The 57,671-nt window shown below is 66.8% G+C and carries 55 protein-coding genes (1 of these 55 running past the window's edge); 23 read left to right on the plus strand and 32 right to left on the minus strand.

The features are described 5' to 3' along the window. The 8 genes from EF834_RS11425 to EF834_RS11460 all read right to left on the minus strand — a co-directional run. Window positions 1-1,059: Ig-like domain-containing protein (locus EF834_RS11425; RefSeq protein ID WP_164874122.1), on the minus strand; the 1,059-nt coding region annotated here is incomplete at its 3' end. A 300-nt stretch (window positions 1,060-1,359) separates the two neighbouring features. After that, window positions 1,360-3,312 (minus strand): Ig-like domain-containing protein, encoded by a 1,953-nt coding sequence (locus tag EF834_RS11430; RefSeq protein ID WP_127947370.1) that lies wholly within the window; start codon window positions 3,310-3,312, stop codon window positions 1,360-1,362. A 419-nt stretch (window positions 3,313-3,731) separates the two neighbouring features. Further along, a complete protein-coding gene (locus EF834_RS11435; protein WP_127947371.1) occupies window positions 3,732-6,230 on the minus strand; it encodes an Ig-like domain-containing protein in 2,499 nt (832 codons plus the stop codon). Window positions 6,231-6,534: 304 nt separating this feature from the next. Beyond that, window positions 6,535-8,532, minus strand: coding sequence for an Ig-like domain-containing protein (locus tag EF834_RS11440; protein ID WP_127947372.1), 1,998 nt, complete (start codon window positions 8,530-8,532; stop codon window positions 6,535-6,537). Window positions 8,533-8,822: 290 nt separating this feature from the next. After that, entirely contained in the window at window positions 8,823-10,754 is a 1,932-nt protein-coding gene (locus tag EF834_RS11445) for an Ig-like domain-containing protein (protein ID WP_127947373.1), read from the minus strand. Window positions 10,755-11,068: 314 nt separating this feature from the next. Beyond that, entirely contained in the window at window positions 11,069-11,926 is an 858-nt protein-coding gene (locus tag EF834_RS11450; RefSeq protein ID WP_164874123.1) for an Ig-like domain-containing protein, read from the minus strand. 319 nt (window positions 11,927-12,245) lie between these two features. Beyond that, on the minus strand, window positions 12,246-14,294 hold the full coding sequence (locus tag EF834_RS11455) for an Ig-like domain-containing protein (RefSeq protein ID WP_164874124.1): 2,049 nt from the start codon (window positions 14,292-14,294) through the stop codon (window positions 12,246-12,248). Window positions 14,295-14,404: 110 nt separating this feature from the next. Then, window positions 14,405-16,708 (minus strand): Ig-like domain-containing protein, encoded by a 2,304-nt coding sequence (locus EF834_RS11460; RefSeq protein ID WP_127947376.1) that lies wholly within the window; start codon window positions 16,706-16,708, stop codon window positions 14,405-14,407. A gap of 432 nt (window positions 16,709-17,140) precedes the next feature. Between EF834_RS11460 and EF834_RS11465 the strand changes: the two genes are divergently transcribed. After that, entirely contained in the window at window positions 17,141-17,629 is a 489-nt protein-coding gene (locus tag EF834_RS11465; RefSeq protein ID WP_127947377.1) for a PaaI family thioesterase, read from the plus strand. Window positions 17,630-17,656: 27 nt separating this feature from the next. Here EF834_RS11465 and serS read toward each other — a convergent pair whose 3' ends face one another. Next, window positions 17,657-18,913 carry a serine--tRNA ligase gene (gene serS / locus EF834_RS11470; RefSeq protein ID WP_127947378.1) on the minus strand — a complete coding sequence of 419 codons (1,257 nt, stop codon included), beginning with the start codon at window positions 18,911-18,913 and terminating at the stop codon, window positions 17,657-17,659. 314 nt (window positions 18,914-19,227) lie between these two features. Between serS and EF834_RS11475 the strand changes: the two genes are divergently transcribed. The 5 genes from EF834_RS11475 to EF834_RS11495 all read left to right on the plus strand — a co-directional run bounded on the left by EF834_RS11475 (window position 19,228) and on the right by EF834_RS11495 (window position 23,253). Next, window positions 19,228-20,304 (plus strand): septum formation family protein, encoded by a 1,077-nt coding sequence (locus EF834_RS11475; RefSeq protein ID WP_127947379.1) that lies wholly within the window; start codon window positions 19,228-19,230, stop codon window positions 20,302-20,304. Between the two features lies 1 nt (window position 20,305). Next, window positions 20,306-20,656 carry a metallopeptidase family protein gene (locus tag EF834_RS11480; RefSeq protein ID WP_206615257.1) on the plus strand — a complete coding sequence of 117 codons (351 nt, stop codon included), beginning with the start codon at window positions 20,306-20,308 and terminating at the stop codon, window positions 20,654-20,656. A gap of 188 nt (window positions 20,657-20,844) precedes the next feature. Beyond that, window positions 20,845-21,153, plus strand: a complete 309-nt coding sequence (locus EF834_RS11485) for a PE domain-containing protein (protein ID WP_127947380.1) — start codon at window positions 20,845-20,847, stop codon at window positions 21,151-21,153. 46 nt (window positions 21,154-21,199) lie between these two features. Continuing rightward, window positions 21,200-22,441 (plus strand): PPE domain-containing protein, encoded by a 1,242-nt coding sequence (locus tag EF834_RS11490; RefSeq protein WP_127947381.1) that lies wholly within the window; start codon window positions 21,200-21,202, stop codon window positions 22,439-22,441. Next, the gene (locus tag EF834_RS11495; RefSeq protein WP_127947382.1) at window positions 22,438-23,253 is read left to right on the plus strand and encodes an ESX secretion-associated protein EspG; all 816 of its coding nucleotides are present in this window, start codon (window positions 22,438-22,440) and stop codon (window positions 23,251-23,253) included. The genes EF834_RS11490 and EF834_RS11495 overlap by 4 nt, the downstream gene beginning before the upstream one ends. A 34-nt stretch (window positions 23,254-23,287) precedes the next feature. On the opposite strand, the gene EF834_RS11500 is transcribed toward EF834_RS11495, so the two are convergent. The 3 genes from EF834_RS11500 to EF834_RS11510 all read right to left on the minus strand — a co-directional run bounded on the left by EF834_RS11500 (window position 23,288) and on the right by EF834_RS11510 (window position 25,682). Further along, window positions 23,288-23,974 carry a histidine phosphatase family protein gene (locus tag EF834_RS11500; RefSeq protein WP_127947383.1) on the minus strand — a complete coding sequence of 229 codons (687 nt, stop codon included), beginning with the start codon at window positions 23,972-23,974 and terminating at the stop codon, window positions 23,288-23,290. Further along, window positions 23,971-24,885: a prephenate dehydratase gene (gene pheA, locus EF834_RS11505; protein ID WP_127947384.1), complete on the minus strand. Its 915-nt coding sequence runs from the start codon at window positions 24,883-24,885 to the stop codon at window positions 23,971-23,973. The genes EF834_RS11500 and pheA overlap by 4 nt, the downstream gene beginning before the upstream one ends. 62 nt (window positions 24,886-24,947) lie before the next feature. Beyond that, the gene (locus tag EF834_RS11510) at window positions 24,948-25,682 is read right to left on the minus strand and encodes a hypothetical protein (protein ID WP_235871129.1); all 735 of its coding nucleotides are present in this window, start codon (window positions 25,680-25,682) and stop codon (window positions 24,948-24,950) included. Between the two features lie 296 nt (window positions 25,683-25,978). Between EF834_RS11510 and EF834_RS11515 the strand changes: the two genes are divergently transcribed. From EF834_RS11515 to EF834_RS11535, 5 genes are all read left to right on the plus strand, one after another. After that, window positions 25,979-27,205 carry a serine hydrolase domain-containing protein gene (locus tag EF834_RS11515; protein ID WP_127947385.1) on the plus strand — a complete coding sequence of 409 codons (1,227 nt, stop codon included), beginning with the start codon at window positions 25,979-25,981 and terminating at the stop codon, window positions 27,203-27,205. A 43-nt stretch (window positions 27,206-27,248) separates the two neighbouring features. Then, a complete protein-coding gene (locus EF834_RS11520; protein WP_127947386.1) occupies window positions 27,249-28,064 on the plus strand; it encodes a CPBP family intramembrane glutamic endopeptidase in 816 nt (271 codons plus the stop codon). A gap of 166 nt (window positions 28,065-28,230) precedes the next feature. Then, window positions 28,231-29,424, plus strand: coding sequence for an LCP family protein (locus EF834_RS11525; RefSeq protein ID WP_127947387.1), 1,194 nt, complete (start codon window positions 28,231-28,233; stop codon window positions 29,422-29,424). 50 nt (window positions 29,425-29,474) lie between these two features. After that, window positions 29,475-30,014 (plus strand): ferritin, encoded by a 540-nt coding sequence (locus EF834_RS11530; RefSeq protein WP_127947388.1) that lies wholly within the window; start codon window positions 29,475-29,477, stop codon window positions 30,012-30,014. A 172-nt stretch (window positions 30,015-30,186) separates the two neighbouring features. Beyond that, entirely contained in the window at window positions 30,187-30,735 is a 549-nt protein-coding gene (locus tag EF834_RS11535) for a ferritin (protein WP_127947389.1), read from the plus strand. Window positions 30,736-30,817: 82 nt separating this feature from the next. Here the strand turns inward: EF834_RS11535 and EF834_RS11540 are convergent, their stop codons facing one another. From EF834_RS11540 to EF834_RS11555, 4 genes are read right to left on the minus strand one after another with little or no spacing between them, the layout of a single operon-like run. Beyond that, a complete protein-coding gene (locus EF834_RS11540; RefSeq protein ID WP_127947390.1) occupies window positions 30,818-31,732 on the minus strand; it encodes a DUF5926 family protein in 915 nt (304 codons plus the stop codon). 33 nt (window positions 31,733-31,765) lie between these two features. Continuing rightward, the gene (locus EF834_RS11545; RefSeq protein WP_127947391.1) at window positions 31,766-32,533 is read right to left on the minus strand and encodes a glycerophosphodiester phosphodiesterase; all 768 of its coding nucleotides are present in this window, start codon (window positions 32,531-32,533) and stop codon (window positions 31,766-31,768) included. Beyond that, on the minus strand, window positions 32,530-33,471 hold the full coding sequence (locus EF834_RS11550; RefSeq protein WP_127947392.1) for a DUF4328 domain-containing protein: 942 nt from the start codon (window positions 33,469-33,471) through the stop codon (window positions 32,530-32,532). Before EF834_RS11550 ends, EF834_RS11545 begins: the two co-directional genes overlap by 4 nt. Continuing rightward, window positions 33,472-33,819 (minus strand): rhodanese-like domain-containing protein, encoded by a 348-nt coding sequence (locus EF834_RS11555; RefSeq protein ID WP_235871131.1) that lies wholly within the window; start codon window positions 33,817-33,819, stop codon window positions 33,472-33,474. Between the two features lie 418 nt (window positions 33,820-34,237). On the opposite strand from EF834_RS11555, the gene EF834_RS11560 reads away from it, so the two are divergent. Next, on the plus strand, window positions 34,238-35,170 hold the full coding sequence (locus tag EF834_RS11560; RefSeq protein WP_127947394.1) for an LLM class F420-dependent oxidoreductase: 933 nt from the start codon (window positions 34,238-34,240) through the stop codon (window positions 35,168-35,170). 33 nt (window positions 35,171-35,203) lie between these two features. Here EF834_RS11560 and msrA read toward each other — a convergent pair whose 3' ends face one another. Next, entirely contained in the window at window positions 35,204-35,878 is a 675-nt protein-coding gene (gene msrA / locus EF834_RS11565) for a peptide-methionine (S)-S-oxide reductase MsrA (protein ID WP_127947395.1), read from the minus strand. Window positions 35,879-35,887: 9 nt separating this feature from the next. Further along, entirely contained in the window at window positions 35,888-37,018 is a 1,131-nt protein-coding gene (locus tag EF834_RS11570; protein ID WP_127947699.1) for an acyltransferase family protein, read from the minus strand. Between the two features lie 266 nt (window positions 37,019-37,284). Between EF834_RS11570 and EF834_RS11575 the strand changes: the two genes are divergently transcribed. The 3 genes from EF834_RS11575 to EF834_RS11585 all read left to right on the plus strand — a co-directional run bounded on the left by EF834_RS11575 (window position 37,285) and on the right by EF834_RS11585 (window position 39,722). Then, on the plus strand, window positions 37,285-37,914 hold the full coding sequence (locus tag EF834_RS11575; RefSeq protein ID WP_127947396.1) for a superoxide dismutase: 630 nt from the start codon (window positions 37,285-37,287) through the stop codon (window positions 37,912-37,914). 304 nt (window positions 37,915-38,218) lie between these two features. Next, window positions 38,219-38,746: a peptidase gene (locus EF834_RS11580; protein ID WP_127947397.1), complete on the plus strand. Its 528-nt coding sequence runs from the start codon at window positions 38,219-38,221 to the stop codon at window positions 38,744-38,746. Window positions 38,747-39,017: 271 nt separating this feature from the next. Then, complete coding sequence (locus tag EF834_RS11585; RefSeq protein ID WP_127947398.1) at window positions 39,018-39,722, plus strand: TMEM165/GDT1 family protein; 705 nt, start codon at window positions 39,018-39,020, stop codon at window positions 39,720-39,722. Window positions 39,723-39,754: 32 nt separating this feature from the next. Here the strand turns inward: EF834_RS11585 and nrdF are convergent, their stop codons facing one another. Further along, window positions 39,755-40,708, minus strand: a complete 954-nt coding sequence (nrdF, locus tag EF834_RS11590) for a class 1b ribonucleoside-diphosphate reductase subunit beta (protein WP_408014501.1) — start codon at window positions 40,706-40,708, stop codon at window positions 39,755-39,757. Between the two features lie 134 nt (window positions 40,709-40,842). Between nrdF and EF834_RS11595 the strand changes: the two genes are divergently transcribed. Further along, the gene (locus EF834_RS11595; protein WP_127947400.1) at window positions 40,843-42,261 is read left to right on the plus strand and encodes an amidase; all 1,419 of its coding nucleotides are present in this window, start codon (window positions 40,843-40,845) and stop codon (window positions 42,259-42,261) included. 16 nt (window positions 42,262-42,277) lie between these two features. Here EF834_RS11595 and EF834_RS11600 read toward each other — a convergent pair whose 3' ends face one another. Next, window positions 42,278-42,721, minus strand: coding sequence for a PadR family transcriptional regulator (locus EF834_RS11600; RefSeq protein ID WP_235871133.1), 444 nt, complete (start codon window positions 42,719-42,721; stop codon window positions 42,278-42,280). Window positions 42,722-43,048: 327 nt separating this feature from the next. Between EF834_RS11600 and EF834_RS11605 the strand changes: the two genes are divergently transcribed. Both EF834_RS11605 and EF834_RS11610 read left to right on the plus strand, forming a co-directional pair. Continuing rightward, window positions 43,049-43,576 carry a DUF3558 family protein gene (locus EF834_RS11605; RefSeq protein WP_127947700.1) on the plus strand — a complete coding sequence of 176 codons (528 nt, stop codon included), beginning with the start codon at window positions 43,049-43,051 and terminating at the stop codon, window positions 43,574-43,576. 15 nt (window positions 43,577-43,591) lie between these two features. Then, window positions 43,592-43,963, plus strand: coding sequence for a hypothetical protein (locus EF834_RS11610; RefSeq protein WP_127947402.1), 372 nt, complete (start codon window positions 43,592-43,594; stop codon window positions 43,961-43,963). Between the two features lie 28 nt (window positions 43,964-43,991). Here EF834_RS11610 and EF834_RS11615 read toward each other — a convergent pair whose 3' ends face one another. The 6 genes from EF834_RS11615 to EF834_RS11640 form a co-directional block, all read right to left on the minus strand. Beyond that, window positions 43,992-44,342, minus strand: coding sequence for a hypothetical protein (locus tag EF834_RS11615; protein ID WP_127947403.1), 351 nt, complete (start codon window positions 44,340-44,342; stop codon window positions 43,992-43,994). Window positions 44,343-44,526: 184 nt separating this feature from the next. Continuing rightward, entirely contained in the window at window positions 44,527-44,967 is a 441-nt protein-coding gene (locus tag EF834_RS11620) for a hypothetical protein (RefSeq protein ID WP_235871134.1), read from the minus strand. 227 nt (window positions 44,968-45,194) lie between these two features. Continuing rightward, window positions 45,195-45,644, minus strand: coding sequence for a hypothetical protein (locus EF834_RS11625; RefSeq protein ID WP_235871135.1), 450 nt, complete (start codon window positions 45,642-45,644; stop codon window positions 45,195-45,197). Window positions 45,645-45,855: 211 nt separating this feature from the next. Next, window positions 45,856-47,001: a WXG100 family type VII secretion target gene (locus tag EF834_RS11630; protein ID WP_127947404.1), complete on the minus strand. Its 1,146-nt coding sequence runs from the start codon at window positions 46,999-47,001 to the stop codon at window positions 45,856-45,858. Next, window positions 47,001-47,315 (minus strand): hypothetical protein, encoded by a 315-nt coding sequence (locus tag EF834_RS11635; protein ID WP_127947405.1) that lies wholly within the window; start codon window positions 47,313-47,315, stop codon window positions 47,001-47,003. Before EF834_RS11635 ends, EF834_RS11630 begins: the two co-directional genes overlap by 1 nt. Continuing rightward, on the minus strand, window positions 47,312-47,689 hold the full coding sequence (locus EF834_RS11640; RefSeq protein WP_127947406.1) for an SAV_915 family protein: 378 nt from the start codon (window positions 47,687-47,689) through the stop codon (window positions 47,312-47,314). Before EF834_RS11640 ends, EF834_RS11635 begins: the two co-directional genes overlap by 4 nt. 174 nt (window positions 47,690-47,863) lie before the next feature. Here EF834_RS11640 and EF834_RS11645 point away from each other — a divergent pair, with 174 nt between their 5' ends. Further along, the gene (locus EF834_RS11645) at window positions 47,864-48,391 is read left to right on the plus strand and encodes a DUF3558 domain-containing protein (RefSeq protein WP_127947703.1); all 528 of its coding nucleotides are present in this window, start codon (window positions 47,864-47,866) and stop codon (window positions 48,389-48,391) included. Between the two features lie 16 nt (window positions 48,392-48,407). Continuing rightward, window positions 48,408-48,779 (plus strand): hypothetical protein, encoded by a 372-nt coding sequence (locus EF834_RS11650; RefSeq protein WP_127947407.1) that lies wholly within the window; start codon window positions 48,408-48,410, stop codon window positions 48,777-48,779. Between the two features lie 174 nt (window positions 48,780-48,953). On the opposite strand, the gene EF834_RS11655 is transcribed toward EF834_RS11650, so the two are convergent. Genes EF834_RS11655 through EF834_RS11670 form a run of 4 tightly spaced genes read right to left on the minus strand, consistent with a single transcriptional unit; the run spans window position 48,954 to window position 52,698 of the window. Then, complete coding sequence (locus EF834_RS11655; RefSeq protein WP_127947408.1) at window positions 48,954-49,529, minus strand: hypothetical protein; 576 nt, start codon at window positions 49,527-49,529, stop codon at window positions 48,954-48,956. Beyond that, window positions 49,522-50,631 carry a 5-methylcytosine-specific restriction endonuclease system specificity protein McrC gene (mcrC, locus tag EF834_RS11660; RefSeq protein WP_235871136.1) on the minus strand — a complete coding sequence of 370 codons (1,110 nt, stop codon included), beginning with the start codon at window positions 50,629-50,631 and terminating at the stop codon, window positions 49,522-49,524. Before mcrC ends, EF834_RS11655 begins: the two co-directional genes overlap by 8 nt. After that, the gene (locus EF834_RS11665) at window positions 50,628-52,424 is read right to left on the minus strand and encodes an AAA family ATPase (protein ID WP_127947409.1); all 1,797 of its coding nucleotides are present in this window, start codon (window positions 52,422-52,424) and stop codon (window positions 50,628-50,630) included. The genes mcrC and EF834_RS11665 overlap by 4 nt, the downstream gene beginning before the upstream one ends. Further along, entirely contained in the window at window positions 52,417-52,698 is a 282-nt protein-coding gene (locus EF834_RS11670; protein WP_127947410.1) for a hypothetical protein, read from the minus strand. Before EF834_RS11670 ends, EF834_RS11665 begins: the two co-directional genes overlap by 8 nt. 168 nt (window positions 52,699-52,866) lie before the next feature. Here EF834_RS11670 and EF834_RS11675 point away from each other — a divergent pair, with 168 nt between their 5' ends. Then, complete coding sequence (locus EF834_RS11675) at window positions 52,867-53,409, plus strand: DUF3558 domain-containing protein (RefSeq protein WP_127947411.1); 543 nt, start codon at window positions 52,867-52,869, stop codon at window positions 53,407-53,409. A gap of 136 nt (window positions 53,410-53,545) precedes the next feature. Then, complete coding sequence (locus tag EF834_RS11680) at window positions 53,546-53,794, plus strand: hypothetical protein (protein ID WP_235871137.1); 249 nt, start codon at window positions 53,546-53,548, stop codon at window positions 53,792-53,794. Between the two features lie 53 nt (window positions 53,795-53,847). Here the strand turns inward: EF834_RS11680 and EF834_RS11685 are convergent, their stop codons facing one another. Next, entirely contained in the window at window positions 53,848-55,281 is a 1,434-nt protein-coding gene (locus EF834_RS11685) for a type I restriction-modification enzyme R subunit C-terminal domain-containing protein (protein WP_127947412.1), read from the minus strand. A 216-nt stretch (window positions 55,282-55,497) separates the two neighbouring features. On the opposite strand from EF834_RS11685, the gene EF834_RS11690 reads away from it, so the two are divergent. Next, on the plus strand, window positions 55,498-56,262 hold the full coding sequence (locus tag EF834_RS11690) for an SDR family NAD(P)-dependent oxidoreductase (protein WP_127947413.1): 765 nt from the start codon (window positions 55,498-55,500) through the stop codon (window positions 56,260-56,262). An 80-nt stretch (window positions 56,263-56,342) separates the two neighbouring features. Here EF834_RS11690 and EF834_RS11695 read toward each other — a convergent pair whose 3' ends face one another. Further along, on the minus strand, window positions 56,343-57,671 hold the 3' portion of the coding sequence (locus tag EF834_RS11695; RefSeq protein WP_408014502.1) for a TM0106 family RecB-like putative nuclease. It continues 261 nt past the right edge of the window; the window shows 1,329 of its 1,590 coding nt (coding positions 262-1,590); its start codon lies beyond the right edge, outside the window; it ends in the stop codon at window positions 56,343-56,345.

Consider the following 57,671-nt stretch of genomic DNA (forward strand, 5'->3'; position numbering starts at 1 on the left):
ATCCGACACCGCCACCGTCACCGGCGCACCCGACGCGTTGGTGAACCCGGGCGCACCCGTGAACTCCGCCGACACCGAAGCATCCCCGGCAGCCGCGAACGCGTGCGAGAGCACCGCCGCACCACCGGCCACCTCGACCGGACCACCGACCGGAGCACCGTCCACCGAGAACTGCACCGTGCCGGCCGCATCCGTCGGCGAGACCTGCGCGGTCAGATCCACCGGCTCACCGGTGGTCGCCGCACCCGGAGCCTGCACCTCGAGCGAGGTCACCACATCCGGCTCGTTGACCTGCACGTCCTGCGTGCTGGACTGCGACGACTTTGCCTTCGCGGTGGACGAGAACTTCGCCTGCAACGACCGCGTACCCGCCTCCGGCGGCGTCCACTCGAACGTCGCCACACCCGAGTTGTTCAGCTGGCCCGAACCGACCTTCGTGCCCCCGTCGTAGAAGTCCACCGGATCGTTCTTCGCGCCACCGGTCACCGTCGCGGACAACGTCACTGGCACACCCGCCACCACCGGGCCGGACACCGAGGCCAACGACGTCGTGGTGGTGTTCTTGGCTACCGTGAAATGCGGACCCTTGGTCTTGTAGCTACCGGAACCCAGACTGCCGTCGTAGGCCATCCCCGTCTTCAACTCGGTGTCACGAGCGCAATCCTCGGTCACCCGGTACTTGAACGTGAAGGTCTGTGAGGTCGGGCTGATATTCGGCCAGACGTTCCACGACCCCGTCACCCGGGTGTAGGTCCCCTTGTCCGACGCGCCGGACTTGTTGCTGCTGACGAATTCCAGGCACGACGGACGATAATCGTCCACCCTGGTGATGATCTCGAGAGTCCAGTCGCGCTCGAACCTCGTCGACACCTCGACTTCCTGACCGACCGACAACGTCGTGTCACTGATCGTCCGCTTGAAATCACTATTGCCGTCCGACCAGCTCACCGACGCACTCGCCGCGGCCGCCGACCCGACACCCACGGTCGCCGCGAAACCCGCGGCCATCGCGAAAACACTGATCCCGCCGACTATCCGGCGCAATCCCCTGCCAACCATGCATCTCCTTCTCGACGACGGCCACTGGCCGCCAACTCAACGGATCAGGCCTCGACCTGGGACACCACGCCCAACGAATCCACTCCGAAGCGCGTTGCAGGGCCCCACGCCAACCCCTGCAACCACACCGCAGCCCCGACTCCGCGGATGAATGCGAAACGGACTGTACCGGACAAACGTCCAAATAATGCTGAATCGGACACTTTCAAAGTGGCGGATTCCCGTGCAATGGCTGTGGCCCCCTGCCCGTATGGGCAGGGGGCCACAGCTGCTTTTCACTTGCCGATCGTCAGAACCGGATCACAGGCTGAACAAGCTGCCCAACGACCCGGCGTCCGCGTCGCCGGACTCGGTGACGTCGAGCACCTGCACCTGCGAGGTCGAGCCCTCCACACCCGGGCCACCGGAGTAGACGACGTGGATCTCGTGCGGTCCAACGGAATCGAAGGTGTACACCAACTCGGCCACACCATCGACGACCTCGACCGGATCACCGATCTCGACACCGCCGGCGAAGAACTGCACCGTGCCGGCCGCATCCGTCGGCACGACCTGCGCCGTCAACGTCAACGGCACACCCACCATCGCCGACTCCGACGACGTGATCACCACCGACGACGACCCATCCGGATCCGACACCGCCACCGTCACCGGCGCACCGGACGCGTTGGTGAACCCGGGCGCACCCGTGAACTCCGCCGCCACCGAAGCATCCCCCGCGGCAGCGAACGCGTGCGAGAGCACCGCCGCACCACCGGCCACCTCGACCGGACCACCGACCGGAGCACCGTCCACCGAGAACTGCACCGTGCCGGCCGCATCCGTCGGCGACACCTGCGCGGTCAGATCCACCGGCTCACCCGTGGTCGCCGCACCCGGAGCCTGCACCTCGAGCGAGGTCACCACATCCGGATCCGACACCGCCACCGTCACCGGCGCACCCGACGCGTTGGTGAACCCGGGCGCACCCGTGAACTCCGCCGACACCGAAGCATCCCCGGCAGCCGCGAACGCGTGCGAGAGCACCGCCGCACCACCGACGACCTCGACCGGACCACCGACCGGAGCACCGTTCACCGAGAACTGCACCGTGCCAGCCGCATCCGTCGGCGACACCTGCGCGGTCAGATCCACCGGCTCACCCGTGGTCGCCGCACCCGGAGCCTGCACCTCGAGCGAGGCCACCACATCCGGATCCGACACCGCCACCGTCACCGGCGCACCCGACGCGTTGGTGAACCCGGGCGCACCCGTGAACTCCGCCGCCACCGAAGCATCCCCGGCGGCAGCGAACGCGTGCGAGAGCACCGCCGCACCACCGGCCACCTCGACCGGCCCACCGACCGGAGCACCGTTCACCGAGAACTGCACCGTGCCGGCCGCATCCGTCGGCGACACCTGCGCCGACAGCTCCACCGGCTCACCGGTGATCGCCGCACCCGGAGCCTGAACCTCGAGCGAGGTCACCACATCCGACTCGTTGACCTGCACGTCCTGCGTGCCCGACTGCGACGACTTCGCCTTCGCCGTGCTGACGAACCTCGCCTGCAGCGACCGCGTGCCCGCCTCCGATGGCGTCCATTCGAACGTGGCCACACCCGAGTCGTTCAACAGGTTCCCACCGAGCCTCTTAGACCCGTCGTAGAAGTCGACCGGATCGCCCTGCGCGCCGCCGGTCACCGTCGCGGTCAACGTCACCGGCACACCCGCGACCACCGGACCGGGCACCGAGGCCAACGACGTCGTGGAGATGTTCTTGGCCACCGTGAAGTTCGGGCCCTTGGTCTTGTAGCTGCCGTCGCCCCAATTGCCCTTGTAACTCATCCCCGTCTTCAACTCGGTGTCACGAGCGCAAGCCTCGGTCACCTCGTACCTGAACGTGAAAGTCTGCGAGTACGGGCTGGAGAGCACATTCACATCCCAGGATCCCGACACCTGAGTGTAGGTCCCCTTGTCCACCGCGCGGGATTTGTTGCTGCCGAGGAACTTCAAGCACGACGGGCGATGATCGTTCACCTGCGTGATCGTCTCCCAGGACCAGTCGCGCTCGAACCTCGTCGTCAGCTCGACTTCCTGGCCCACCGACAACGTGGTGTCGCTGATCGTCCGCTTGAAAGAACTACTGCCGTCCGACCAACTCACCGAGTCACTCGCCGCAGCAGCGGACCCGACACCCACCGTCGCCGCAAAGCCCGCGGCCATCGCGACAACACTGATCCCGCCGACTACCCGGCGCAATCCCCTGCCAACCATGCATCTCCTCTTCGACGACGGCCACCGGCCGCCAACTCAACGAACCAGGCGTCGACGTGGGACACCACGCCCAACGAATCCAGTCCGGAGAGCGTTGCAGGGCCCACGCCAACCCCTGCAACCACGCCGCGGCCCCGACCCCGCGGATGAATGCGCAACGGACTGTACCGGACAAATGTCCGAATAATCACGATTGCGGCACTCTCAAAATTGGCAGATCCAGGTGCCTGGTCTGAGTCAACGCCCTGTGAGATCAACAGGTGCCACGATCAACAGGTGCCAGTCCAACGGGCCGGAGCTCGTTGGATCCCGGCGGTATCGAATCCCGTGCTGGCGAATTCCGTGCAACAGCTGTGGCCCCCTACCCGTATGGGCAGGGGGCCACAGCTGCTTTTCACTTGCCGGTCGTCAGGACCAGATCACAGGCCGAACAAGCTGCCCAGCGAACCGGTATCCGCGTCACCGGACTCGGTGACGTCGAGCACCTGCACCTGCGACGTCGAGCCCTCCACACCCGGACCACCGGAGTAGACGACGTGGATCTCGTGCGGTCCGCTGGAGTCGAAGGTGTACACCAACTCGGCCACACCATCGACCACCTCGACCGGGTCGCCGATCTCGGCGTCACCGTCGAAGAACTGCACCGTGCCGGTCGCATCCTCCGGCAGCACCCGCGCCTTCAACGTGAACGGCACACCCGCCGTCGCCGCCGGCGACGACGTGATCACCACCGACGACACTTCATCCGCCGGATCGGCCACCGTCACCGTCACTGCCGCCTGCGAACGCGCGAACCCAGGTGTGCCCGAGTACTCGGCCGACACCGCGTACGACCCGGCGGCGTCGAACGTGTGCAGCAGGGTCGCCCGGCCGCTGTCGTCCACCTCCACCGGAGTCCCGACATCGACACCGTCCACCTTCAGCTGCACCGTGCCACCCGACGGAACGGGCGAGACCTGCGCCAACAAAGCAACCGGCTCACCGGTGGTCGCCGCACCCGACTGCTGGATCTCGAGCGAGGTCGTCAAGTCCGTCACCGTCACCGTCTGCCCCGCAGTGGACGCATCGGTGAACCCGGGCGCGCCGGTAAACACGGCCGAGATGCTGTACTCCCCGGCAGCCGCGAACGCGTGCGGCAAGCTCGCCGCACCGCCAACCACCTCGATCGGGTCCCCGATCGGCGCGTCACCGTCGAAGAACTGCACCGTGCCGGCCGCCTCGACCGGCGAGACCTGCGCGGTCAGATCCACCGACTCGAGGGTGGTCACCGTACCCGGCGCCTGCACCTCGAGCGAGGTCACCACATCCGGATCCGACACCGCCACCGTCACCGGCGCACCGGACGCGTTCGCGAACCCGGGCGCACCCGTGAACTCCGCCGCCACCGAAGCATCCCCGGCAGCCGCGAACGCGTGCGAGAGCACCGCTGCCCCGCCGACCACCTCGACCGGCCCACCGACCGGGGCACCGTTCACCGAGAACTGCACCGTGCCGGCCGCATCCGTCGGCGCGACCTGCGCGGTCAGATCCACCGGCTCACCCGTGATCGCCGCACCCGGAGCCTGCACCTCGAGCGAGGTCACCACATCCGACACCGCCACCGTCACCGGCGCCGACGACGCGTTCGTGAACCCCAGCGCACCGGTGAACTCCGCCGACACCGAAGCGTCCCCGGCAGCAGCGAACACGTGCGAGAGCACCGCTGCCCCGCCGACGACCTCGACCGGACCACCGACCTGGGCACCGTTGACCGAGAACTGCACCGTGCCGGGCGCCTCGGTCGGCGACACCTGCGCCGACAGCTCCACCGGCTCACCCGTGATCGCCTCACCCGGCGCCTGAACCTCGAGCGAGGTCACCACATCCGACACCGTCACGGTCTGGGTCGCTGCGGACGCGTTCGTGAAGCCGGGCGCAGCGGTGAACTCCGCCGAAATGCCGTACTCCCCGGCCGCCGCGAACGTGTGCGACACACTGGCCGCCGCGTTCACCACCTCGACCGGATCCCCGATCGGAGCGCCGCCGTCGAAGAACTGCACCGTGCCCTGGGCCTCGACCGGCGAGAGCTGCGCCGACAAGTCCACCGGCACACCGGTGATCGCCGTGCCCGGCACCGTCACGACCATGCCCGTCGAGACCGGCGCGCTCACCTGCACGTCCTGCGTGCCCGACTGCGAGGACTTCGCCTTCGAGGTGGACGAGAACTTCGCCTGCAGCGACCGAGTGCCCGCCTCCTGCGGCGTCCACTCGAACGTCGCCACACCCGAGGTGTTCAGCTGGCCCGAACCGACCTTCGTGCCCCCGTCGTAGAAGTCCACCGGATCACCCGATGCGCCGCCGGTCACCGTCGCGGACAACGTCACCGGCACACCCGCCACCACCGGGCCGGGCACCGAGGCCAACGACGTCGTGGTGGTGTTCTTGGCCACCGTGAAGTTCGGGCCCTTGGTCTTGTAGCTGCCCGAACCCAGGCTGCCGTCGTAGGCCATCCCCGTCGTCAACTGGGTGTCACGAGCGCAATCCTCGGTCACCCGGTACTTGAACGTGAAGGTCTGCGAGGTCGGGTCGAAGTACGGGCGGACAGTCCACGACCCCGTTACCCGGGTGTAGGTCCCCTTGTCCGACGCGCCGGACTTGTTGCTGCTGACCAATTCCAGGCACGACGGACGATAGTCGTCCACCCTGGTGATGACCTCGAGAGCCCAGTCGCGCTCGAACCTCGTCGACACCTCGACTTCCTGACCGACCGACAACGTCGTGTCACTGATCGTCCGCTTGAACTTGCTGTTGCCGTCCGACCAGCTCACCGACTCACTCGCCGCGGCCGCCGACCCGACACCCACGGTCGCCGCGAAACCCGCGGCCATCGCGAAAACACTGATCCCGCCGACTATCCGGCGCAATCCCCTGCCAACCATGCATCTCCTCTTCGACGACGGCCACCGGCCGCCAACTCAACGGATCAGGCCTCGACCTGGGACACCACGCCCAACGAATCCCGTCCGGAGAGCACTGCGGGGCCCCACGCCAACCCCTGCAACCACACCGCAGCCCCGACCCCCGCGGATGAATGCGCAACGGACTGTACCGGACAAACGTCCAAATGATGTTGACTTGCGAAGGTCGATTTGTGAAGTCCGGAACAGACGAAAATGGCGGTGACCCCCTCCCGCATAGGAAGGGGGTCACCGCCTGTCTCACTTCTCGGCCGTCAGGACTGGATCACAGGTCGCCCAAGCTGCCCAGGACGCCCAGGACGCCCGCGATGCCCGCGATATCGGCGATGTCCAGGCTGCCCAGCGAACTGGTATCCGCGTCACCGGACTCGCTGACGTCGAGCACCTGCATCTGCGACGTCGAGCCCTCCACACCCGGACCACCGGAGTAGACGACGTGGATCTCGTGCGGTCCAACGGAATCGAAGGTGTACACCAACTCGGCCACACCATCGACCACCTCGACCGGATCACCGATCTCGGCGTCACCGTCGAAGAACTGCACCGTGCCGGCCGCATCCTCCGGCAGCACCCGCGCCTTCAACGTGAACGGCACACCCGCCGTCGCCGCCGGCGACGACGTGATCACCACCGACGACACATCATCCGCCGGATCGGCCACCGTCACCGTCACCGCCGCCTGCGAACGCGCGAACCCAGGTGTGCCCGAGTACTCGGCCGACACCGCGTACGACCCGGCGGCATCGAACGTGTACGGCAGGATCGCCCGGCCGCTGTCGTCCACCTCGACCGGAGCACCGACATCGACACCGTCCACCTTCAGCTGCACCGTGCCACCCGACGGAACCGGCGACACCTGCGCCAACAAGGCAACCGGCTCACCGGTGGTCGCCGTGCCCGACAGCTGGATCTCGAGCGAGGTCACCACATCCGGCTCCGACACCGCCACCGTCACCGGCGCCCCGGACGCGTTCGTGAACCCGGGCGCACCCGTGAACTCCGCCGTGATGCTGTACTCCCCGGCAGCCGCGAACGTGTGCGGAACGCCCGCCGCACCACCGAACACCTCGACCGGACCCCCGATCGGCGCGTCACCGTCGAAGAACTGGACCGTGCCCTGGGCGTCGATCGGCGAGACCTGCGCCGACAGCTCGACCGGCTCACCGGTGATCGCCGTGTCCGGCGCGGACACCTCGAGCGAGGTCACCAAATCCGACACCGCCACCGTCACCGGCGCCGCCGACGCGTTCGTGAAACCGGGCCCACCGGTGAACTCGGCTGCCACCGTGTATTCCCCGGCAGCCGCGAACGTGTGCGGCACGCTCGCCGCCCCGTTCGCGACCTCGATCGGGTCCCCAACCGGCGCGTCACCGTCGAAGAACTGCACCGTGCCCTGCGCTTCGACCGGCAACACCGCCGCGGTCAACTCCACCGGCTCACCGGTGGTCGCCGTGCCGGGCGCGGACACGTCGAGGGATGTCACCACGTCCGTCACCGTCACGTCCTGCGTGCCCGACTGCGATGACTTCGCCTTCGCGGTGGACGGGAACTTTGCCTGCAGCGACCGCGTGCCCCCGTCCGGTGGCGTCCACTCATACGTCGCGACACCCGACGAGTTCAGCTGACCCGAACCGACCTTCGTGCCCCCGTCGTAGAAGTCCACCGGATCGTTCTTCGCGCCACCGGTGACCGTCGCGGTCAACGTCACCGGGTCGCCCGCCACTACCGGGCCGGGCACCGCGGCCAGCGACGTCGTGGTGGTGTTCTTGGCCACCGTGAACGTCGGGCCCTTGGTCCGGAAGTCACCGGTGCGCAGCCCGCTGCGGTACTTCACCCCCGTCGACAGCTGGGTGTCACGAGCGCAATCCTCGGTCACCTCGTACCTGAACGTGAAGGTCTCCGAGGTGTTGCTGATGTTCGGCCAGACAGCCCACGACCCCGACACGTAGGTGTAGTCCGACTCGACCCTCGGGTTGGACTTGTTGCTGCTGACGAACTCCAAGCAGGACGGCTTGTAGTCCCAGACCTCCTTGAAGGTCACGACGGAGCCGGAGCGTTCGAACCTCGTCTTCACCTCGATGATCTGACCCACCGACACCGTCGTGTCATCTATCGTCCGCTTGATGTGGGTACTGGCGTTCGACCAGCTCACCGACTCACTCGCCGCAGCCGCCGACGCGACACCCACCGTCGCCGCGAAACCCGCGGCCATCGCGAAAACACTTACTCCGCCGACTATCCGGCGCAAGCCCCTGCCAACCATGCATCTCCTTCTCGACGACGACCATCGGCCGCCAACCTCAACGGATCAGACCTAGACCTGGGACACCACGCCCAACGAATTCAACTCGGAGCGCGTTGCAACCCCCGCAACCACACCGCAGCCCCGACCCCCGCAGATGAGTGCGAAACGGACTGTACCGGACAAGTGTCCAAATGATGTCGATTTGCGCAGGTCGATTTGCAAAGCTCTGCACACGGGAAATGGCTGTGGCCCTGGTCCGTACGGACCAGGGCCACAGCCATTTTCACTCGTCGGTCGTCAGGATCGGGTCACAGCCCAAACAAGCTGCCCAGCGAACCGCTGTCCGTGTCACCCGACTCGGTGACCTCGAGCACCTGCACCTGTGACGTCGCACCCTCCACACCCGGGCCACCGGAGTAGACGACGTGGATCTCATGCGGTCCAACCGAATCGAAGGTGTACACCAACTCCGCGACACCATCGACCACCTCGACCGGATCACCGATCTCCACACCGCCGGCGAAGAACTGGACGGTGCCGGCCGCATCCGCGGGCGAGACTTGCGCCGTCAACGTGAACGGCACACCCGCCGTCGCCGCGGGCGACGAGGTGATCTCGACCGACGACACATCCGATACCGCCACCGACACCGGCGCCGCCGACGCGTTCGTGAACCCGGGAGCCCCGACGAAAGCGGCCGAGATGCCGTACTGACCGGCAGCAGCGAACGTGTGCGACAAGGCAGCCACCCCGTTTACCACCTCGACCGGATCCCCGATCGCCACGTGACCCGCGAAGAACTGCACCGTGCCGCCCGCCTCGACAGGTGAGACCTGCGCGGTCAACTCCACCGGCTCACCCGCGGCAGCCGTGTCCGGCGCCTGGACCTCGAGAGAGGTCACCACGTCCGGATCCGACACCGTCACCGACACCGGCGCCGCCGACGCGTTCGTGAACCCGAGCGCGCCGGTGAACTCCGCCGCGACGTTGCGCTCCCCGGCAGCCGCGAAGGCATGCGACAGCACAGCCACCCCGCCCGCGACGGCGACCGGATCCCCGACCGGGGTGTCACCGTCGAAGAACTGCACCGTGCCCTGGGCATCCGTCGGCAGTACCTGTGCCGACAACTCCACCGGCTCACCTGTGTTTGCCGTGTCCGGCGCCTGGATCTCGAGGGAGGTCACCACATCTGCCACCGCGACCGTCGCCGGTGCTGCGGAAGCGTTGGTGAACCCGAGCGCGCCGGTGAAGTCGGCCGCGACCGTGTACTCCCCCACAGCCGCGAACGCGTGCGACAGCACAGCCACCCCGTTCACCATCTCGACCGGACCCCCGAGTGGAGACCCGTCGACGGTGAACTGCACGGTGCCGGCGGCGTCCGCCGGGGAGACCTGCGCGGTCAATTCCACCGACTCACCCGTGACAGCCGTGTCCGGCGCGGACACGTCGAGGGAGGTCACGACATCCGCCACCGCCACGTCCTGCACAGACGATTGGGACGACTTCGCCATGGCCGTGGACGAGAACTTCGCCTGCACCGAGAACGCGCCTACCTCAGGTGGCGTCCACGTATGCGTCGCCACACCCGACGAGTTCAGCTGGTCCGAACCGACTTTCGTACCCGCAATGTAGAAGTCCACCGGATCGCCCTGCTCACCACCGGTCACTGTCGCGGTCAACGTCACCGGCACACCCGGCACCACGGGGTCGGGCACCGCGGCCAACGACGTCGTGGTGGTGTTCTTGGCCACCGTGACGTCCGGTCCCTGGAACTGGAAGGTGCCGCCACCCAGACTGCTTTCGTAACTCATCCCCGTCGTCAGTTTGGTGTCACGGGCGCAGTCTTCGGTCACCCGGTACTCGAACGTGAAGGTCTGCGAGGTCGGGCTGATGTTCGGCCAGACGTTCCACGACCCCGACACCTTGGTGTAGTCCGACTTCACCGTCGGGTTGGACTTGCTGCTGCTGACGAACTCCCAGCACGTCGGGTGATAGTCCCTGACCTCCCGGATGATCTCGAGGGAGCCTGAGCGTTCGAACCTCGTCTTCACCTCGATGATCTGGCCCACCGAGGCCGTCGTGTCACTCACCGTCCGCTTGATCTTGGTGAGCGCGTGAGACCACGTTACCGACTCACTCGCCGCGGCCGCCGGCGCGACACCCACGGTCGCCGCGAAACCCGCGGCCATCGCGAAAACACTTATCCCGCCGACTATCCGGCGCAATCCCCTGCCAACCATGCATCTCCTCTTCGACGACGGCCACCGGCCGCCAACTCAACGGATCAGACCTCGACCTGGGACACCACGCCCAACGAATCCAATCCAGAGCGCGTTGCAGGGCCCCACGCCAACCCCTGCAACCACACCGCAGCCCCGACCCCCGCGGATGAATGCGCAACGGACTGTACCGGACAAACGTCCAAATGATGCCGGTTTGCCCAGGTCGGTTCGTGAAGTATCGCGTACCCGAACAGGCTGCGGCCCCCGCCCGTACGGACGGGGGCCGCGGCCTGTTTCACTGCTCGGCCGTCAGGACCGAATTACCCGGCTACTCAGCTGTTCGAGGAACCGGTACCCGAGCTGCCGAACAAACCGCCACCCGAGCTACCCAACGAACCCGACTCAGAGCTACCCGACGAACCCGAGCTACCCAACGAACCGGACTCAGAGCTACCCGACGAGCCGGAAGCCGTCTCGGTGACCCCCACTTGCACCAGGGTCGACTCCGACGACTGCGCGACATCCGTCGACGGGAACTTCGCCTGCACCGAACGCATACCCGTTGCCGCGGGTGTCCACTCATACGTCGCCACACCCGACGCATTCAGCTGGCCCGAACCGACCTTGGTGTCACCATCGTAGAAGTCCACCGGATCGCCTTGCGCGCCGCCGGTTACCGTGGCGGTCAACGTCACCGACTCACCCGCCAAGACCGACCCGGACACCGCGGCCAACCACGTCGTGGTGGCACCCTTCGCCACCGTGACAGTCGGACCCGAGTCTTCGTATGCTCCCCATCCGGAAGTATGTATGTAACTCATCCCCGTCGACAGCGGTGTACCGCGATCGCAATCTGCCGTCACCCTGTAGTCGAACGAGAAGGTCTTGGAGTTGCTCGTCGAGATGCGCCACAACCCCGTCACCTCGGTGGAGGTCGATGTGATTCCCAACAGGGGATAATCGGCGTCGGCTAGCTCCCAGCATGCCGGGTGATAATCCGCCACTCTCCAGATCAGTTGACTGCCCTCGGAGAGCTCGAACTTCGTGGTCACCGTGACGACATCGCCCACCTCCGGCGTCGCATCGCTCACCGTCCGGGTGAACGTGACGTCACCGTCCGACCAGGTCTCCGAGTCGCTGTCCGCCGCGGCCGATCCGGCACCCACGGTCGCTGCGAAACCCGTAGCCAACGCGAAAACACCTATCCCGCCAGCGATCCGGCGCGATACGTCCCTAACCATGCACTTCCCTCCCAATAACGACCACCGGCCGTCAACTCAACGGATTCGGTCTCGACCTGGGGCAACTCGCCCGCACGCCAACCCCGCAACCACACCGCAGCCCCGACCCCGCGGATGAATGCGAAACGGACTGTACCGGACAAGCGTCCAAATGATGTCGATTTACACAGGTCGATTTGCGAAGTATCGCGGACCCGAACAGGCTGTGGCCCCGGCCCGTACGGACCAGGGCCACAGCCTGTTTCACGTGTCAGCGGTCAGACCGGAATCACAGGCCGCCAAAGCTGCCCAGCGAACTGGTGCCCGCTCCATCGGAGTCGGTGACCTCGAGCACCTGTACCTGCGAGGTCGAGCCCTCCACACCGGGACCACCAGAGTAGACGACGTGGATCTGGTGCGGCCCAACGGAATCGAAGGTGTGCATCAACTCCACGACACCATCGACCACCTCGACCGGATCACCGATCTCCACACCACCGTCGAAGAACTGCACCGTTCCCGGTAACACCGGGGCACCGATCACCTGCGCCTTCAACGTCAACGGCACACCCGCCGTCGCGGCCGGCGGCGACGTGATCACGACCGACGACGGTACATCCGACGGATCCGGATCCGAGACCGTCACCGGACGCTGCGTCGACGTCGACCCCGCGAACCCGGCGTCCGGTGTGAACACTGCCGTGATCTGATGCGTCCCAACCGTCGTGAACGTGTGCGGCACGCTCGCTGAACCATTGATCAGGACCGTTGGAGCTCCGACCGCCTCTCCACCGTCGAAGAACTGCACCGAACCAGCCGGCACCGCCGACCCCGACAGCGCCTGCACCGTCGCCGACAACGCCGTCTCGACCCCTGTCGTGGCCGAACCCGGGACACCCAACAACGTCACCGTCGCAGCATCCACGGTCACCGTGGCCGGCGCCGCCACCGAGGCTTCGAACCCCGTCGCCCCGCTGAACTCAGCGGTGATCGTCCGCGCACCGGCTGATGTGAAGGCGTGCGACAGCGTCGCGACCCCGGATTCCACGGGCACCGGCGAACCGATGTTTTCGCCTTCATCCTTGAACTGCACCGTACCGCCCGTCGGCGTCGGCTCGACGGTCGCGGACAGCGTGACGGACTCATCCGTAACCGCCGTCTGGGGAACGGTCAGGTTGGTCGAGGTCGGAACCACCGGGATGCTCACGGTCACGGTCTGCTCGGGAGCGGTGGAACCCGAGAACCCGGTGTCGCCGGTGAAGACCGCCGTGATGCTGTGCACGCCGTCGGTCGTAAAGGTGTGCTGCATGCTCGCGGCACCATCCGCGACGTTGACCGGAACGCCGATATCAGTTCCGTTGTCCTGGAACTGCACCGATCCCGCGGCATTCTGGGGCTCGACGTTGGCCGTCAACGTGACTTCTTCATCCGTGAGCGCCTCCGCCGGGACGGTCACCGACAGGCTCGTCGCTATGTCCTCGACGTCGACCGTCTGAGGCGGCGATACCGAACCCTCGACGTTGCCGGCGCTCGGGACGAACTGTGCGGTGATCTCGTGCGCACCCGGAGTACCGAACGCATGGTCCAGGCTGGCCGTGCCGTCGGAGACCGGCACCGGGGCACCGATATCAGCGCCGCCGTCCTTGAACTGGATGGTGCCGTCCTTCGCGGGAGAAACGGTCGCGGTCAGTGTGGTCGGAACCCCCACCTGTGCGGTTGCCGGAACCGACACTGCCGTTGTCGTGGGTGTCGCCGCGACCGATACCGCGAGGTCCGGCATCGGATTGCCCGTGATGGTCCCTGAAGCCCACGGCTGGAAGTCCAAACCAGCGGAACGCGGTCCGGGAGCAGCGTCGTCGGGGACGGTGTACGTGAAGGTGAGCGTGGGGTGTTCCGAACCGTTGTTCGCTTGCACCTTCGCCAATCGCAATGTTGCGTCGGTCCACCGAACCTGAACCGACCCGTCGCCCGCCTGCGTGGCGGCCCCGTCGAACACACTCGGGTCGTTCAGGTGGCCACCGGTACCCCGGTAGACGGTGCCGGTCACGCTCTCCAAGACGTATCCGGCGGGCGGATAGTCCGTGAGGTAGTTGAGGTACTTGGTAATACCCGAGTCGTTGACGACCTCGATGGTGGTCGTCACGGTGTCGCCGGGATAGGCAACAGCCGGCGTGACCGTCTTGGTCGCCGTGAACCCGGATTCGCTCACCGTTGCTGTCGCCGTGTCGGCGTTCGCCACGGCGCCGCCCAACGCAATCTGACCCACTCCTGCCGCGGCCATTGTCATGGCTCCCGCAGCCACGGTCGACACGAGTAGTCGCATCCTTGATCGGGACATTCGAAATCCTTTCCCCTCGTGAGGGTCTCGATGACGACCGAAGCCGTCCTTGCTGGTGGGCCACCCGCCCCGACCACGGGTGGTCATCCGACCTACTGCTCGAGTTCTGCTCAGGAGCCGAAGCTCAGGCTGCCGAGGCCGCCGCTCGAGACCTGGATCGTGCGCGGATCCGACGTCGAGTCCTTGACGCCCTGGCCGCCGCTGAACACCGCGTGGATCTCGTGCACGTCCGACGTGGTGAAGCTGTGGCTCAGCACCGCCGTGCCGTCGACAACCTCGACGGCGTCACCGATGGGGTTCTCCCCGTCGAAGAACTGGACGGTGCCGCTCACCGGCACGTCTCCGGCACCGGTCACCTGCGCCATGAGCTCGACGGGAGTATCGACCGTCGCGTCGGCCGGAACCGTGACGACGGTGGCCGTCTCGATGTCCACCGGAGTCGGGACGCCGACCTCGACGCCCTTCGCTGCAGCGGTGGAACCGGCGATTCCGCCTGCGCCGCTGAAGGTTGCGGTGATCGTGTGGGCACCGGCTGTGGTGAAGGTATGCGTCAGCGTGGCCAAGCCCTCGTCCACCGGCGCCGTTCCGATCGAGATACCGTCGTCGAAGAACTCGACGGTACCGACGCTCGGGACGACCTCCGCGGTCGCAACGTCGTACACGGTCGCATAGAGCTGCTCGGGCTCACCGGTCTTGGCGTTACCCGGGACACTCAGAATCGTCGTGGTGGCGGCATCCTCCACCGTCACCGTCTGCGCACTCGCAGTCGAGTCCGTGAACCCTTCACCACCCATGAAGATGGCTGAGATGTTGTGCGAACCGGCGGTCGAGAAGGTGTGCTGCAGCGTCGCGACACCGTTCGACACCATCACCGGGGAGCCGATGTCGACGCCGCCATCGGTGAACTGAACCGTTCCCGTCGCGTGGTCCGGTGCGACGCTCGCCGTGAGCGTGACCTCGGCACCGGTCTCAGCGTTGGCCGGCACCGACACCGTTGTCGTGGTCTCCACCACGGGATCCACCGGGTCGGTCACCGTCACGGTCTGCGCACCCGCACTGGACCCAACGAAACCAGGCGCGCCGGTGAACTCGGCGGTGATCTCGTGTGCGCCCGCGGTCGTGAACGCATGCGACAGCGTGGCCGTGCCGGCAGAGACTGTCACCGGAGCGCCGATGTCGGCGCCACCGTCCTTGAACTGCACGGTGCCCTGCGCATTCGACGGAGTCACGTTGGCGGTCAGATCGACCAGGCTGCCGGTCTCGGCATCCTGTGGAACCGCCAGTGCCAACGTGGTCTGGACGTCGGACACTGTGACGGCCTGGGCCGCGGAGGCGGAACCGGTGAAGTTACCGGTGCCGGTGAAGATTGCCGTGACGGAATGCGAGCCGGCCGTTGTGAAGGTGTGTTCGAGGCTCGCCGTACCACCCGAGACCGGCACCGGAGCACCGATGTCGGCGCCGCCGTCCTGGAACTGAACCGACCCGGTCGCGTCATCGGGTTCGACGGTGGCCGTGAGTATCACCGGAATACCGGTTTCCGCCGTGTCCGGAGCGGACAACGTCGTGGTGGTCGACACCTGCGGTGCAACGACGTTGATCGTTGCCAGTGGACCGGCGCCGGCGTTGAGCGGGGCGTTCTCCGAGTCGCGAGGAACGCAGCGGGTGTTGGCCCATTGGGTCGACCCCCAGAACTTTGCCTTCGGGAGGAAGGTGTTGAAGTTCTCGAACTTGTTCCAGACGGCCGCGTTGCCACCCGTGCGAAGCTTGGGCTCGATCGGTGTTCCGGCGTCCCCGGCGGTGACGGTGACGTCGACTGCGGGCAACTGGAACCAGCTGTCACCGTTGCCGTTCGGCGTACCGTCGAGGTTCAGCTGCAGTTTCGGCGCGCGGATCCCGCCCTCGGAGCTGGTGCTGACGCTGCCGGGGGGCCCGTTCCCGATCACCTCGTTGTTGCCGGACAGACGCAGGATCTGGCCGGTGGCGGACGGGTTTCCGGTCTCGTCGACGCGGATGACGTTCGGAGGCACGTTGTCGAGGTTTGTGCCCGAGCCGACCACGGCGGCGTCGACGAAGGTCACGTTCTCCGGGATCATGAAGTCGAACTTGAGCCGGGAAACGTTTGTCGTCGTCGCACCGGAATTGGTGTCCGGGTACGAGGACGGAGCCGGCTGGATGCGGAAGGTGAAGGTCTCGCCGGGTTCGACCTCGGTCGGGGCGGTGACGCTCACCGACGTGTCCTGAATGCTCGTCACGTTGATGGTGGCGTTCGCCCGGCAAGCCGACTTGTAGTTCGTCACCGTCGTGACCGGGTCGTTTGCCGCGGACGCCGTCGGTGCGGCGATCAGGAGGGTCCCGGCCACGAGCGCTGCGCCTGTGATGGGGGCGGCACAGTGCCTGAGTAAAGGCCTTGTCATGCATCACTCCTCTTCAAGAGTTTGCGGATAGTAGGGGGAGAGAAATTTGGTCAGATCGGATCACCATAACGACTCCGTTACGTCGATGTATCACTTTTCCAATCAAACGGTCTAGATGTTGCTATGGATTTGCTATAGGTCGAGTAGGTTACCGGCGAGTATTGCCACCGATCCGCTCCCTCGAGCCCCTCGCCGCAGAAGACGCAGCATTCCAGGGTCCATTAGCTGAACTAAAATGAAATGACCGCGCGGACCGTGTCCGGTTGCCGGTTCCGGCCTCATCGCGAACGTCCGTTTGGCTGGTTAAGACGCAATTTCGCGCGCTTCTGAATTGAATCCCAGCCTTCTTACCGGCAAGTAGCTAATGCTTCTTACTGGCAAGTAGCAATTCGCCGACCCCGCCGATTCCTACATCCAGGTACCGTCCGGTACGTGTCCATCGAACGCCAGCGCACCTACACCTGGAACGACCCGGGGCCCATCGCCGAAGCCAACCGGAACCTCAGCGGACTCGAGTTCGTCCGCGGACTCGTCGACGGCACCGTCCCGCACCACCCCACCGCGAGCACCCTGGGCTTCCGCGTCACCGACGCCGGCGAGGGCTTCGTCGAGATCACCGCAGAACCGGCCGAATGGCACTACAACGCCGTCGGCACCGTGCACGGGGGCGTCATCGCCACCATGATCGACACCGCGATGGGCTTCGCCGTCTCGAGCACCCTGCCTGTCCGCGTCGGCTACACCACGCTCGATATGACCGTCCGCTACATCCGCGGCATCAGGGAAGGGGCGGGATCGATTCGCGTACACGGGTTCTCCGAGCACACCGGCCGCACCACCGCGACCGCACGCGCCGAGGTCCGCGACGGCCAGAACCGCCTGCTCGCTACCGCGTCGACCACCTGTCTGATCCTGCGCTGAGCACTATCCCGAACGCTGAGGGATGACCTACGGGGTCAACACCTCACGCCCCACGAACGGCACCAGGGCGGCGGGGACCTTGACCGAACCGTCTTTCTGCTGGTGGTTTTCGAGGATCGCAACGAGCCACCGCGTCGTGGCGAGCGTGCCGTTGAGAGTCGCGGCGATCTGCGTCTTGCCGTTCTCGTCGCGGTATCGGATGCTCAGTCGCCGCGCCTGGAAAGTGGTGCAGTTCGACGTCGATGTCAGTTCGCGGTATGCCTTCTGTGTGGGAATCCAAGCCTCGCAGTCGAACTTGCGGGCCGCCGACGTGCCGAGGTCGCCACCGGCGACATCGATCACCCGGTACGGGACCTCGATCGCGGCAAGCATGTCCCGCTCCCAGGAGAGGAGTCGGCGATGTTCCTCGTCCGCCTCTTCGGGCTTGCAGAACGTGAACATCTCCACCTTGTCGAACTGGTGGACTCGGATGATGCCGCGGGTGTCCTTGCCGTAGCTGCCGGCCTCACGGCGGAAGCACGACGACCAGCCCGCGTACCGCTTGGAGCCGTCGGACAGGTCCATGATCTCGCCCGAGTGGTAGCCGGCCAGCGGCACCTCCGAGGTACCGACGAGGTAGAGGTCATCGTCGGCCAGGTGATAGACCTCGTCCGAGTGCTGGCCGAGGAAACCGGTGCCCTGCATGATCTCGGGACGCACCAGCACCGGCGGGATCATCATCGTGAACCCGTTGGCCATCGCCTTCTGTGCCGCCAACTGCAGCATGCCCAGCTGGAGCATCGCACCGAAACCGGTGAGGTAGTAGAACCGTGACCCCGACACCTTCGCGCCGCGCTCCATGTCGATCAGCCCCAGCGACTCACCGAGCTCGAGGTGATCCTTGGGCTCGAAGTCGAACGCCGGGATCTCACCGACGGTGTCCAAGGTGATGAAGTCGTCCTCGCCGCCGGCGGGGGCGCCGTCCTGGACGATGTTCGAGATCGCCCGATGGGCCGCTTCGAGCGCGGCCTGCGCTTCGGCCTCCGCGGCCTCGGCTTCCTTGACCTTCCGGGCCAGTTCCTTCGACCCTTCGAGCAGCGCGGGCCGCTCGTCCGGGGACGCCTGCCCGACCTTCTTCCCGAACGCCTTCTGCTCGGCGCGCAACGTGTCACCCGCCAGGACGGCTGCACGACGCGACGTGTCGGCCTCGAGCAGTGCATCGACCAGACCGGGGTCTTCGCCGCGCGTACGCTGCGAGGTGCGGACGACGTTGGGGTGCTCGCGAAGGAACTTGAGGTCAATCACGACCCTAGACCCTACTTGGTTGAGCTGCGCTCACTCCCGACGCTTCCCCTGTACCCGCAGATAGTCCCCGGGTCCGAACATGCGTGCAGCATCGAGCGCCGACGCTGCTTCGACATCGACACTGCTTCGACATCGACACTGCGTCCACGTCGACACTGCGTCGACGTGGAGACTCCAGGGCCCCGGGGCTGTCGAACGATCGACCGGTCATTACCGCACGTCGGCGCTGGGCGAGAAGCGATGTTTCTCACTCATGCCGCGGAACCTACGCGCAAACCTCGGCATCCGAGTCGGTTGAAGGCATTATGGACGGGATGTCCCAGGATGAGACCGAGCCGACATCTTCGTCGGCCCAGCAGCCGAAGCGGCGCCGACACCTGTCCGCACGGGTCGCCAGACGCGCCCTCGCGCTCGTTGCGAGCGGTGGGGTGCTGGCGGCGGGCGCAACGATCTTGCTGTCGGGCGGCTTCGACCGCGGTGAGAACCTGGCCACACCCTCGGCCAAGGTGGGGCCGCAGCTCACCGGCGCCATTGCCGGCGAGGCCTTCGGATCGGCCGGCGAGGGTGACTGCCTTGCGTGGAGCAACCCCGACGCAAGCGACCTCGAGAAGGTCGACTGCGCGCAGACGCACCAGTTCGAGGTGGCCCGGGACATCGACCTGGGCGCGTACCCCGGCGTCGAGTTCGGGCCCGGCTCCCGGTTCCCGGGCGTGCTGCGCTTCTCCGAGTTGCGCGACGATTTCTGTGGGCCCGCGGTCAATACCTACCTGAACGGCCGCTTCGACCCGAAGGGCAAGTTCAGCGTCGGTCTGATCAACCCGGGCGAGGCCGGCTGGGCGGCCGGCGAGCGGACCATACGCTGCGGGCTGCAGTTCTCCGGTGTCACCGGGATCTCACTGCCCATCGAGGGTCTGGTAGCCGAGCAGGATCAGTCGAAGATATGGGACGTCGACACCTGCATCGGCCTCAGCCAGGGCGTGCCGTCCGATCCGGTCGACTGCGCGCAGCCTCATGCGTTCGAGGTGGTGGGTGTGATCGACATGGCCAGCGAGTTCCCGGGCGCCATGCCGTCGGTCGAGGACCAGGACAAGCTCCTCGAAAAGGCGTGCACTGACGCCAGCGCCGACTATCTCGGCTCGCCCGAAGCCCTGCGCGACAAGACCCTCACGCTGTTCTGGGACAATCTGGACCTCGACAGCTGGCTCGTCGGGAGTCGCAAGATCAACTGTTCGATCGGCAAGGAGATCGACGGCAATGGGTTCGCCACGATCGTGGGCAGCGCGAAGGGCGACATCCTGATCGACGGCCAGGCGCCGGTACCGCCGCCGCCGATCGGGTCGCGTGCGCTGCCGACGCCACTGCCCGGTGCCGCACCATTCCCAGGAGCGTGACGTGACGGTGACCATGACGGACGCCCGGTTCGAGGAACTGGTCTCGGAGGCGCTCGACCTCATACCGTCACAGCTCGCGGAGGCGATCGACAACGTCGTGGTGCTCGTCGAGCCACGCAACGACGAGGAGCCCACACTGCTCGGGCTCTACCAGGGCATCGCCTTGACCGAGCGGGACAGCCACTACGGCGGCTCGCTGCCCGACACCATCACGATCTATCGGGACGCGATCCTCGACGTGTGCCACACCGAAGACGAAGTGGTGCACGAGGTGATGGTCACGGTGATCCACGAGGTGGCCCACTACTTCGGTATAGAAGAGGACCGTCTGCACGAGCTCGGCTGGGGTTGACCGGCCCGGCGAGACCATTCCCGGTTTCTTGTGGAGCCCGGATTCTTGTGGAACCGACCGGCCTCCCCTTGCGTCCAAGCAATCGAGGAACCGTTTCGCCGAAGCTCGTTCCCAGGTCCGTGACCTCGCCCTGACCCCTGTCCCCTTAGACCCACAGACCCACAGACCCACCACGAGGAGCCTCCGCCATGCCGGATCACGTGTTCGTCGACCCTGACGTCCTTCTCGCGGCCGCCGCGGAGCTCGACGCGCTGGCGATTCGCCTACAGGCGACGATGACCGCCGCGAGCCCGGCCCTGAACGTCGCACCGTCGGGGTCCGAGGAGGTGTCCGTTCTGGCCGCGGGCTACTTCAACCGCCTCGCGAGCAGCTTCGGACCAGCCACTACCCGGGGCATCGAGGAACTGGCTGCCGCCGCGGCGATGCTCCGCGCCCAGGCCGCCGCGTATTCGAGCGAGGACCACGCCCTCGGTGCCACGCTCGCCGCGGGAATGTGACCTCGCCCCGCCAGTACCACTAAGCCGACCATAGGAGAAACGCATCATGGCCATCGGTGTCACCGGCGTCGTCTGGATTCCCCGCGGCGCAACGGTCAACTCGACCGCGCTCACCGCGGGCGCTGGGCCAGTGCCGCTCAGCGGGGCGAGTTCCGCATGGACCGCGGTCGCCGAGAGCTTCGTCGACGCTAGTGCGACCCTGACCCGCGTGATGCAGGAACTGCGCACGGGATGGAGTGGCGTGGCTGCCGACGCCGCGCTGGCCCGGCTCGCCCCGTTCAACGGGTGGGCCCAGCAGTCCGCGGCGCTGGCCGCCCAGTCCGCCGCGAAGGCTTCCGCCGAGGCCGCCGCCTATACAACTGCTGCCCTGGCGATGCCGAGCCTGCCCGAGATCACCGCGGTCAAGACCGCCAAGACCGCCGCCTACGCCACCGGTGGCGCACTCACCGGGGCCGCAGCCGCCGCGGAAGCGGCAGATCGGGCGATGGACATCCGGGCCGGGCTGGTGATGGAAGCCTACGAGGCGGCATCATCGAGCATGGTTGCAACACCCGAGACTTTCGCGCCGCCGCCACCGCTCACCAACGGCTCGACAGTGGGACTCGAGGCCGGCGACCCCGGCGAAGTGGCCCGGCGCGAGCTCGAGAACGACTTTCGCGCCAGCCCGGTCGACACCATCGCGGCCGCGGCCACCTCGTTCACGCAGAATCCGGCCGTGGCGAACGCGACGACGCAGGTCGGCACGGCCGCTGGCATGGTCTCCACCGCCACGTCGGCGGCCTCCGACCCGGGTGGCGCCGGGCTCGGGGGGAACCGAGCCGCGACACCGACACTCATGGCGAACACCGCTATCGCGTCGGCGGGCACCGTTCAGAGCGCCGCAGCCTCCGCCGGCAGGGACGGAGCCCCAGCCGCCCCGCGGGCGGCGGGCTTTCCCGACCGGGGCCGCGTCGCGCTACCCGACGGCTGGGCACAGGCCGGACGGCCCGACGGCCTGGCCCAGACCGGACGGCCCGACGGCTGGGCACAGGCCGGACGATCCGACGGTGCCGTCCGTCCCGGTGGCAGCGTCGGCGGGGCGGATGCGATGCGCGCCGACGCGTCGGCAACGGCCCGCAACGCTACTCCGGTGGCTGGAGCCCCGGTGGGCGCGAATCGAGGTGACGACGACGCTGCGGAGTCCGACCGCTCGACGCCCGGCTATCTGCGGGACTTCGAACACTTCTCTGACGGGCGCACCGTGATCCCATCGGTCATCGGCGCCCATCTGCCCGAGGACGGGCGGTGATCGACCTCGGGCTCGGCCCGATCGGCGCGACCCTGCCGCCGACCACGCTGCACGTCGACGAGATCGACCTGCTTGCACATCTGCTCGGCATCGACGTCCTGCCGGTCGTGCTCGACACCGGACCGCGATTCGATGAGCTCTCCGGGCGGGACGCGGCGTTCCGCGATGCCTACGGCACGCTGGACTCGGCCGGGCTGATCGAGGGAATCGACGAGGCGCCCAAAGTGCATCCCGACCTGGCCGGACGGTTACGCACACTCGCTCGCCCACGTGCAGAGATCGCCGTGCGCCGGTATGGCGGTGGGACTATCCACCGGGCGTGCCTCGCCCGCGACGAGGAGCGCGCCGACGCCGGGGTGCTGGCGCTGCGCAGCGGCGACACGTTCACGATCCAGCGAGTCGAAGGCACACTTGCAGAACCGCTCAGACATGCACTGGGCAGTGTCGAGCCAGTGCATTTCGACGCGGTGAACTGTCCCACCGCGGATCTCGCTGCCGCACTCGACCAGATCACCGCCCCGCAGGGGGCGGCACACCTGCTGACAGCGGTGGGGGTCCGCGCCGAGGAGGCCGCGGTTCTCGGTCCCGCGTTCGCCGACTGCCCGGCGTTCGCCGAGATCGTCGGACTCGTCCATGTGGAAGGCGGCTCGCCGGTGATGCACGGACCGGTGACCGTGTTCGACACCTCGGCCGGGCGCATCGTGGGCACGACCAGTGTCGCCACCGACGGCATCAAGTGGACATCACTCGGCCCCGGAACACCCGGTCGGCTACAGCAGGCGATCGAGGCTCTGCTCGCTCAAATCGGCTGAGTCGGCGATCAGGCCGCGCCGTCAGGCCGGGCCGTCAGCCCATCGGGTCGTCGGCCTCGGTTGCCGCCTCCTCGAACCACGGCCGCCGCGTGGGCGCCTCGAACGGCGGATCGTAGGTGCCCCACCGTATGCACTGCCAACCTTCGGGGGTCGGGACAAGCTCCACCGTGGAGGTGTTCTCCAGGTGCCGGTCCGCCGCGAACGCGCCGGGCACACCGGCCAGGTAGGCGGCCACCAACCGGATCGCGGCGCCGTGGCTGACCACCACGACGTCGCCACCGGCGCTGCCGTCGAGGTACTCGGTGCGAAGCGAATCCACCACCGGCACATATCGTTCGATGATGTCGTGACCGGACTCGCCGCCCGGGATCCGCGCCGACAAGTCGCCTTCGTGCCAGGTGTGGAACACCTTTGCGAACATCCGGTGCGAATCGATGTCCGATCGGTCCTCGAGTTCGCCGGCTTGCGCCTCGTGCAGCCCGTCACGCACCTGAAGCCCGATACCCGCCGCCGCCTCCACGAACCCGGCCGTCTCCCGCGCACGCAACGCCGCCGACGACACCAGCGCAGACGGCGGCAGCCCCGCGAACCGGTCGCCGAGCGTCTTCGCCTGGGTCCGCCCGAGTTCCGTGAGCCGGGCACCAGGCAGCCGGGTGTCGAGGCGTCGCTCGATGTTCGCCTCGGTCTGTCCGTGTCGAACCAGGATCAGCCTGCCGCTCATGCGTTCTCCTCCCCTCGACGCAAACGCTCGAGCCATACGACGGCATCGGCGTCGGACATCGGGGCACCGCCGTCGGGGACGGCCGACGGCCACGACCCGAGGAAGCGCACATCGCTGAAGCGGTGCAGTGCCTTGAGCGCCTCCGCGACCAGACCGTCGTCGATGTGCCCGACACAGTCCAGATGGAACAGGTAGGTGCCGAATTCCTTACGCGTGGGACGGGATTCGATACGGGAGAGGTCGATGCCGCGCGTCGCGAACTCCATCATGGCCCGGACCAGCGATCCGGGTACGTTGTCGAGGTGGAGCACGACACTGGTGCGGTCGTTGCCGGTGCGCGCCGGCGCCGGGCCGGGCTTGGTGACCAGCACGAAGCGGGTGCGGGCACCCTCGTAGTCGGCCACCCCGGACGCCAGCGCTGCGAGCCCGAGCCGTTCACCCGCCAGCGCCGTCGATACAGCAGCGTCGGCGACACCGGCCGCAACATCTTCTGCCGCACCGGCATTCGACGACGCCGGCTCGACGCGAGCGTTCGGCAGGTACCTGTCCAGCCAGCCCTGCACCTGCGCGGTCGCCACCGGGTAGGCGCGGACGGTACGGACGTCGTCGAGTGTGGTCCCGGGGCGGCCGACGATCGTGAACGCGACCTCGAGTTCGGTCTCGGCCATGATCTGCAACCGGTCACCGAGGGCGAGGGCGTCCATGGTCGGCCGGATCGACCCCTCGACCGAACTCTCGATCGGCACCACCGCGCCGACGACGTCGCCGCGGCGGACCAGATCCAGCGCGGCCGACTGGCTCGCCGCGGCCACCCGCTCGACCTCGCCGTCGAACACGCCCGCCGACTCGAGCTGGGCGAGGGCCATCTCAGTGAAGGTACCGGTGGGTCCGAAGTAGGCGATACGAAGCACGCCTACGAGATTACGCAATCGTGTCCGACGCACCCGCCGTTTCCGGGCCCGTCGCAGGCGGACTACAGCAGGCCGGCGTCGGAGAGCACCTGCTCGGCCTCCTCGAGGTCCTCCACCTCGATGCCGAGTAGCACGCCCCGCACCGCTTCGGCCGCCTCCGGGGCCAGTGCCGCGAGCGACTTCGGGTCGGGAGTGGCCAGCGCCGCACGGACGTCGTCGCCGCACAGCGCCGCGACCGTACCGGCCAGCAGGGACAGCACCTCGGCGCCGTCCCGGGCGCGCCCGAAGAAACCGACGGACGTGTGCGCGAGAACCCCGAGGAAGTCGGCGACCGCATCGACGGGCTGGCCGGCGACCAGGCCGGGACTGTAGCCGGCGTCGGCGAGGACCTGCGCCGCCTCGGCCAGGGTGCCGGCGGACTCTTCCGCTGTGCTGGGCTCTTCGGCTGTGACGAAGACGGTGACGGGCGAGTGCAGCCGCAGTCCGACGGCATCCTCGACCTGCGCGGTGGTGCAGTGCACGTGGTAACGCAGCACGCGGTGCTCCGCGGCTCGGTCGAGGTCGTCCGGATCGATGTCGAGTTCGACCACGACCCTGCCGGCGTCGACGTCGGTTCCGGCGGCGGCCGCGAGGAGCGACGCGGCGACGATCTGTGGTCCGGTCGCGGCGGTGCCCCGGACGGCGGCGGGGACGGCGGATTCGCGCCGCTGGAGGAGCAGTTCCGCGACGAGCGACCGCGCCGCCCGCTCACCGGTCACGGGAAGGGTCGGCATCGACAGTGGAACAGGAATCGACACCCCGCAACGTTATCCCGGACCGGGGGGTTCGATTCCCCCAGTGCTGACCACGATCGTCTTCCGGATCGATCACATCCCGGCTACGGACGACCAACTGCCTGCCGGCGCCCCGCCGCGGGTGTACAGAGAAATTGTGAAAGGTGGTGGCCTATGGGGTTGATGTCTCGCCGCCGTGCCGACCGCCTGGGCTTCGGGTTTCTCGCCCGCCCGGAATCTGTGCCGGGGCTGGGACGTTCTACTGATGAGACCGAGACCGCACTGGGCGATCTCGCACGGATACCGGAAGTTCGCTCGACATGACTGCCGCAATGCCGCGTCGTGCCTCGGGCGGGACCCCACGTCGCAAGGCGGAGTACCAACCGCCGACGACGATGCTCGTCAGCCCGCGTTTCGAGGCGCTCGCCACACAGTTCTTCCACATGTTCCGTCGCACCCGCGACGGCGGTGGCGCCTTGGCCGTCTACCTGCACGGGGAACCGGTCCTCGACGTCTGGGCCGGATGGGCGTCCCCGATCCGCAAGTGGGACTCCGACACCGTCACGTTGTCGTTCTCGACCGGCAAGGGCGTCGCAAGCACGGTTCTGCACCGCCTCGCGCAGCGCGGCCTGATCGACTACGACAAGCCAGTCGCCGAGTACTGGCCCGAGTTCGGCGAAGCCGGCAAGGAATCGATCACGGTGCGTGAGTTGCTCAGCCACCGCGCCGGGCTGCACCGCATCCGAGGCCTCGTTTCCGGTCGGCACGCGCTGCTCGACCACGACCGGGTCACCGCGGCACTCGCAGCGGCGGTTCCGGACCCGCGCCGTACGAAGATGCCCGGCTACCACGCCGTCACGTACGGAACGCTCATCGCAGAACTGACCGAACGGGCAACGGGCAAGTCGTTCACGGAACTGGTGCGGACCGAAGTCGCCGAGCCACTCGGGATCCCCGAGTTCTGGTTCCAGGTTCCCGAATCGGAGAAGAGCCGCATCGCGAAGGTATTCCCGCACATCAACCCCTTCGGGGTGCCGTGGGGGGTGACGTCGCTGACGCTGTCGCTGGTCCCGCACCTGAAGGACATCGCGGATGCCGGAATGCCCGAAGGCTTCGACATGCTCGTGCGCGACCCGACGATTCACGACTACGTTATGCCGGGCTGGAACGGCGTGTTCAGCGCCCGCGCGCTGGCCCGCATGTACGCGGCGTTCGCGAACGACGGCGTCGTCGACGGCATCCAGTTCCTCGAACCCGAAACGCTCGAGCAGTTGGGCGAGGTGCAGACCCGCGCCCGTGACTACGTGCTCGGTATCCGGATGAACTGGCGGCTCGGTTATCACGCGGCCCTCGTCGCGGCCCGTACCCAGCACTCAGGCGCGTTCGGGCACTACGGGATGGGCGGGTCCGGCGCGTTCGCCGACCCGGAAACCGGACTGTCGTTGGCATTCGTGACCAATCGCCTCGGCAACGCCCTGACCCCGTTCGCCGACCTGCGGCTGCCCAGTCTCGGCGCGAAGGCCGAGTCGATCGCTCATCACATGTAATCGCTCATCACATGTAACAGCGTTTGCGTCTAGCGTCAGCGGAGTGATCACCCGTTCGACCGTCGACTCGTGGCTCCGGCCCGCGTCGCCGCCGCCCTCGCCGCCGCTCGACGCCCGCGAGCGGCGCGCCCTGTGGTTCGAGATCACGATCGTCCTGATCGTGACCTTCGGGCTGTCCGGCGTCTACAGCGCGCTGTCGCTGCTCGAATCCGCACTCCAGCCGGGCGGACTGTCCGAGCAGGCGGTCGCGCTCAATCCGTCCCGGTCGACGAATTCGTACATCGACCTGGCCCGACAGCTGCTCGGCGTCGTCAAGCTCGTCGCGTGGGCGGCACTGGGCCTGTACCTGCTGTGGCGCAGCGGCCTGGGCCCTCGGCGGATCGGACTCGGACGGATGCGGCTGCGGGACGCGGCCCTGCCCGGTATCGGGCTCGCGGCCCTCATCGGCGTTCCCGGGCTGGCGTTCTACCTGGGGGCGGTCGCGCTGGACATGAACCTGACGGTCATGCCGAGCACCATCGACGACCACTGGTGGCGGCTGCCCGTCCTGGTGTTGTGGGCGATCGCGAACTCGGCCGCCGAGGAAGTGCTGGTGGTCGCCTACTTGATCTCGCGGCTGCGCCGGCTGGGCTGGAGCGAGAACTCGTCGTTGCTCGCGTCGGCGCTGCTGCGCGGCAGTTACCACCTCTATCAAGGCCTCGGCGGGGGTCTCGGCAACGTGCTGATGGGGTTGATCTTCGGCCGGTACTGGCAGCGGACCGGCAAGCTGTGGCCGCTGGTGATCGCGCACGCCTTGATCGACGCCGTCGCGTTCGTCGGCTACGCACTGCTTCGCGGGCACGTGTCGTGGTTGCCTTGATCTCGGACGTTAGTGTTCGTGCGTATTCTCGTTGATCGTGAACGGCGAGACCCCAGACGGACGTCAGCCGGGCCCGCCCCGGCGCGGCCGTCCCCAGCCACCGCGCAGCGTTCCCCCGCCGCCGCCGCGGCGGCCACGGCCTGCGCCGGGACCCGAGGGCTCGCAGGTGATCCGGCGCGACGGCCGCGGGGGCCAACCCGCCCCGCCTCCGCCGCCGCAGCGGGCGTGGTCCCAGGCGCCACCACCCCGCGCGTACGCCCCGACACAGACACCGCGTCCGTACGCCGACGGCCGCCGCGTCCCGCCGGCGCCGCCACGCAACCCCCAACCTCCCCAACCCCCCCAGCCCCCACGGCCGCCGCGTCCCGCCGGCGAGCCGCCGAAAGGGCGACGTCCACGCCGGCGCTGGCGTTGGCCGCGCCGGGTCGCGCTGGTGCTGGTCATGGCTCTGGTGGCGTCGGTCGGCGGCATGCTCTTCCTGGACACCAAGCTGAACCGCGTGGACGCACTCGCCGACTATCCCGGCCGCATCGCCGACACCCCCGGCACCAACTGGCTGCTGGTCGGCTCGGACAGCCGGGAGGGACTCACCCCCGAGCAGGCGGCGGAGCTGACGACCGGTGGTGAGGAAATCGGCGGCCAGCGCACCGACACGATCATGCTCGTGCACATCCCAAGGAGCGGTGCCACGACGATGGTGTCGATCCCACGTGACTCGTACGTCAACATCCCGGGTATCGGCCGGGGCAAGATCAACGCGGCCTTCTCGCAACCCGGCGGTGAGCAACTGCTGGTGCAGACCGTCGAGGAGGCCACCGGGCTGCACATCGACCACTACGCCGAAATCGGGTTCGGCGGTTTCGCCGGCGTCGTCGATGCGCTCGGCGGCGTGAACGTGTGCGTGCCGTACCCCATCGACGATCCCATGGCCGGCGTCAACCTCCCGGAGGGCTGCCAGGACTTGAACGGACCCGACGCGCTCGGCTTCGTCCGCAGTCGCGCGACCCCCCTCGCCGACCTGGACCGGATGGACAATCAGCGCGCCTTCATGAGCGCGCTGCTGGAGAAGGTGACCTCACCCGCAACACTGATCAATCCGCTGCGACTGTGGCCGACGATCGCGAAGACGGCAGACTCGATACAGGTCGACGACGGGGACCATCTGTGGAATCTCGCCGGGCTGGCGTGGGCCATGCGTGGTGACGTGGTGACCACCACCGTGCCGGTCGGCGGATTCGACGTCGTCGCCGGTTGGGGTGACGTCCTGCTGTGGGACCGAGGAAAGGCGAGCGAATTCTTCGATGCGCTCGCAAATGACCGTCAGATCCCGCAGAGCCTTCTGACCAGCGCACCGTCATAGGCGTGACATCGCCGGCGCCATAGCGGCGTCGCGGGAGTAGTGTTTCGCTCATGAGTGATGCGGCACGCACTAGCGAGTTCCACCGACTGTTGCAGGAACAGATCCGCAACGAATTCACGGCCTCGCAGCAGTACATTGCTGTCGCCGTCTACTTCGATTCCGAGGATCTTCCGCAGCTCGCCGGACGCTTCTATCGGCAGGCGGCCGAGGAACGCGACCACGCGATGATGATGGTCCAGTACCTGCTCGACAACGACCTGCCGGTCACGGTGCCCGGAATCGACTCCGTCGAGACCGACTTCAAGTCGGTCCGCGAGCCCGTCGCGCTGGCCGTCACGCAGGAGAAAGCCGTCACCGATCAGGTCACACACCTGGCCCGCACCGCCCGCGACATCGGCGACTACCTGGGCGAACAGTTCATGCAATGGTTCCTCAAGGAACAGGTCGAGGAGGTCGCGAGCATGACGACCCTGCTCGCGATCGTCGATCGCGCGGGCGACAACCTCTTCGACATCGAGGAGTTCGTGGCGCGCGAGATGAGTTCAGCGGTCAGGTCCGACTCCACAGCGCCCAAGATCGCCGGCTCCTGATTCGGATTTGTGGCGATTGTCGATGGACGGCATTTCCGGAAACTCGACAACTTTGGAAAGCCCAACCTAATTTAGCCGACGCTAAATAAGTCGACCCCAAATGAGGGAATACTAGCCTCAATTAGGTTCTGCTTGGATGACAGTTGGTTATGACCAGCGATATCTTTGTTACATGAGTGCTGCAAACGAGTCGCATCGGACGAAATTCCATGCACTTCTCCACGAACAGATCCGCAACGAATTCAACGCGTCGCATCAGTACCTTGCGGCCGCGGTGTATTTCGACAACGCGGACCTGCCGCGTTTGGCCAAGCACTTCTACAGGCAGGCCAACGAGGAACGCAACCACGCGATGATGATCATCCAGTACTTCCTGGATCGAGAGATCGCCATCGAGCTCAGCGGGATCGATCCGGCGAAGAGCCGCTTCGAGAGCGCCCGCGAGCCCATCGCGCTCGCGCTGGCCCAGGAGAAGGACGTCACCGAGCAGGTCATCCAACTCGCCCGCACCGCCCGCGACGACGGCGACTACCTCGGCGAACAGTTCATGCAATGGTTCCTCAAGGAACAGGTCGAAGAAGTCGCCCGCATGACGACCCTGCTGACCATCGCCGACCGTGCCGGTTCCAATCTGTTCGATCTCGAGGACTTCGTGGCCCGCGAAATGAGCAGCGTCGACGACGCGTCGGGTGCGCCGCCGGTTGCCGGCGGCAAGATCTGACCCTCTATTCAGCCGAAGGGCCCCGTCACACGCCTCGCAGCGCGTGACGGGGCCCTTCTGGTTCGGTGAAACCCGTTCAGCCTCAGCGCAGGGTGACCTGGCGCCCCCGCAGCCCGTCGCGGGCCCGCAGTTCCGCCGACGTCAACGGCGCGTCGACGGCCAGGGCCTCGGCCAGGCGCCGGCCCAACTCCACTGTCGGCTCAGCCCACTCGTCCGGGTGCTTCTCGCGGTCGAGATCGAAGACCGGAACGAGCAGACCGTGGGTCCGGAAGGATCCGGCGAACCGTGAGCCCTCGCCGAGGTGCAGCCCGCCGGCGGCCTGGAGGCGTGCGAGCGCGAGCATCAGCGCGTCCTCGTCCTCGGGGCGGACCCAACGCAGGTGCGCACGTTCACCGGCGTCGACCCACCAGGCGGCGACGACGTCGTCGGCCTCGATTCGCGCCGAAGGCATGATCGCCATGTTCGCCTGCTGGACCGATGCGGCGACGTCGGGAGTCGACTCGACACCTTCCGGGATCCACCAGTCGAAGTCCTGGTGGACGGTGATCTTCGGCAGCGCGTCCGCGACCAGGACGTCGGCCAGGCGTGGGCCGTCGGCCGACGGGTCCGCGAAGGTCAGCGAGGTGCCCGGCTCGGCGGTCTGCGCCCAGACCACCGCGGCGCCGAGGTCGGCACCGGGGTCGGCCGTGTGGGCCTGGACCTGAAAGCCGACATACCGTCCGGCGGCACCAGCCTCGTCGCGCACCAGTGCTGCGACGGCACCCGGCAGGACCGTGGCGCCGGTCACCGGCTTGTCGGCCTCCCGGACCTGCAGATCGACGATGGCGGACGGCACGAACTCGCGCAGAGCGACGAGATCGCATTCGGCGGCCAGGCCCGCGAACGGCCGGGTCGGTGCAGCGACCTCGGCCTCACGCGCGAGGCGCCGCTGCTCGAGCTTCGCGGCACGGTTGCTACCGGGCTTGGGACCACTGTTTCTCTTGCTCTTCTTACCCACGAGGCCAAAACCTACACGGACGGGCGCGCCATCTCAGCCGCCGAGCAGTTTCTTGGTGCGTCCGGGATGATTGGTCGCGACCCAGCCCACCCCGAGTTCCTTGCACAGGCGCACGTCGGCGGGGTCGTCGACGGTCCAGCAGTAGGTGGCGCGTCCCGCGGCGGCCGCCTTGTCGACGATCTCCGGGTGCTCGCGCAGCGTCTTGATCGACGGCCCGACGGCGGTGGCGCCGACGGTGGAAGCGGCGGCCCCACCGCCGAGGTAGCGGGAGGCGTCCCCGAGCAACACTGTGGGCAGCAGCGGCGCCGACCTGCGGATTCGCCACACGGCGGTTGCCGCGAACGACATCACGACGGCCCGTGAGTGATTGGCGGACGCCGGGGCGGCCAACCCGTAGCGGGCCAGCTCGGCGAGCACCTTGCTCTCGACCAGTCCTCCGTAGCGGACGGGGTGCTTCGTCTCGATGAACAACTTGGTCGGGCGCGACGTCCAATCCAAGGTGAGCTCGATGAGCTGGGACAACGTCAGCAGCTCCGCCGGCTCGCCGTCGGTGCCGTAATCGAGTTCGCCCAGCGTTCGGAGCGTCATCTCGCTGACGACACCGGTGCCGGAGGACACGCGGTCCACGCGACGGTCGTGGACGCATACGAGATGCCCGTCGCGGGTGAGCCGGACGTCGCACTCGAGGCCGTCGGCTCCCTCCGCGAGAGCCAGTTCGTACGCGGCGAGGGTGTGCTCGGCCCGCGCGGCCGACGCACCACGATGGGCCACTACGAGAGGTCCACGCCTATCTGGGCTCATCCGACTGCCGCCTCCTCGGGCTGTGCGTTCCTGGGCACGTTGATCCACCGGGCGCTGCGGTGCTGGCGACCGAACAGGTCGCGGTCGTCGAACCGGCGCACGATGTGCAGCGTGAGCAGTGCAGTTGCGGCGGCGACGGCTGCGGTGACCGCGGCCAGCACAACACCGTCCGCCTGTGCCTGCAGGGTGTCGCGATTTCGCCAGAGCAGGCCGACCGCGACGAGTGCCCCGTTCGCAACCCAGGCGGCCCACCAGATGCGGATCGCGGTCAGCGTCCGCCGGTCTCCGCCGGCGATCTCGCTGAGGAACACCCCGGGCATCACGAGGTTGACGACGGGGACGAGCACGCCGACGGCGAGCGAGCGAGGGGAACGTGGGTCTGCGAGCCCGCGGGCGGCGAGGACCCGGCGGCGGGTGAGGGCGAGTCGGCACACCGAGGCGATCGCCGCAGCGAGGGCAACGAGCGGTGCCGACACTTGAGTCGCCCACACCATCGAGTCCGAGAGTGCGAGGGTGAGCGGGTCGACCAGCCGGACCCGGTTGAACAGGAGCAGTCCGTATCGGAAGGCCTCCGACGCGGCAGCGAGACCGAACACGATCGCGGTGCACGCGAGCAGCGTCGGTGCCAGGTCCGCGGCGGACTCTGTACGGGTGAGCCGGTCGTCGGGTCGTTCCGGAGGAGGATCGAGGAGGCCCCAGCGAGGCACCTCGCTGTAGCGGGGGGTCGGTCCGAGTTCGCGGGCCGGTGGACGCGGGCCCACGAGCTGCCGGTACGGGCTGCGAGCAACCCAGCGGAAGTTGCGTCGGGACGGTGGCGTCGGACGGAGGGTGTCGACCGGCGAGAGCAGCACGCCCTGGCAGCGCGGGCACCATTGGGCTGGTGCGCCGACCACCGGCCATCGGGTCGCGCAGTGCGCACAAACCTGGACGACGCTCATCTAGTAGATCTTCGCTGACCCGGGATCGCCATCGGAGATCAGCGGCAGCCCGGCCTGCTGCCACGCGACCATGCCACCGTCGACGTTGTAGGCGTCGAAGCCGATGCTGTTGAGGAACTCGACCACGACGATCGAGCGTCCCCCCTGCCGGCACACGACGAACACCTCGGCATCGATGTCGATTTCGTCGGTGCGGGCCGGTACGTCGATGATCGGGATGTGCTGCGCACCCGGGGCGTGCCCCAGCTCCCACTCGTCGACCTCGCGCACGTCCAGCAGGACGGTCCTCGAGCCGGGCTCCGTCGGGAGGTCCGTCACGGAGACAGTAGGAACGCGCGGTATCGTCACGCCTTGATTGTGGCACGATCCCGGGCCGGGTAACGCGTCTCGCGTTACCACCTCGGCGCTGTTCGTGACCGGACCGACACGTTTCGCGTCCGGCGTCAGCCAAATGAGCATTCAAATGTGACCTGAACCACTGATTCCGCCGAGTTATCCACAGTTTCCACAGAACTGTCCCCAGTTCTGCACAACGCCGCCGGGGATCATTCACAGGTCAGCGGCGTGTGGCGGAAGATCCGTTGACAGCTGTGCACCGTCGGACCCACAGCAATCCACAGGCTGTGCGGGGATGAAGGGCAACGGGCCCGAGTCGCGGTGCAGGCCCCATCTCGAGATTCGTCGAATGCGCCCCCAGCCACGCCGACGGCATCCACACGGACGGCATCCGCGCAGACAGCACAGTGAATGCGGCACAGTGGACGGCATGGACCTGAGAATCTTCACTGAACCGCAGCAGGGCGCCACATACGACGATCTTCTCGCGGTGGCGAAGGCTACCGAACAATTCGGATACGACGCATTCTTCCGATCCGACCACTATCTGGCCATGAACGTCGAGGGCCTACCCGGCCCCACCGACGCGTGGATCACCCTCGCCGGGCTCGCCCGCGACACCTCCACCATCCGCCTCGGCACCCTCGTGACCTCGGCGACGTTCCGCTACCCCGGTCCGCTCGCCATCTCGGTGGCGCAGGTCGACGCCATGAGTGGTGGACGGGTCGAGCTCGGCATCGGCGCGGGCTGGTTCGAAGAAGAGCACCGCGCCTACGGAATCCCCTTCCCGCCGACCGGTGAGCGGTTCGACCGCTTCGAGGAGTCGCTCGCGATCATCACGGGCCTGTGGGAGACGCCGATCGGCCAGAAGTTCAACTACGACGGCGTCCACTTCCCGATCAGTGATTCCCCTGCGTTGACGAAGCCGGTGCAGTCGCCGCGCCCGCCGATCGTGATCGGCGGTATGGGCAAGCGGCGCACCCCCGCGCTGGCGGCCCGCTACGCCGACGAGTTCAACCAACCGTTCCAGTCGATCGAGGGCACCGCGGCGGCGTTCGACCGGGTCCGCGAGGCGTGCCGCGCGGTCGACCGCGACCCGGACTCGCTCGTCTACTCGAACGCGTTCGTCCTGTGCTGTGGGCGCAACGAGGAAGAGATCGCGCGTCGGGCTTCGCGGATCGGGCGGGAGGTCGATGAATTGCGCTTCAACGGTCTCGCGGGAACGCCGGCCGAACTGGTCGACAAGATCGGTCGCTACCGTGACGAGGTGGGAACGCAGCGGATCTACCTGCAGACGCTCGACCTGGCCGACCTCGAGCATCTCGAGCTCGTCGCGTCTGAGGTAATGCCTCAGCTCGGCTGAGCGGGGTCCTGCCTCGGCTCGGGCCGGGCGGGGTCAGGCGCCGAGTCCCACCGGGCAGCTCACACCCGTCGCATGGACCGGGCAGTAGCCGCCGGGATTCTTCGCGAGGTACTGCTGGTGGTAGTCCTCGGCGTAGTAGAACGTCGTCAGGGGCGCGATCTCGGTGGTGACCGCGCCGTACCCGGCGTCGGCGAGCCGCTTGCCGTAGGCCTCCGCCGTCGCCCGTGCCACCCGGTCCTGTTCGTCGGACTCGGTGTAGATCGCCGAGCGGTACTGGGTGCCGCGATCGTTGCCCTGCCGCATCCCCTGCGTGGGGTCGTGGTTCTCCCAGAACTGCTTGAGGATGCCCTCGTACGAGATCACCTCGGGGTCGAACACCACCAGGACGGCCTCGGTGTGCCCCGTGCGGCCCGAGCAGACCTCCTCGTAGGTCGGGTTGGGGGTGAAGCCGCCCGCATACCCGACGGCGGTGGAGTACACCCCGTCCAGCTGCCAGAACTCCTTCTCTGCACCCCAGAAGCAACCCATACCCACCACGGCGGTCTGCATGCCCTCCGGGAACGGCGGCTGCAGCGGATGGCCGTTGACGTCGTGTGCAGCGGGCACAGGCATGGGGACCTCGCGGCCCGGCAGAGCCTGATCCGGCGTGACAATCACCGACTTCGCCCGCGCGATACCACCGTCGAAGAGGTCATCGAGCCAAGACATACGTCGATGCTACGCGCGGTCGGGTGTGTCGGTCGGGGTCCGGCTCGGCTCCGGCTCGGGAGTCTTGGCAGGTCGCTGGCCGATCCCCCGGGTGCGCGCGCTCAGCCATCGTGCCGCGGGCACCTCGACCCATCGGTAGAGCACCTCCGACACGCCGGCGGTGACGATGAGGAACGCGATCACCGCACCGGTCGGGCCGAACGGTCCGACGGCGTTCTCGTAGACCCGGTAGAGGATCAGGGTGTGAACGAGGTAGATCGCATAGCTGCGCGTGGCGGTCCACCGAATCACCGCCCACCTGGTGGGACGGCCGCGGTAGCGGCCGAGCATCAGCACCAGTGCCGCGACGACCGCAATAGTCCACAGGTAGTGGTCTCCCGCCCAGTAGACGCGGATGTCGGTCGCCAGGCGCACCACTTCGATCTGCGCGATGACACCGACGGTCAGCCAGCGCCAGTCGACGAGCCGTGCGGCGCCGAGGTAGATCAGCTGACCGATGAACACCGTCGGCAGGGTTGCCGCGACCTTCGAGAGCATCGGCACTGTGTAGGGCTGCGGGACGTACAGGTTGTAGAGCAGCACCAGAGCACAAACCGCCGCGCCGGCGAGCGGGACGACGATCGGACGGGTACGCAGGATCGGCTGCGCCAAGACGCAGAACAGGTAGAACAGGATCTGGACGACGAGTGTCCACGTCACGCCGAGGACGGCAACCTGCGGCTTCAGGAAGAACCCGCCGAACACGAAGCTGAGTGCGGCCTCGACGTTCGAGATGCCCGGCTGTCCGCTGAACATGCCGTTGATGCCGAGCCGGACCAACAGGATCGCGGCCGCGATCGCTACCCAGAACGCCGGCAGCAGACGTGCCACCCGGTCGATCAGGAACCGGCCCGGATGCTTCCGGATCGCCGACCGCGTGATCAGCGCACCGGTGAGAGTCATGAAGATCGCCACGCCGAAGAACGACAGGTGGTTGTTCAGGCCCAGGCCCTCGACGAACACCTTGTGGACGACGTCGATCATCCACCAACCGGAACCGACGTCGTCGATCAGGTAGAAGGAGATGTGCGAGTAGATGACGGCGAGAACCGCGACCGCACGGAGCAGATCAGCGCCGGCAAGCTCGACGCGGGGTGCCAGGTCGGCCCGCGGTCCTGCGGCAGGCGTTTCGGGTGGCACTCCGAGAGCTTAACGTCCCGTTCACTTGGTGGCCCGGGTCGGTTGGCGGTCCCGGGTGCCCAGTAGCCACGATCGGGCCCGAATCGCGGGTGCCCGAACATATTTCTGAGGCGGCTCCCACGTCAGCGCCTTAGTTGCACAGGGTGTACCAATGAGATGGGGTTGTCCCCGGTACGACTCATCAAACACTCGCGTCAGGGCGTCATGCCCCTGAGGAAGGGAATCTCGTGTCTGTTTACACGCTGCCCGATCTCCCCTACGACTACGCAGCCCTCGAGCCCCACATCTCCGGCAAGATCATGGAGCTCCACCACGACAAGCACCACGCCGCTTACGTCGCCGGCGCCAATACCGCTCTCGAGAAGCTCGCCGAGCTCCGCGAGGCCGACGCCTTGGCCCCCGTGGTGAACCTGCACGAGAAGAACCTCGCCTTCCACCTGGGCGGCCACACCAACCACTCGGTGTTCTGGAACAACCTCTCCCCCGAGGGTGGCGACAAGCCCGAGGGCGAGCTCGCCGCGGCGATCGACAACTTCTTCGGGAGCTTCGACGCCTTCCGCAGCCACTTCTCCGCGAACGCCAACGCCATCCAGGGTTCCGGCTGGTCCATCCTCGCCTGGGACTCGATCGGCCAGCGTCTGGTCATCGTCCAGCTCTACGACCAGCAGGGCAACATCTCCATCGGCCTGACCCCCCTGCTCATGCTCGACATGTGGGAGCACGCCTTCTACCTCGACTACCAGAACGTCAAGGGCGACTACGTCAAGGCCTTCTGGAACATCGTGAACTGGGCCGACGTCGCGGACCGCTTCGCCAAGGCCCGCACCCAGACCGCTGGACTCATCGTCCCGGCCTGATTCGCACCGCTCCGCCGGGGCACCTTCTGCACCGCTCCACGCGGAGCACGCTTTCCGGCGCCGCGCCCGGCACGCCCGGGCGCGGCGCCGCGCATTTCACGACTCACCACCCCAACCGACCAAGCATCCACTCGGTATGTTTTCCGCATGAGCGGTGGCCCGATCCGGGCCCCGCACGGGGTCTTGCCCAGTCTCGGGTGCCGGCACGACCGGTCGTGCCGCTGGCACCCGGGACCCCTTGTGTGCCAGCGGCATGAGGGCGCATGCTCGAAATACCGATGAGGGCAGGGGAATCGGGGCCGAGATGAGCGAGCGAGAGTACGTCGGCGTCGCACCCTTCCACGCGCATGGCGATCTGTCCGGCTTCGTGATCTCCGGACGGTGGCCCGCCACGACGCGGGAGTGGGCGCAATTGCTGGCGCTTGCGGTCCGGGTCGCGTCCTTGCCCGGCCTGTTGGCCACATCGACGGTCTTCGGCGCACGCGAGGAGTTGCCCGAGGATCCCGAGCCCGGAACGGTCGGCCTCATCGTGTCGGAGGGCCCCGTTCTGGGAGACCGTGTCCTCACTCCCGGCCGGTTCGCCGAACACCAGCCGCCGGCGCTCCTGATGCTGCACCCGCCGACCGAGACGGTTCCGTCCCTGCCGGAGTGCGCGGGGGCAGCGTCCGGCTGCATCCTGCTTCCCGGACTGCCGCACCTCGGCCTCGAACACCGCGCGGCGTGGGTCGAGGCGGAAGCGGACGGGACCGTGACCTCGATGGTTTCGCGCGTCGGAATCGATCCGATCAGCGATCCCGATACTGCGGTTCTGGCCATGCTGCTGACCGCATGACGCTCGCCGGAAATTGAAAGTTCGGACCCCCAAAATTATTGCGCCCTTTGCACTTTCGCTGAACCGGGACTACCGTTTCCTTTGCGAAGGGGAGTAGCCCACAATCGCTGGGTCGACATGCTGGCCGGCACATCGCAGTGTCTGCCCGGCCCGCGAACCGGACGGCGTCCGGTGGGCGAGACCTTCGGCCTCGGACACATCCATTGCGTTCGGGGCCGGAGGAAGGTTCCCGACATCCTCCGAAAACTAGAACCGGAGGAGGTCCGAGGAAGTGTCAGCCGCGATCCTGCTGAGTTTCGGCGTCATCTTCGTCGCCGAGTTGGGCGACAAATCCCAGCTCATGGCTATGACGTTCGCGCTGCGCCACCGCTGGTGGGTGGTACTCGGAGGCATCACCTTCGCAACCACGGTCGTCCACCTCGTCTCCGTCGGCGTCGGGCATTTCCTCGGCGCATCGCTGCCCACCACCGCGATCTCGCTTCTCGCCGGCCTCGCATTCGTGATCTTCGGACTGTGGACGTTGCGCGGCGACAGCCTGTCCGACGACGAGCAGCAGCGAGCACAAAAGGTGACCGGGTCGGTGTTCCTGGCCGTCGCTTCGGCCTTCTTCCTCGCCGAACTCGGCGACAAGACGATGCTCGCGACCGTCACCCTCGCCGCCGACCACGACTGGGTGGGCGTGTGGATCGGGTCGACAGTCGGCATGGTGGCCGCCGACGCCCTCGCCATCGTCGTCGGCGCCCTCCTCGGCAGGCACCTGCCGGAGGTCCTCGTCCGGATCGGTGCCGCGGTGCTGTTCTTCGCGTTCGGCGCGTGGCTGGTGCTCGAGGCCCTGTTCCCGGACACCCCGGCGGGCACGATCTCTGCGGGCGCGGTGGTGGGCGTCTCGGCCGCGATCGCAGGCACCCGATGGCTGACGAGGCGCACGCGTACCGGTGTGCCTGCGGAGCGGATCGACACGGCCCACAGGTCTTAGGCCGCGGGTTCCTTGCTCGGCCAGGAAGTCCGTCAGAAGTCCCAGTCGGCGTCCTCGGTCGGCTCCTGGTGGCCGATGACGTACGCGCTGCCGGAGCCGGAGAAGAAGTCGTGACTCTCCTGGGCCCCGGGGTCGAGCGATGCCAGGATCGCGGGGTCGACCTCGCATTCGGCCGGTGCGAACAGCGGCTCGTACCCCAGGTTGGCGAGGGCTCGGTTGGCGTTGAACCTCATGAAAGACAACACCTCCGGTGTCCAGCCGACCTCGTCGTACAGATCGGCGGCGTACTGGACTTCGTTGTCGTACAACGTCCGTAGCAGCTCGTAGGTGTAGCCGCGGTGGTCTGCACGCTCCGCGGCGCCCAGCTGGGCGAGCGCCTGCCGGCACTTGTACCCGATGTAGTAGCCGTGAACCGCCTCGTCTCGGATGATCAGCCGGATCAGGTCTGCGGTGCTGGTGAGTTTGGCGCGGCTCGCCCAGCGCATCGGCAGGAAGAATCCGCTGTAGAAGAGGAACGACTCGAGCATCACCGAGGAAGCCTTGCGCTTGAGAGCGTCGTCGCCCCGGTAGTAGTCGACGATGATCTGCGCCTTGCGCTGCAGGTGGGGGTTCTCCTCCGACCACGCGAAGGCGGCGTCGATCTCCCGTGTCGAACACAGGGTAGAGAAGATCGAGCTGTAGCTCTTGGCGTGCACCGACTCCATGAACGCCATGTTCGTCAGCACCGCCTCTTCGTGCGGTGTGACGGCGTCGGCGATCATCGCGACGGCGCCCACCGTGGCCTGCGCGGTGTCGAGGAGTGTCAGGCCGGTGAACACCCGAATGGTCAGGAGGCGTTCTGCTTCGGTGAGGGTCTGCCACGACACGAGGTCGTTCGCCAGCGGGATCTTCTCCGGCAGCCAGAAGTTGCGGGTCAGCCGGTCCCACACCCTGACATCCTCGGGGTCGGGCACTCGGTTCCAATTGATCGCCCGGAGTTGTTCCATGGTCAATCCGCTCCCCACGTTCGCCGTGTGGTGCGCGAGGTGATGCTCCTCCATTATCTCGCTGAAGGACGCCCTCTTCGCCCGGCTACGCCCGATTCGTCCAAGAGCGCGCCCAGGTCCCCTAGACTCCGGGAATGACTGAAAACCTGCATGTCCATGCCTTCCGTGACGACGCTCTCGGTGACCTCGACGCGACCGGAGTGGCCGCGCGCATCGCTGCTGGCGAGGTGTCGGCGCGGGAGGTGGTCCAGGCCGCGATCGAGCGGGCCGAGGCCGTGCAGGGTGTTCTGAACGGGGTCCAGACGGAGGACTTCGAGCGGGCGCTCGAGCAGTCCGCCGCTCCCCGCCGCGGGGTGTTCTCCGGCGTCCCGACCATCCTCAAGGACAACGTCGATCTCGCGGGCCTGCCCACCGGTCACGGCAGCGCGGCATTCACGCCCGCCCCCGCACCCCGGAATGACGACTTCGTCAACCAATTCCTGTCGACGGGCGCGGTGCCGATCGGCAAGAGCCGACTGCCCGAGTTCGGGTTCAGCGCGTCCACCGAGTACGCGGACGCCGATCCCGTCCGAAATCCCTGGAATCCGGAGTACTCCGCCGGCGCGTCGTCCGGCGGCTCGGCCGCATTGGTCGCCGCCGGCGTGCTGCCGTTCGCGCACGCCAACGACGGTGGGGGCTCCATCCGGATCCCCGCCGCCGCCTGCGGACTCGTGGGACTCAAGCCGACTCGCGGCCGCACGGTGGCCAACTCGCTCGACAAGTCGATGCCGATCCGGATCGTCGGGCAGGGCGTCGTGACTCGCTCGGTGCGCGACAGCGCCCGATTCTCCGCCGCGGCCGAACGCTACTACCGCAATCCGAAGCTGCCCCCGATCCGACTCGTCGAGGGACCGGGGTCGACGCGCCTACGGGTCGGGTTGATCGTCGACTCGGTGACCGGGGTGCCCACCGACGACGAGACACGGAAGGCCATGCAGTCCACCGCCGATCTGCTCGACGGACTCGGCCACCACGTCGAGGAGGCCACGCTGCCGGTCGGCAAGGAGTTCATGCGCGACTTCAAGCTGTACTGGGGCTTCCTGTCGTTCGCGCTTCTGACCGGCGGCAAGCGAATGTTCGGGCCGACGTTCGACGCGGCCAAGACCGACAACCTCAGCCGCGGACTGGACGCGATGTATCGCAAGCACATGGTCGAGACACCGCGGATGCTGTACCGGCTCCAGCGCACGGCCCGCATCTACGCGCGGATGTTCGAAAAGTACGACGTCGTGGTGTCCCCGACCCTCTCGCACACCACACCGAAGCTCGGATACCTCTCCCCCGCACAGGATTTCGAGACACTGCTCGATCGGCTCGTGACCTACGTGGCCTTCACCCCGATCAACAACGCGTCGGGCGGTCCGGCAATCTCACTGCCCTTGCACCAGACCTCGACGGGTCTGCCGCTGGCCGCGCACTTCTCCGCGAACCACGGTGACGAGCGGACGCTCCTCGAACTCGCCTACGAGCTCGAGTCCGCCAGGCCCTGGGCGCGGATCCAAGACCCGTCCTGAGCGCCTGAACGAAACGTCACCGGGTGTCCTGGTCGGCGGCAGCAGCGTCGTCGCCGCCGGCCAGGATCAGGTACAGGGCGCGCCGGGCGTCGGCGAGGACCTTCTCGGCAGCGGCGACCTGATCCGCCGTGCCGGATGTCTGGACCTGACGGGCCGCCGCGTGTAGATCGTGCAGCGGTCCGCGCAGATCCGGCCCCGATCCCGCGAATGCGAATGGGTCACACCAGGATTCGGCATTCTCATCGACGTACGCACGGCCGGACTCGGTGAGCGTGACCAGCTTGCGGCCCCCCTCCGCCGAGGTGTGCACCATGCCCTCGTCCTCCAACTGCTGGAGGGTCGGGTAGATCGCGCCCGCGCTTGGGCGCCAGGCCCCGTTGGTGCGGTCGGTGATGGTCTGCATCAGTTGGTAGCCGTACATCGCGTCCTCCTTCAGCAGTAGGAGGACGGCTGCGCGCACGTCCCCTCGGCCCGCGCGACGCGGTCCGCCGCGGCCGCGGGGTCCCCCGTGGCCACGACCACGACCTCGCCCACCGCGCCTGCCCGGTCCACGCGGATCCTCCCCGTCGAACGGGCGGTGATGGTGGCGCCTGCGATTCATGTTGTTCATCGGTTTCTCCTCTCGTTCTCAACCGACACACTCACGATATATCGGGATCGTATCTTTGAAAAGATGTTGCGTATCACTGCCGTCACAGCGTGCGTCTTCGATGGAACCGAGTACGTTCCCGATGCGTCTGATTTCGATGAGCAGGTCGTTGCGGAAATGAGGAGAAGCGTGAGGTTCATGGGACGGCGGGGCGGCGCGATCGTCGCCGCGGCCAGTGTGTTGGCGCTGGTCGGGTGTGGTTCGGGCGGCGAGGGGCAAGCGGAGACAAAGGCGCAGTCCGAGGAGCCTGTGTTCGATCCGTGCAGCGTCCCTGAGGATGTACTGCTCGCGATCGGCGTCGATCCGGCAACGGAAGAGCGCGACATCATGGGTGTCAAGCAGCCGGGCTGGAGCCTGTGCAGCTGGCGCGAGACCGACCGTGCCTTCTACTTCACGATCTTCGCCACTGGAAGGCCGCTCGACGCAATCCGCACGAATGAGCGCGCGATCGACGTCACCTCGATCGACCTCCCCGGACGCGGCGAGGCGTTCACGTTCCGTGAGACGTCCGACACCCTCAACAAGCACTGCGACGTCCTGCTCACGGCCGGCCCGGACACCCTGATGCTCCGCACGAGTCTCGCGAAGGGACTCCCACCGGCGGAAAGCCCCTGCCCGCAAGCGATCGAGAACGCGAAACTCCTCGAACCATCCCTGCCCCGCTGACGAAAGGGCTCGATCATGTGGATTAATCCCTCGTGGAAAGAACTCGGCGAACTGGTCGACGCCGGCGAGCTTTACCTCGAACCGGGTGTCGCTGAGAAGTGCGCCGCACACTGCGAACAGCTGCGAGGCGAACTGATGGATCTCCAAGAACGCGCACGACGTCTCGCTAGTGTCGACGGCTTCGGCCACCTGCCCTCCGGTATCGCCCTCGCTCGCAAATTCGAACTGAAGGCATCGGGCGGCGACTACGCGCTTGACCAAGCCCTCGGCGACCACATCGCCACCGTCGAGCAGATGCAGGCGGTGTTCGAGAAGATCGCCGCGAGGTTCGGCGCCGCCGAGGACGCGAATACGCAGGCGCTCAGCGGGATCGATCCCGACCGCTGACCGCGCGGACTAGTCCTCCACCGAAGAGTCACAGACGAGAGATGCGCTCGAACGGGTACCCACCCACCGTCGTGACGGCCATGCCGTAGAGAGCTGTGACCGCGAGTTTCCAGAGCGGAAGCTGGATGTTCATGTCCGAGAGAATGCTCGGAACAAGGGCTACCGCCGGAATCAGCGCGAGGATCGCCGCCACGCTGCACCAGCGGGCCACGAGTGCGTTCGCGGTGCGCGACAACTCGGGACTCTCTTGTACCTTGTCGGGCACCTCGTAGCCCTTTCCCGGGTCGGTGACCCAGCCCCGGAACCCGGCGTATGCAGCCAAGCCGCTCGCCGCTGCGGCTATGAAGAACAGAAGCGCAATGACGACGTCTTCTTTCATCGGTGTCCCCTTCCCCACACCACGCCGAAACTCCTAACTGTCAACGAGACTCGGTATTACGGACTCAGCCCTTGTATACCGCTGAGGCGTCGGCCGCATGGGCTTCGAACAGCACTTCTGCCAGGGAGAGCGCGGGTTCACATTCACGGACGCGCTCATGTCTCAAAAGCAAAGAGGTTGTGGGTCATCGAGGTTCGCTCGTCTGTCCTTCACCCTCCCGGACGAGGGAAGGTGGGATCTGCAGGACCTTCCGGGCTTTGCGGGAGATGTCACAGTTGCCGGAGGCAACGGAATGGAGGATGCCGTTATAGACCAGGTCCCACATCAGCGGATTACTTTGGACGTTACGCAAACTGAAAGAGTGAATCTCCCTGCCGGAGGCATCCTGGAGACGCAGCACCCGTCGGAGTCCGTCGACGCTGAATCTGATCCGGACCAGCTCGTATGTGTTGACCCACTTCGGGCCTTCCTGAACCCACACAGCGCCGACAGCCATCCACTCTTGGCCAGTTCTCCAATACATGAATGCGCCGGTCAGTCCCGTCCAGATCCAGGGGAACCAGTCATCGACCCAGTCGAATCCGCCCGTTGTGACGGTGAAGAACGCCAGAAGGATCGCTGGCATGCCGACCGCCGCTTGCATTCTGTGTTTGGGTGCGAACTGTGACCATTCCAGGGTGGGGCCGAGGTCCTGAGGGGCGGGCGGCGGCTTTCTCGGGACCCGGTCGGTCGGAGTCGTCTCGAACGCGGAACTCTCGCGACGGGGTGCCGAGGGCGGGCGAGGCTCGCCCGTCTGCGGGTCGGGCATCGGGGCAGGGCCGAACTGCCTGCGCGGGAAGTAGTGAGTCATCGTCAGTCCGCGAGGTGTTCGCCCTCCTCGCCGAGAGACGGCGGGATCTGCAGGACCTTTCGTGCTTTACGTGAGATGTCGCAGTTGCCGGAGGCGACGGAGTGGAGGATGCCGTTGTAGACCAGATCCCACATCAGCGGATTGCTCTGGGCATCTCGTAGACCGAAGGAGTGGATCTTCCTGCCGTCGGCATCCTCGATGCGCAGTACCCGGTTGAGTCCGTCGACGCTGAATCTGATCCGGACCAACTCGTAGGTGTTGACCCACTTCGGGCCTTCCTGGACCCACACAGCGCCGGCCGCCATCCACTCGCAGCCACCTCTCCAGTAGAAGAACACACCGCTCACGACTATCCAGAACCAAGGGAACCATTCATCGGTCCAATCGAATCCACGCTCCGTGAAGATGATGAACGCCGTCATCAGCGTCGACATGGCAAGCGCGGCTTGCACTCGGTGCTTGGTCGCAAACTGTGACCACTCAAGAGTGGGGCCGAGGTCCTCGGGCGCGGGTGGGGCTTTCCTTGGGGCTCGGTCGGTCGGTGTCGTCTCGTAGGCGGAGCTTTCCCGGCGGGGTGCCGCGGGTGGGCGGGGGTCGCCGGTCTGTGGATCGGGGATCGGAGGAAGGCGAAAGTCCCTGCGGGGGAAGAAGTGGGTCATCGGGTCAGTCCGCCACGTATTCGATGAGTTCGCCGACGCCGTAGCTGACGAGTACTCCCACTCCGACTGCGGCGATGGTGGCCGGTCCGCCAGCCGCGCTGGCGAGAAGCAGGCTAGTTGCGGCGGTTCCCGCTAGGAACCCACCCGCGTCCTTCGCAACAATCTTTGCGATGTCGCCTCCGTCCTCGGCACCCTGCAAGTCGTTGTGGATCTGATAGCCGGTAAAGAGAACCCCGGCCGCCGGTATCTTGGATCCGACCGAGTACACGCCCTTGGGGACGACCTGGGACGCGCTCCGGGGGACGATCCCAGCGTTGAGGATTTGGGCTGCGCGACTGCCGGTCTGCCCCCCGATCAGCCTGGAGTTCTGAGCAGCGAATCTCGCGGCGTCGTCAGCGGCGGGCGCGAACGTGTTGGCGGCGTTCGTAGCGGCGTGCCGCACCGAGTCGGTGGCGGCCTCGGCCGCAAGTGTTCGGAACGTTTGAACCTGGGTGGCCCGGGTCTGCGCGATCGCACCCCACTTGTCAGCCTCCTGGCCCGCGGCGCCCACGTAGCTGAGCGCGGCGCCCCCTGCCATCCAACCGGCCGAGCCCTTCAGGCGATCGAGCCAGTCATCACCGTTGTCGCCGTCCGTGCCGATGAAGGCCTTACGGAGGTCTTCATGGGCGAGTCGCTCCTTCCCCCTGGCCTCGGCCACCGATTCGAGGGCCACGCCATAGGCCGCGACCTTGATCGCCTGCTGGGTGAGCTGGTCGATACTCCACGGACCTACCGGGGGTTGCAGCGGTTCGGGGTCGCCGATCCAGTCGGGGAAGCACACGTCAGGGCCGACCCACAGGCCGGCTTCGAGGGCTTCGGCTGCGGCCCGAGTCATCCGTTCCTTGACCGTGTTCATCTCGTCGGCGAACGTTCGCAGAGCCGTGGACAGATCCCCCGCCCGGTCGGCCATCTCGACAGTCGACCGCCCGAACTTGTCGACCGCCGTACGGAAATTGTCTCCCGCATCACCATCCCAGTCCTCCTCGGATTGATCCCGGGCATCGAAAAAGCCGCGCGCAGCTCGGTCGACTCCCTCCGCAAGCCGGTCGAGGGCGACGGCACATTCGATGCAGGACTCTGGATCGGCGTCGACACGCACGTAGATGGGCATCAGCGCGATCCCCCGCCCGAGGTCTCCGGCATCTGCTCCCCGGCACCGGACAAGTACTGGCCGTTCGCCCAGTCGGTGGCGGCGTAGTTCGCGTCGCAGACCTGCACAGTATCGGCGGCACTCAACGCCGCTTGCGCCACGAACGACATCGCCTGCGCCAGTTCCACAAGCGCGTCACCGACCACCGCCGTCGACAGTCCCGCGTTCGGCACCTGCGGGGCATCCTCGCCCAGCGCATCCACCTCTTGTGCGTTCCGGGTAAGGATCTTCGCAGTCTCGGTGAGGTGATCGACCTTCAGACCGTCGCCACTCACCAGCTGTTCCCCCGTCTTCCCGTCCCGTACGGCTCCTCCAAGAACGAGGCCGGAAGATGGCCGCCGGGTTCTTCCTCGTCCTGGGCATACGGCACGGTGTCTCGCCTTGAGCCGGAGGGCATCTCGGCGTCGAGTAGAACCACGTCGTAGCCGGTCATGCGTTTGATGTCGTCCAACCCGCCGGAATCGATGGCGCCCCACGGCTGGCCCTTCCCGCAACACTGGGTCAGTCGGTTCAGGGAGGTGTATCCCGGTAGTGCCAACCTGCCATCCGGCAGGGTCCTCAACTCCAACTGGACCTGGCCGGACCCGTTCCGCGGCAGCATCGGCACATAGAGCACACCCCCGGCACGGCGCGGCAACTGGTCGACCATCGATCCCCCCTGCTGGCTCCCCTACTCGGCGAGTACCTTAACCGTGCCCGTCGCGTCGACTAACGCCCGGGGAGAGATCAAGTCCGGCGTCAATGGTCGGCGGAACCAGGCGTGCCCCCGGCGCGTCTGATTCGATGAGCGGGCGTTGTGGAAATGAGGAGAAGCGTGGGGTTCATGGGACGGAGGGGCGGCGCGATCGTCGCCACGGTCAGTGTGTTGGTGCTGGCTGGCTGCGGGTCGACGAGCGAGGGGCAGGCGGAGACAAAGGCGCAGTCCGAGGAACCGGTCTTTGATCCGTGCAGCATTCCAGAGGATGTGCTGCTCGCGATCGGCGTCGATCCGGCAACGGAAGAGCGCGACATCATGGGAGTCAAGCAGCCGGGCTGGAGCCTGTGCAGCTGGAATGATTCCGATGTCTCCTTCTTCGTCACGATCTTCGCCACCGGAAGACCGCTCGACACGATCCGCACGAACGAACGCGCGATCGACGTCACCCCGATCGACCTACCCGGACGCGATGAGGCCTTCACATTCCGTGAGAAGTCCGATACCCGCAACGAGCACTGCGATGTCTTGGTCGCCGCCGGTCCGGACACTCTGATGCTCCGTACGGATTTCGCGAAGGGGCTGCCACCGTCAGAGAGTCCCTGCCCGCAGGCGATCGAGAACGCGAAACTCCTCGAACCGTCTCTGCCCCGCTGACGAGAGAGGCTCGATCATGTGGATGAATCCCTCGTGGAAAGAACTCGGTGAACTGGTCGACGGTGGCGAGCTCTACCTCGAGCCGGGCATCGCCGAGAAGTGCGCCGAACGCTGTGCAGAGCTACGAGAAGAACTGGTGAAGCTCGAAGGACGCGCCAAGCGTCTCGCCAGTGTCGACGGCCTCGGCCACCTGCCCTCCGGCATCGCCCTGGCCCACAAGTTCGAGCAGAAGGCGTCGGGCGGCGACTACGCCCTCGATCAGGCCCTAGGCGACCACATCACGACCGTCGAGCAGATGCAAGCGGTGTTCGAGAAGATCGCAGCGAGGTTCGGCGCCGCCGAGGAGGCGAACGTCCAGGCGCTCGGCGGGATCGATCCCGGGCAGTAGACGTTCAGCCCGCTCTCCCACCGGCAACCACGGCCCAGATGGCGCCCCGCCTGACTGAGAGCCGCTCGTTAGCGCCCCATTCTCCCCCACCCGCGTCGAAAACAGCTATACGTCAACGAGACCCGTAGGTACCGTGGGTTACAGCTCGAGGCGCATCGCCTCGAATCGACTGTGTCAGGCAGCTTCTTTCATCATGTCGAGCACGTGCTGTGCGAACCACCGGTTGTGGTGCTGGGGGTACCGGCTCTTCCCCTTGCTGACGAGGCGCTCGACGAAGGGCCGGATCGACTCTTGGAGCGGCAGTTCGTCGAGCTGGTCCAATGACTCGTCATCCAACAAGCAGTGAATTACCGCTCCGTCATCGTCCGCCGAGGGCAGCGACGACTTCTCGAATGCGAGCGAAGAGTACCGTTCGGACAGTTCCTCGAGCGAGTTCCCGGACCGTCGCTCGAGCGCACTTGCCGATACGTACAGGCTCAGCCAGGTATCACTCTCGGCGTTCTCCGTGTATCGCCACATGTACAGAACTTGCATGGGCCCGACATTGAGCGTGAAGAGGCGCTCGATCTCGGACGTCTTGTTCGTGCCTGGTAGACAACTCAACGTCCACTCCTTCTTCTCACTCCAAGCCGGATCACTGAAGGCGGCGCCAAGGTAATCAGCCGCGGATTCAACAGCGGCGTCGAAATCCGGGTCCAGCCGCAGTCTCTCGAAACTGGCTTCGCTCGCGGCACGTGGGATGTCACGCATGAGTGTCCTCGGGTTCGTCGATGCGATCCTCGGTGACCGCGGCGAGCGCGGCGCGGATGTCGGCAGTGCTGCCGGCAAGGTCGACGGTGAGGAAGCGGTAGCGATGGCCCTGGATGGTCACCGATTCGTCGAGGTGTTCACCGACCGTCGGGTAGAGCAGCACACCTTCGGCCGTGGCGGCGAGCGAGTCCTGCTCGTGTTGGGACTGGATGCAGGCGTAGAGCTGGAAGATGTGCCCGGGGGCGAGTTGTACTACGCCGTTCTGGTTGGGTTCGAGCGCGTCGGCGAACTTGGTTTCGACGACGATTCTCCGTTCGGAGGTCTCGAGGACAACGTCGGCCCGCATCTCCGGAAGGATCTGCGGAACTCGTCCGGTCTCGTCCGATGTGGACCACAGGAGCTGCTTGTCATGCCGGAGCACTCGCCACGGCGCGGTGAGGGTAGCTCGGTAGAACCCGCGTACCGCGGTCTCGTAGAGCTGTCGCAGCTCGGTCACCTCCCGCGACGCGGCCCAGCGGTGACCCGATCCGTCGTCCTCGGTCGGGATGTCCATCGCCAGTATCAGTTTCGCGGCGTCGACAGCGGAGACGTCGGCCACATCGTTCCGGCCGAGCACGACGCCGGACACTTCACTCCTTCCGACAGGGCGAGGTGAGACTCCGGCTTGGACAAGGGTGTCGGCGAGGTTGCGGCACCGGTCGGCCAGCGGTTGGCTTCGTACCCGGCCGGCAGCGACGGCGAGCGCGGTGCGCATCAACCGGTTGCGCGGGTTGTCGAGGGACAGTTCGGTGAACCGGCACGCCACCAGTCCGCGGGACAAGAGTTGGCGGGTGGTGGTTTCGAGTATGTCGATCTGCCCACGGACGCGGGTGAGATGGGCATTGCGCGGCCGGTAGGCGTGGCCGAGGGTGCGCTGCAGTCGGGTCTCGACGGCGTCAGCGAGAATCTCCGCGACGATATCGCACAGGTCTTCCGGGTTATCCTCGACGCCGCTGCGCCGCAGCGACTCGTCGTCGCGGTAAAGGCTCGACGCGTACAGCATCAGCAGCCACAGGTTCCGGACGGGGATGCGGGTGCGGCCGCTGACGATAACCCCTGTCACAGCGGGTACCCGAGCAGTGCCTCCGCCTCCTTCTGGACGCGCTCCGGGTCGTCGAACCAGTACTCGTCGAGCAGCGGCCGGATCTCGGAGTCGACCACCCGTCGCAGCCAGGTGGCCGGGTCTTCGACACGAGCCGCGCCGTACGGGGTGAAGAAGCTGTGCCCGATGCGGTACTGCTCGCCGAGCGAGCGGTCGGCGGCGATGGTGTCGTTGAGGGCGTTGACGCGGTGTGCCAGCACGGTGAGGAAGTCGTCGGGGATGTCATTGTGTTCGGATACCCAGCGACGCCATGACTCGTTGAGGGTCGGCTCGAGGTTACGGAAGGCGAACCGGCGGCGAAGCGCGAAATCGACTATCGCGAGGGAACGGTCGGCGAGGTTCATGGTGCCGATGATGTAGAGGTTCTCGGGCAGGTAGGTGGGTGGCTCGCCGGGACGGCGGTAGGACAGTTCGAGCGCCTCGCCAGGGGTGCGCTTGCTGTTCTCGAGCAGGGTGAGTAGCTCACCGAAGATCTGGGCGAGGTTGCCGCGGTTGATCTCCTCGATGACGAGCACGTGGTTGTTGCCGGGGTCGGCCCGCGCGGCGTTGACGATGTCGAGGAACATCCCGTCCTCGAGTTGCAGCTTGCCGTCACCGCTGGGACGCCAGCCGCGGACAAAGTCCTCGTACGCGAGCGTGGGATGGAACTGGATGGCTCGCAGCAGGTTCCGGTCCTTGCTGCCGATGAGGGCGTAGCCGAGCCGCTTGGCCAGCCAGGTCTTGCCGGTGCCGGGCGGACCCTGCAGTATGAGGTTCTTCTTGGTCCGCAGGGCATCGAGGTAGTCGCCGAGCACCGGTTCGGGGACGAAGCAGCCGTCTGCGACTATGTCGGTGAGGGTGTAGGCGTCGGTGCGACCCTGCAACGCCTCTTCGTCGATCTCGGACTCGTCGCCGGGTTCGACGACGGCTACCGCATCGTCACCGAAGCGGTCGGCCCAGTCTGGGGCATTGCGGAAGCGGTCGAGGTCTTGTTCGGCCCAGTCGAAGGTGAAGTCGATCAGGCCGTCCCGCATCCAATCTCCGCGCTCCACCCGCCAGACGGTCTGCTCGGAGGTGTAGAAGTACCACTCACGCAAGGGTTCCGCAGGGTCCCAATCCACTTCGACCATCCGGCCGTCGCGAAGATTGGCTACGACGGTCCCAGTGGCCTTGATCGCCATTACCGGTACATCGCGCCCCCGACCATCGAACGGAAGATCGGCACGCCGGATGTATGCGTGCTTGATCGCTATCAGGTCGCCGGGTTGCATCGATCCGACTTGGTCGAGGTACTTGTCGGCGACGCTGTTCTCCCAGATCCCCCCGTCGAGGAACCGCTGGGTTTGGTCCTTCGACTCGACGCCGGCATGGTGTGCGTCGACGAACCAATACGCTTCCCGCCTGTCTTCCACAGGCTCGCGGGAAGCGATGTGCTGCATGCTTGTAGCCTCCCGATACGCTGGAAGCTGATTTATGAGAGTGGTCTCGACAGGGTCGGCGGCGAGCAATTGCCGGCCGAACTGAGTGATGGATGTTCGACTCGAGGACTCCTGGGTCACCGCGCCGACGGCGACGAGATCTCGAACTGCCCTCACGAATTTCTCGGCCCGCGGACCGGCAGAGATATCCGGATCCCCAGTACCCTCACTCATCGCCGCTGCGACCGCCGCGCGCAGGTCGGCAAAGGTCCATACGGCGCCGTCGCTGAGAACTTGCAGGACAGGTCGGGCGAATTCCATCCATGCCGACAGGGAACTCACACCGTCGTCAGACATTGAGCGCTCCTTCGAAATGGTCGATCAACACGGGTCCGTCTGTACCCACGAGCGGGTTGGTCATTCGAAGTAGTCTTCGTCGACTGCCCGAGCACGTCGCAAAGCCTTCCTGCAGATCCTGGGAAGGCAATTTCAGAGAATGGGCCCTAGGCTGCGTCATGTCGATCGAGGCGATGCCGGTGGTCTGCTTCGCAGCGAGCGGATTGGAGATGCCGCACGTCCAGAGAGCATCCCACGGCGCGTCGACTTTGTTCTTGATCTCACCAGTGATCACGTGACCAGGCCCCTATCCAGCACCAAACGAGCGACCGACCCGACGACTCTATCTGCCAGCACTGGTCTCTCGGTCGACCGGACCAGATCGGTCAACCCGGCGCACGGAACCGAGAGCGCTTCCTGTACATCTGTTCCGAAGGACGAATTTGCGTACCGGAGGGGGAGCATGGGGTCATTGAAACGATGCGGTGCCGCTGCCGCCGTCGCGGTCGGCATCCTCGCGCTGACCGGTTGCGGCACGGCGGCCGGCGGGGGCCAAGCGCAGACAGCAATGGCGCAGTCCGAGGAACCGATGTTCGATCCGTGCGACGTCCCGGAGGATGTGCTACTCGCGATCGGCGTCGACCCGGCGTCGGAGGAGCGTGACATCTTGGGCGTCAAGCAGCCGGGCTGGAGCCTGTGCAACTGGAACGACTCCCCCGGCATCTCCTTCCTCGTCACGATCTTCGCCACCGGAAGGCCGCTCGAGGAGATTCTCACGAACGAACGCTTCATCGACGTCACCCCGATCGATCTCGCTGGGCGCGAGGCGTTCACGGTTCGCGAGACGTCCGACACCCGCAACGAGCACTGCGACGTCGTGCTCGCCGCCGGCCCGGACACCCTGATGCTGCAGACGAGTCTGGCCAAGGGGCTGCCCCCGTCGGAAAGCCCCTGCCCTCGAGCAATCGAGAACGCAAGACTCCTCGAACGATCCCTACCCCGCTGACGGAAGGCTCAGTCATGTGGATGAACCCTTCGTGGAAAGAACTCGGTGAACTGGTCGAGGGTGGCGAGCTCTATCTGGAGCGGGTGTTGCCGAGAAGTGCGCCGCACGCTGCGAGCAGCTGCGCGACGAACTGATAATGCTCCAAGACCGCGCCAAAGATCTCGCCAGAATCGACGGCCTCGGCCACCTACCCTCCGGTATCGCGCTGGCCCGCAAGTTCGAGCAGAAGGCGTCCGGCGGCGATTACGCGCTCGACCAAGCCCTGGGCGACCACATCGCCACCGTCGAGCAGATGCAGGCGGTGTTCGAGAAGATCGCTGCACGGTTCGGCGCCGCCGAGCAGGGGAACGCGCAGGCGCTCAGCGGGATCGATCCCGGGCAGTAGACGTTCGGCCCACTTACCTGCCGCCGATCACAGACTGGGTCCAGGAGCCTGCTTCAGGCGGTGGCCGCCTCGGCGGGCTCGACGGAGGCGTTGATCGATCGAATCACCTGGACGAGCCGCACCGCCTGTTCGTCACCGAACACCTGGCTCGGCCCCAGCGGGGCGTGATCGGTGAACGGTGACTCGAACAGCAGCTTGGGGTCCATCTCCCCGTGCCTGGTCAGATGCAAAATGATGAGGTTCACGAAGTCGATCTGCCTTGCGGTCGCGGTCTTTCCATGCAGAAACTCCTCGAACGCCTCGGTGGCCGCCTGCGTGTCAAAGCCCACGAGTGAGCGAATGAACCGTCCCAATCCCTGCGCGTTCTCGACCGCCCGCTCAAGATCCTCGGAGTCGCCGGCGCCGCTGCCGGCGAGGAGTTCTTCCAGCGAATCCAGATCCGCAGGTGTGAGGGGTTTTCCGTTCCGCAGTTTCTCCAGCGCGAGGTTGTCGGGTCGACGACGCAGATAGTTCCACGCCTTGGCTTTGAACCGCTCGACGTCCGTGGCGTGGCGGCATACCACGATGTCGATCTCCGCGACGTCGTCAAGAGTGTCCTCGAAGTCGGTGTAGAGCAGGCCCACAATTGAGCGCAGTTCGCGACGGGCGTGCTCGAGCATCTGTAGCGTCACGTGCTGCCACCACTCGTCGCCGGCCACCTCGCGAAGCAGCGCCTCCTTTGCCTTCACCTTCGGGATGTTCAGTCCCTCGTCGAGCAGCCCATCGGCGATCTGCTGGATCGGCATCCGGTAGGTCGAGAGCGTGTCGTCGCAGTAGTGGACCGCCAACTGTCCGCGCAGGATCATGAGGTCGAAGCGCTTGACCATCTCGTAGGTGTCCCGCACCGTCGTCGGCAGCCCCGACTCCGGGTCCACGATGGTGTCGCCCGGCTTAGGCGCCGTCATCTCCACCATCAACTGGATGATGTCCCGCGGCATACGGAATTGGCCGTTCTGATCTGCACTGGCGATCTTCGCAAGCAGGTACTCATAGATGATGTCGCCCTTGGTGTCCAGATCGCCCATCGGCACCTGGTCGAGGCGGTCGATCACTCGCTGCAGCATGCCGGCATTGGGGATGGTCAGGCGCGCGTCCTTCATGAATTGCGCGTAGGTGGAGTCGTCGCCGCGCATCGACTTGATGAACGGGAACACCCGCTGGCCCACCACATCGAAGGCCTCTTCGGCGGACATGTTCTTGATCCGCGACCAGCGCAGCTCGTCGTAGGGACGGCCCTCCTCGTCGTTGCCGTCCGGGAAGGGCTTGTTCTCGACCGTCACGCCCAGCAGATTCTGCTGGTTGAGCGCCTTGGTCTGCTCGTCGTCGAGGCGGCGGATGAACAGCAGGTAAGTGATCTGCTCCATCACCTCAAGCGGGTCGGAGATGCCACCCGTCCAGAACGCATCCCCAACCGCATCGACTTTGCTCTTGATCTCACCAGTGATCACGTGACCTTGCCCCCATCTAGCGTCCACAAGCGAACAGGAGAGAGTATCCGCCACCACCGACAGCCGGTCGGCCGGCCCAGAGTCGAGAGACGAGCCAAGACGGCCCCGCTCTCATTCGTTGCCGAAGCCCCGGTCCCGGATCCTCCGCCCCCGCGTTATGGTGCAGAACATAACCGCCGGCCGAGATCGGCCGAGCCGAGACGAAGGGGAACAGCAGTGGATATCCAGGGAACCGCGGCACTGATCACCGGAGCGGCCTCCGGGTTGGGGGCCGCGACCGCGAAGCGTTTCGTCGACGCCGGTGCCACGGTGTTCGGGCTGGACTTGGCACCGTCCATCGAGCGGGCCGGCGAGGCACCCGCGGGCGTGACGTTCATCGCCGGAGACGTCACGAACGAGGACGACGTGCAGGCCGCGCTCGACAAGATCGGCGAAGCGGGGATTCCGCTGCGCGCCGTCGTCAACTGTGCCGGTGTCGGCTGGGCCGGCCGGATTCTGTCGAAGAGTGGCCCGCACCAGCTGGAGCTGTTCCGCACCGTCATCAACGTCAACCTGATCGGCACCTTCAACGTGATGCGGCTGGCGGCCAACGCCATGCAGCACCTGCCAACGGTCGACGAGCACGGCCAGCGCGGCATCATCATCAACACCGCGTCGGTGGCGGCCTTCGAGGGGCAGATCGGTCAGATCGCCTACACGGCGTCCAAGGGCGGCGTGCACGCGATGACGATCACCGCGGCGCGCGATCTCGCGCAGGTCGGTATCCGCGTCAACACCATCGCCCCCGGCACCATCGATACCCCGATGCTCGCGGGCGTGACCGACGAGTACCGCGAGAACCTCGAGGCCGGCATCCCCTTCCCGTCCCGCCTGGGCCGTCCGGGCGAGTACGCGCAGCTGGCGCAGTTCCTCACCGAGCACGACTACATAAACGGCGAGACCGTCCGCATGGATGGCGCACTGCGCATGGCGCCGCGGTAGTCAGCGACGCACGCCAGGCCCCGGGACGTTCGGTCCCGGGGCCTCGCCGTCTGGGCGCGCAGTGTTCCCGAGGCGGGACGCTAGATCTCCGACTCGTGCGGGATCTCGTCGACCGCCCGCTCACTCATCCACTCCCGCAGTACCTTGGTGGCGATGACGTCGTCCTCGTTGTACTCGAGCAGCCGTCGGCGCTGGGCCAGGTCGGGTTCGCCGTCATAGCCGACGGCCTCGCGGTACCAACTCATCGAAGCCTCCCCGCTGGCCTCGGCATCACGCCAGTTGAAGCCGGCGACGGGGGCGATCTTCTTCAGCCCCTTGCCGTTCGGGCACACGAAGTTCTCGCCAACCGCCTGGTAGATGTCCACCCACTGGGGGCTGTCGATGAACTCGCGAATCTCGGCGACGGTGGGCACCCCCTCCACGCCGGCGAAGCGCCGGGCCGAGTCCAACAGCCACTTGTCCTCGGCTGTGCGCGAATAGCAATACGCGGCAAAGGTTTTCCCGGTAGCCGCAGCGGCATCGCGCTCGGCCATGAGCCACGTCCAGAACTCGGCGAACGAGCGCGCCTCGTCGACGGTGGGCACCGGATCCCAGCTCACGAACGGGCGGTACACCGACGTACCGGCGACGTTGAGCAGCGTTCCCCACAGGTAGGCGCCGTGCTCCTGGTAGCTCTCCATGTCGATGTCGACCTCGACGTCGGCGCGGATCACGGTCACCGTCTCGTGGCGGCGCACCAGCGGCGCCCCGGCGAGCCACGCCTTCGCGTTGACGACGGTGTCGTGGAACGAGTTGTGCGGCCACTCCTCCGGGGCCTCGCCCTCCCACGCCGCAAGCTGGTCGATGGTGCGCACTCCCCGAGCGCGCAGCACTTCGGCGCGCGCCCCGGACGCCACCAGCGACACGTCGCGGGTCTGCTCGAGTTGCTTTCGGCAGCCCTCCCACCACGGACACGAGCGGCACTCGCCGATCTGCGACGGCACCGTCTCCGCCTCGCCGCGGGCGACCGCGATCCGGTCGGCGAACCGTTCGTCGTAGTCGTCGAGGATAGTGGCCAGATCGTGGACGAGGACGCAGTCGGCGCCGTAGCCGATCGCACCGCCCAGCAGCGACGGGCTGGCCAGACCGTGCCGCTCGAGCATCCGGTACAGGTGCGCCAACCGCATCTGGTCGCGTAGGTGTGAGCGGACCTTGCGGGTCTCGTCGATCGTCGGTGCCCACTCGAACAGACCCGACGTGGTCGCCCCGCGACCCGGATCGGTGACCTTGTGGTTGACGACGATGACGGGGATGTAGCCGCCGAGCTCGGCGTCGCGCAGCAGGATCTCGGCGCCTCCGCGCCGACCGGTGTCACGTTCGGGCGGCAGCACCGCGCCCCAGATCTTGGCTGCACCGGCCCGGCACGCCTC

It is taken from the genome of Rhodococcus spongiicola, from assembly GCF_004011835.1.
Lineage (GTDB): Bacteria > Actinomycetota > Actinomycetes > Mycobacteriales > Mycobacteriaceae > Prescottella > Prescottella spongiicola.

Coding starts and splice junctions, on each gene's coding strand:
- EF834_RS11430 (WP_127947370.1), bottom strand. CDS start 3,312: ATGGTTGGCAGGGGATTGCGCCGGGTAGTCGGCGGGATCAGTGTTGTC.
- EF834_RS11435 (WP_127947371.1), bottom strand. CDS start 6,230: ATGGTTGGCAGGGGATTGCGCCGGATAGTCGGCGGGATCAGTGTTTTC.
- EF834_RS11440 (WP_127947372.1), bottom strand. CDS start 8,532: ATGGTTGGCAGGGGCTTGCGCCGGATAGTCGGCGGAGTAAGTGTTTTC.
- EF834_RS11445 (WP_127947373.1), bottom strand. CDS start 10,754: ATGGTTGGCAGGGGATTGCGCCGGATAGTCGGCGGGATAAGTGTTTTC.
- EF834_RS11455 (WP_164874124.1), bottom strand. CDS start 14,294: ATGTCCCGATCAAGGATGCGACTACTCGTGTCGACCGTGGCTGCGGGA.
- EF834_RS11460 (WP_127947376.1), bottom strand. CDS start 16,708: ATGACAAGGCCTTTACTCAGGCACTGTGCCGCCCCCATCACAGGCGCA.
- EF834_RS11475 (WP_127947379.1), top strand. CDS start 19,228: ATGTCCCAGGATGAGACCGAGCCGACATCTTCGTCGGCCCAGCAGCCG.
- EF834_RS11485 (WP_127947380.1), top strand. CDS start 20,845: ATGCCGGATCACGTGTTCGTCGACCCTGACGTCCTTCTCGCGGCCGCC.
- EF834_RS11490 (WP_127947381.1), top strand. CDS start 21,200: ATGGCCATCGGTGTCACCGGCGTCGTCTGGATTCCCCGCGGCGCAACG.
- EF834_RS11500 (WP_127947383.1), bottom strand. CDS start 23,974: ATGAGCGGCAGGCTGATCCTGGTTCGACACGGACAGACCGAGGCGAAC.
- EF834_RS11515 (WP_127947385.1), top strand. CDS start 25,979: ATGACTGCCGCAATGCCGCGTCGTGCCTCGGGCGGGACCCCACGTCGC.
- EF834_RS11530 (WP_127947388.1), top strand. CDS start 29,475: ATGAGTGATGCGGCACGCACTAGCGAGTTCCACCGACTGTTGCAGGAA.
- EF834_RS11535 (WP_127947389.1), top strand. CDS start 30,187: ATGAGTGCTGCAAACGAGTCGCATCGGACGAAATTCCATGCACTTCTC.
- EF834_RS11545 (WP_127947391.1), bottom strand. CDS start 32,533: ATGAGCCCAGATAGGCGTGGACCTCTCGTAGTGGCCCATCGTGGTGCG.
- EF834_RS11550 (WP_127947392.1), bottom strand. CDS start 33,471: ATGAGCGTCGTCCAGGTTTGTGCGCACTGCGCGACCCGATGGCCGGTG.
- EF834_RS11560 (WP_127947394.1), top strand. CDS start 34,238: ATGGACCTGAGAATCTTCACTGAACCGCAGCAGGGCGCCACATACGAC.
- msrA (WP_127947395.1), bottom strand. CDS start 35,878: ATGTCTTGGCTCGATGACCTCTTCGACGGTGGTATCGCGCGGGCGAAG.
- EF834_RS11580 (WP_127947397.1), top strand. CDS start 38,219: ATGAGCGAGCGAGAGTACGTCGGCGTCGCACCCTTCCACGCGCATGGC.
- nrdF (WP_408014501.1), bottom strand. CDS start 40,708: ATGGAACAACTCCGGGCGATCAATTGGAACCGAGTGCCCGACCCCGAG.
- EF834_RS11595 (WP_127947400.1), top strand. CDS start 40,843: ATGACTGAAAACCTGCATGTCCATGCCTTCCGTGACGACGCTCTCGGT.
- EF834_RS11605 (WP_127947700.1), top strand. CDS start 43,049: ATGGGACGGCGGGGCGGCGCGATCGTCGCCGCGGCCAGTGTGTTGGCG.
- EF834_RS11610 (WP_127947402.1), top strand. CDS start 43,592: ATGTGGATTAATCCCTCGTGGAAAGAACTCGGCGAACTGGTCGACGCC.
- EF834_RS11615 (WP_127947403.1), bottom strand. CDS start 44,342: ATGAAAGAAGACGTCGTCATTGCGCTTCTGTTCTTCATAGCCGCAGCG.
- EF834_RS11620 (WP_235871134.1), bottom strand. CDS start 44,967: ATGCCAGCGATCCTTCTGGCGTTCTTCACCGTCACAACGGGCGGATTC.
- EF834_RS11630 (WP_127947404.1), bottom strand. CDS start 47,001: ATGCCCATCTACGTGCGTGTCGACGCCGATCCAGAGTCCTGCATCGAA.
- EF834_RS11640 (WP_127947406.1), bottom strand. CDS start 47,689: ATGGTCGACCAGTTGCCGCGCCGTGCCGGGGGTGTGCTCTATGTGCCG.
- EF834_RS11645 (WP_127947703.1), top strand. CDS start 47,864: ATGGGACGGAGGGGCGGCGCGATCGTCGCCACGGTCAGTGTGTTGGTG.
- EF834_RS11650 (WP_127947407.1), top strand. CDS start 48,408: ATGTGGATGAATCCCTCGTGGAAAGAACTCGGTGAACTGGTCGACGGT.
- EF834_RS11655 (WP_127947408.1), bottom strand. CDS start 49,529: ATGCGTGACATCCCACGTGCCGCGAGCGAAGCCAGTTTCGAGAGACTG.
- EF834_RS11665 (WP_127947409.1), bottom strand. CDS start 52,424: ATGTCTGACGACGGTGTGAGTTCCCTGTCGGCATGGATGGAATTCGCC.
- EF834_RS11675 (WP_127947411.1), top strand. CDS start 52,867: ATGGGGTCATTGAAACGATGCGGTGCCGCTGCCGCCGTCGCGGTCGGC.
- EF834_RS11680 (WP_235871137.1), top strand. CDS start 53,546: ATGCTCCAAGACCGCGCCAAAGATCTCGCCAGAATCGACGGCCTCGGC.